Source organism: Aureisphaera galaxeae (assembly GCF_028561275.1).
GTDB lineage: Bacteria > Bacteroidota > Bacteroidia > Flavobacteriales > Flavobacteriaceae > Aureisphaera > Aureisphaera galaxeae.
The window spans coordinates 172,624-230,294 of the sequence record NZ_JAQQTF010000019.1 but is presented as its reverse complement, the minus strand read 5'-3'; the positions used below and the strand labels follow the sequence as shown (position 1 = coordinate 230,294).

General features: G+C 41.2%; 58 protein-coding genes (2 of these 58 only partly in view). 26 read left to right on the top strand and 32 right to left on the bottom strand.

What is annotated here, in order from left to right:
- The 3 genes in view from POV27_RS19625 to POV27_RS19615 are tightly spaced (at most 33 nt apart) and all read right to left on the bottom strand, a layout consistent with a single transcriptional unit that may run on beyond the window.
- Positions 1–309, bottom strand: the 5' portion of a protein-coding gene (locus POV27_RS19625) for a sugar transferase (protein WP_272864500.1). It extends 285 nt beyond the left edge of the window; 309 of the gene's 594 nt are visible here — the first part of the coding sequence; it begins with the start codon at positions 307–309; its stop codon lies off the left edge, out of view.
- Positions 310–342: 33 nt separating this feature from the next.
- Positions 343–2,811, bottom strand: a complete 2,469-nt coding sequence (locus tag POV27_RS19620) for a polysaccharide biosynthesis tyrosine autokinase (protein WP_272864499.1) — start codon at positions 2,809–2,811, stop codon at positions 343–345.
- A 15-nt stretch (positions 2,812–2,826) separates the two neighbouring features.
- Positions 2,827–3,621 carry a polysaccharide biosynthesis/export family protein gene (locus tag POV27_RS19615; RefSeq protein ID WP_272864498.1) on the bottom strand — a complete coding sequence of 265 codons (795 nt, stop codon included), beginning with the start codon at positions 3,619–3,621 and terminating at the stop codon, positions 2,827–2,829.
- A 107-nt stretch (positions 3,622–3,728) separates the two neighbouring features.
- Here POV27_RS19615 and POV27_RS19610 point away from each other — a divergent pair, with 107 nt between their 5' ends.
- From POV27_RS19610 to secA, 8 genes are all read left to right on the top strand, one after another.
- A complete protein-coding gene (locus POV27_RS19610; RefSeq protein WP_272864497.1) occupies positions 3,729–5,588 on the top strand; it encodes an ABC-F family ATP-binding cassette domain-containing protein in 1,860 nt (619 codons plus the stop codon).
- 5 nt (positions 5,589–5,593) lie between these two features.
- Complete coding sequence (locus tag POV27_RS19605) at positions 5,594–6,364, top strand: O-methyltransferase (protein ID WP_272864496.1); 771 nt, start codon at positions 5,594–5,596, stop codon at positions 6,362–6,364.
- Between the two features lie 54 nt (positions 6,365–6,418).
- Positions 6,419–7,105: an ABC transporter ATP-binding protein gene (locus POV27_RS19600; RefSeq protein WP_272864495.1), complete on the top strand. Its 687-nt coding sequence runs from the start codon at positions 6,419–6,421 to the stop codon at positions 7,103–7,105.
- A gap of 289 nt (positions 7,106–7,394) precedes the next feature.
- Positions 7,395–7,568, top strand: a complete 174-nt coding sequence (locus tag POV27_RS19595) for an LPXTG cell wall anchor domain-containing protein (RefSeq protein WP_272864494.1) — start codon at positions 7,395–7,397, stop codon at positions 7,566–7,568.
- 191 nt (positions 7,569–7,759) lie between these two features.
- Entirely contained in the window at positions 7,760–9,424 is a 1,665-nt protein-coding gene (locus POV27_RS19590) for a SusD/RagB family nutrient-binding outer membrane lipoprotein (RefSeq protein WP_272864493.1), read from the top strand.
- Between the two features lie 118 nt (positions 9,425–9,542).
- Entirely contained in the window at positions 9,543–10,115 is a 573-nt protein-coding gene (locus POV27_RS19585; RefSeq protein ID WP_272864492.1) for a cob(I)yrinic acid a,c-diamide adenosyltransferase, read from the top strand.
- Positions 10,116–10,258: 143 nt separating this feature from the next.
- Positions 10,259–10,480: a DUF2795 domain-containing protein gene (locus POV27_RS19580; protein WP_008272287.1), complete on the top strand. Its 222-nt coding sequence runs from the start codon at positions 10,259–10,261 to the stop codon at positions 10,478–10,480.
- Between the two features lie 202 nt (positions 10,481–10,682).
- A complete protein-coding gene (gene secA / locus POV27_RS19575) occupies positions 10,683–14,039 on the top strand; it encodes a preprotein translocase subunit SecA (protein ID WP_272864491.1) in 3,357 nt (1,118 codons plus the stop codon).
- 78 nt (positions 14,040–14,117) lie between these two features.
- Here the strand turns inward: secA and POV27_RS19570 are convergent, their stop codons facing one another.
- Entirely contained in the window at positions 14,118–14,510 is a 393-nt protein-coding gene (locus POV27_RS19570) for a hypothetical protein (protein ID WP_272864490.1), read from the bottom strand.
- Between the two features lie 2 nt (positions 14,511–14,512).
- Positions 14,513–15,082 carry an RNA polymerase sigma factor gene (locus POV27_RS19565; RefSeq protein ID WP_272864489.1) on the bottom strand — a complete coding sequence of 190 codons (570 nt, stop codon included), beginning with the start codon at positions 15,080–15,082 and terminating at the stop codon, positions 14,513–14,515.
- 136 nt (positions 15,083–15,218) lie between these two features.
- On the opposite strand from POV27_RS19565, the gene POV27_RS19560 reads away from it, so the two are divergent.
- Positions 15,219–15,572, top strand: a complete 354-nt coding sequence (locus POV27_RS19560; protein ID WP_272864488.1) for a DUF6249 domain-containing protein — start codon at positions 15,219–15,221, stop codon at positions 15,570–15,572.
- Positions 15,573–15,806: 234 nt separating this feature from the next.
- On the opposite strand, the gene POV27_RS19555 is transcribed toward POV27_RS19560, so the two are convergent.
- The 6 genes from POV27_RS19555 to POV27_RS19530 form a co-directional block, all read right to left on the bottom strand.
- Entirely contained in the window at positions 15,807–17,114 is a 1,308-nt protein-coding gene (locus POV27_RS19555; RefSeq protein ID WP_272864487.1) for an alginate export family protein, read from the bottom strand.
- A gap of 92 nt (positions 17,115–17,206) precedes the next feature.
- Complete coding sequence (locus POV27_RS19550; protein WP_272864486.1) at positions 17,207–18,079, bottom strand: type IV pili methyl-accepting chemotaxis transducer N-terminal domain-containing protein; 873 nt, start codon at positions 18,077–18,079, stop codon at positions 17,207–17,209.
- A 50-nt stretch (positions 18,080–18,129) separates the two neighbouring features.
- The gene (locus tag POV27_RS19545) at positions 18,130–18,486 is read right to left on the bottom strand and encodes a hypothetical protein (protein ID WP_272864485.1); all 357 of its coding nucleotides are present in this window, start codon (positions 18,484–18,486) and stop codon (positions 18,130–18,132) included.
- 590 nt (positions 18,487–19,076) lie between these two features.
- Positions 19,077–20,720, bottom strand: coding sequence for a YggN family protein (locus POV27_RS19540; protein ID WP_272864484.1), 1,644 nt, complete (start codon positions 20,718–20,720; stop codon positions 19,077–19,079).
- Positions 20,692–21,288: a hypothetical protein gene (locus tag POV27_RS19535; RefSeq protein WP_272864483.1), complete on the bottom strand. Its 597-nt coding sequence runs from the start codon at positions 21,286–21,288 to the stop codon at positions 20,692–20,694. The genes POV27_RS19540 and POV27_RS19535 overlap by 29 nt, the downstream gene beginning before the upstream one ends.
- Positions 21,272–21,814, bottom strand: a complete 543-nt coding sequence (locus tag POV27_RS19530) for an RNA polymerase sigma factor (RefSeq protein WP_272864482.1) — start codon at positions 21,812–21,814, stop codon at positions 21,272–21,274. Before POV27_RS19530 ends, POV27_RS19535 begins: the two co-directional genes overlap by 17 nt.
- Before the next feature lie 113 nt (positions 21,815–21,927).
- Between POV27_RS19530 and POV27_RS19525 the strand changes: the two genes are divergently transcribed.
- Entirely contained in the window at positions 21,928–22,503 is a 576-nt protein-coding gene (locus tag POV27_RS19525; protein ID WP_272864481.1) for a DUF2911 domain-containing protein, read from the top strand.
- Positions 22,504–22,519: 16 nt separating this feature from the next.
- Positions 22,520–23,611, top strand: a complete 1,092-nt coding sequence (gene meaB / locus POV27_RS19520; RefSeq protein ID WP_272864480.1) for a methylmalonyl Co-A mutase-associated GTPase MeaB — start codon at positions 22,520–22,522, stop codon at positions 23,609–23,611.
- Positions 23,612–23,632: 21 nt separating this feature from the next.
- Here meaB and POV27_RS19515 read toward each other — a convergent pair whose 3' ends face one another.
- Entirely contained in the window at positions 23,633–24,088 is a 456-nt protein-coding gene (locus tag POV27_RS19515) for a hypothetical protein (RefSeq protein WP_272864479.1), read from the bottom strand.
- 3 nt (positions 24,089–24,091) lie between these two features.
- The gene (locus POV27_RS19510; RefSeq protein ID WP_272864478.1) at positions 24,092–25,030 is read right to left on the bottom strand and encodes an NAD-dependent epimerase/dehydratase family protein; all 939 of its coding nucleotides are present in this window, start codon (positions 25,028–25,030) and stop codon (positions 24,092–24,094) included.
- 97 nt (positions 25,031–25,127) lie between these two features.
- Here POV27_RS19510 and POV27_RS19505 point away from each other — a divergent pair, with 97 nt between their 5' ends.
- From POV27_RS19505 to POV27_RS19495, 3 genes are read left to right on the top strand one after another with little or no spacing between them, the layout of a single operon-like run.
- Positions 25,128–25,838: a glycosyltransferase gene (locus POV27_RS19505; RefSeq protein ID WP_272864477.1), complete on the top strand. Its 711-nt coding sequence runs from the start codon at positions 25,128–25,130 to the stop codon at positions 25,836–25,838.
- Positions 25,835–26,473: a lipid-A-disaccharide synthase N-terminal domain-containing protein gene (locus POV27_RS19500; RefSeq protein ID WP_272864476.1), complete on the top strand. Its 639-nt coding sequence runs from the start codon at positions 25,835–25,837 to the stop codon at positions 26,471–26,473. The genes POV27_RS19505 and POV27_RS19500 overlap by 4 nt, the downstream gene beginning before the upstream one ends.
- Positions 26,454–28,085, top strand: a complete 1,632-nt coding sequence (locus tag POV27_RS19495) for an ArnT family glycosyltransferase (protein ID WP_272864475.1) — start codon at positions 26,454–26,456, stop codon at positions 28,083–28,085. The genes POV27_RS19500 and POV27_RS19495 overlap by 20 nt, the downstream gene beginning before the upstream one ends.
- Before the next feature lie 6 nt (positions 28,086–28,091).
- Here POV27_RS19495 and POV27_RS19490 read toward each other — a convergent pair whose 3' ends face one another.
- The 6 genes from POV27_RS19490 to POV27_RS19465 form a co-directional block, all read right to left on the bottom strand.
- Positions 28,092–28,670 (bottom strand): phosphatase PAP2 family protein, encoded by a 579-nt coding sequence (locus tag POV27_RS19490; protein ID WP_272864474.1) that lies wholly within the window; start codon positions 28,668–28,670, stop codon positions 28,092–28,094.
- Positions 28,663–28,893 carry a hypothetical protein gene (locus tag POV27_RS19485; RefSeq protein ID WP_272864473.1) on the bottom strand — a complete coding sequence of 77 codons (231 nt, stop codon included), beginning with the start codon at positions 28,891–28,893 and terminating at the stop codon, positions 28,663–28,665. Before POV27_RS19485 ends, POV27_RS19490 begins: the two co-directional genes overlap by 8 nt.
- A 74-nt stretch (positions 28,894–28,967) precedes the next feature.
- The gene (locus tag POV27_RS19480; RefSeq protein ID WP_272864472.1) at positions 28,968–30,335 is read right to left on the bottom strand and encodes an MATE family efflux transporter; all 1,368 of its coding nucleotides are present in this window, start codon (positions 30,333–30,335) and stop codon (positions 28,968–28,970) included.
- 338 nt (positions 30,336–30,673) lie between these two features.
- On the bottom strand, positions 30,674–32,146 hold the full coding sequence (locus POV27_RS19475; RefSeq protein ID WP_272864471.1) for a helix-turn-helix domain-containing protein: 1,473 nt from the start codon (positions 32,144–32,146) through the stop codon (positions 30,674–30,676).
- 187 nt (positions 32,147–32,333) lie between these two features.
- A complete protein-coding gene (locus POV27_RS19470) occupies positions 32,334–33,752 on the bottom strand; it encodes a M28 family peptidase (RefSeq protein WP_272864470.1) in 1,419 nt (472 codons plus the stop codon).
- A gap of 4 nt (positions 33,753–33,756) precedes the next feature.
- Complete coding sequence (locus POV27_RS19465; protein WP_272864469.1) at positions 33,757–34,635, bottom strand: PPK2 family polyphosphate kinase; 879 nt, start codon at positions 34,633–34,635, stop codon at positions 33,757–33,759.
- A 210-nt stretch (positions 34,636–34,845) separates the two neighbouring features.
- Here POV27_RS19465 and POV27_RS19460 point away from each other — a divergent pair, with 210 nt between their 5' ends.
- Positions 34,846–35,619 (top strand): hypothetical protein, encoded by a 774-nt coding sequence (locus tag POV27_RS19460; RefSeq protein WP_272864468.1) that lies wholly within the window; start codon positions 34,846–34,848, stop codon positions 35,617–35,619.
- 30 nt (positions 35,620–35,649) lie between these two features.
- Here the strand turns inward: POV27_RS19460 and POV27_RS19455 are convergent, their stop codons facing one another.
- The 10 genes from POV27_RS19455 to POV27_RS19410 form a co-directional block, all read right to left on the bottom strand.
- Positions 35,650–36,813 carry a sigma-54-dependent transcriptional regulator gene (locus POV27_RS19455; RefSeq protein ID WP_272864467.1) on the bottom strand — a complete coding sequence of 388 codons (1,164 nt, stop codon included), beginning with the start codon at positions 36,811–36,813 and terminating at the stop codon, positions 35,650–35,652.
- A 2-nt stretch (positions 36,814–36,815) separates the two neighbouring features.
- Positions 36,816–37,637, bottom strand: coding sequence for a DUF6268 family outer membrane beta-barrel protein (locus POV27_RS19450; protein ID WP_272864466.1), 822 nt, complete (start codon positions 37,635–37,637; stop codon positions 36,816–36,818).
- A 204-nt stretch (positions 37,638–37,841) separates the two neighbouring features.
- The gene (locus POV27_RS19445; RefSeq protein WP_272864465.1) at positions 37,842–38,750 is read right to left on the bottom strand and encodes a mechanosensitive ion channel family protein; all 909 of its coding nucleotides are present in this window, start codon (positions 38,748–38,750) and stop codon (positions 37,842–37,844) included.
- A gap of 3 nt (positions 38,751–38,753) precedes the next feature.
- Positions 38,754–40,061 (bottom strand): ABC transporter permease, encoded by a 1,308-nt coding sequence (locus tag POV27_RS19440; RefSeq protein ID WP_272864464.1) that lies wholly within the window; start codon positions 40,059–40,061, stop codon positions 38,754–38,756.
- A 10-nt stretch (positions 40,062–40,071) separates the two neighbouring features.
- The gene (locus POV27_RS19435; protein ID WP_272864463.1) at positions 40,072–40,995 is read right to left on the bottom strand and encodes an ABC transporter ATP-binding protein; all 924 of its coding nucleotides are present in this window, start codon (positions 40,993–40,995) and stop codon (positions 40,072–40,074) included.
- Positions 40,996–41,272: 277 nt separating this feature from the next.
- On the bottom strand, positions 41,273–42,388 hold the full coding sequence (gene dnaJ / locus POV27_RS19430; RefSeq protein WP_272864462.1) for a molecular chaperone DnaJ: 1,116 nt from the start codon (positions 42,386–42,388) through the stop codon (positions 41,273–41,275).
- 1 nt (position 42,389) lies between these two features.
- Positions 42,390–42,932, bottom strand: coding sequence for a nucleotide exchange factor GrpE (locus POV27_RS19425; protein WP_272864461.1), 543 nt, complete (start codon positions 42,930–42,932; stop codon positions 42,390–42,392).
- A 128-nt stretch (positions 42,933–43,060) separates the two neighbouring features.
- Positions 43,061–43,963, bottom strand: coding sequence for a TIGR01777 family oxidoreductase (locus tag POV27_RS19420; protein ID WP_272864460.1), 903 nt, complete (start codon positions 43,961–43,963; stop codon positions 43,061–43,063).
- Between the two features lie 200 nt (positions 43,964–44,163).
- Entirely contained in the window at positions 44,164–44,835 is a 672-nt protein-coding gene (gene mnmC2, locus POV27_RS19415; RefSeq protein ID WP_272864459.1) for a tRNA (5-methylaminomethyl-2-thiouridine)(34)-methyltransferase MnmC2, read from the bottom strand.
- 8 nt (positions 44,836–44,843) lie between these two features.
- On the bottom strand, positions 44,844–45,365 hold the full coding sequence (locus POV27_RS19410) for a DUF4920 domain-containing protein (protein WP_272864458.1): 522 nt from the start codon (positions 45,363–45,365) through the stop codon (positions 44,844–44,846).
- A 103-nt stretch (positions 45,366–45,468) separates the two neighbouring features.
- Here POV27_RS19410 and POV27_RS19405 point away from each other — a divergent pair, with 103 nt between their 5' ends.
- Positions 45,469–46,539 (top strand): branched-chain amino acid aminotransferase, encoded by a 1,071-nt coding sequence (locus POV27_RS19405; RefSeq protein ID WP_272864457.1) that lies wholly within the window; start codon positions 45,469–45,471, stop codon positions 46,537–46,539.
- A gap of 4 nt (positions 46,540–46,543) precedes the next feature.
- Here POV27_RS19405 and POV27_RS19400 read toward each other — a convergent pair whose 3' ends face one another.
- The gene (locus POV27_RS19400) at positions 46,544–46,930 is read right to left on the bottom strand and encodes a nucleoside triphosphate pyrophosphohydrolase family protein (RefSeq protein ID WP_272864456.1); all 387 of its coding nucleotides are present in this window, start codon (positions 46,928–46,930) and stop codon (positions 46,544–46,546) included.
- Positions 46,931–47,066: 136 nt separating this feature from the next.
- Here POV27_RS19400 and POV27_RS19395 point away from each other — a divergent pair, with 136 nt between their 5' ends.
- The 7 genes from POV27_RS19395 to POV27_RS19365 all read left to right on the top strand — a co-directional run bounded on the left by POV27_RS19395 (position 47,067) and on the right by POV27_RS19365 (position 52,600).
- A complete protein-coding gene (locus POV27_RS19395; RefSeq protein ID WP_272864455.1) occupies positions 47,067–47,255 on the top strand; it encodes a hypothetical protein in 189 nt (62 codons plus the stop codon).
- A 184-nt stretch (positions 47,256–47,439) separates the two neighbouring features.
- The gene (locus POV27_RS19390) at positions 47,440–47,736 is read left to right on the top strand and encodes a hypothetical protein (RefSeq protein WP_272864454.1); all 297 of its coding nucleotides are present in this window, start codon (positions 47,440–47,442) and stop codon (positions 47,734–47,736) included.
- A 223-nt stretch (positions 47,737–47,959) separates the two neighbouring features.
- On the top strand, positions 47,960–49,171 hold the full coding sequence (locus POV27_RS19385; RefSeq protein ID WP_272864453.1) for a chymotrypsin family serine protease: 1,212 nt from the start codon (positions 47,960–47,962) through the stop codon (positions 49,169–49,171).
- A gap of 1 nt (position 49,172) precedes the next feature.
- Entirely contained in the window at positions 49,173–49,748 is a 576-nt protein-coding gene (locus tag POV27_RS19380) for a hypothetical protein (protein ID WP_272864452.1), read from the top strand.
- Positions 49,749–49,754: 6 nt separating this feature from the next.
- Entirely contained in the window at positions 49,755–51,536 is a 1,782-nt protein-coding gene (locus tag POV27_RS19375) for a tetratricopeptide repeat-containing sensor histidine kinase (RefSeq protein WP_272864451.1), read from the top strand.
- Complete coding sequence (locus POV27_RS19370; protein WP_272864450.1) at positions 51,533–52,159, top strand: response regulator transcription factor; 627 nt, start codon at positions 51,533–51,535, stop codon at positions 52,157–52,159. The genes POV27_RS19375 and POV27_RS19370 overlap by 4 nt, the downstream gene beginning before the upstream one ends.
- A gap of 60 nt (positions 52,160–52,219) precedes the next feature.
- Complete coding sequence (locus POV27_RS19365; protein ID WP_272864449.1) at positions 52,220–52,600, top strand: LuxR C-terminal-related transcriptional regulator; 381 nt, start codon at positions 52,220–52,222, stop codon at positions 52,598–52,600.
- A gap of 72 nt (positions 52,601–52,672) precedes the next feature.
- Here the strand turns inward: POV27_RS19365 and POV27_RS19360 are convergent, their stop codons facing one another.
- A complete protein-coding gene (locus tag POV27_RS19360; protein ID WP_272864448.1) occupies positions 52,673–54,715 on the bottom strand; it encodes a dipeptidyl-peptidase 3 family protein in 2,043 nt (680 codons plus the stop codon).
- Between the two features lie 118 nt (positions 54,716–54,833).
- Between POV27_RS19360 and POV27_RS19355 the strand changes: the two genes are divergently transcribed.
- Together POV27_RS19355 and crcB are read left to right on the top strand one after the other, a co-directional pair.
- Positions 54,834–55,898, top strand: a complete 1,065-nt coding sequence (locus POV27_RS19355) for an SRPBCC family protein (protein WP_272864447.1) — start codon at positions 54,834–54,836, stop codon at positions 55,896–55,898.
- A gap of 7 nt (positions 55,899–55,905) precedes the next feature.
- Positions 55,906–56,277 (top strand): fluoride efflux transporter CrcB, encoded by a 372-nt coding sequence (gene crcB / locus POV27_RS19350; protein ID WP_272864446.1) that lies wholly within the window; start codon positions 55,906–55,908, stop codon positions 56,275–56,277.
- Here the strand turns inward: crcB and POV27_RS19345 are convergent.
- Positions 56,274–56,885, bottom strand: a complete 612-nt coding sequence (locus POV27_RS19345; protein WP_272864445.1) for a DUF1684 domain-containing protein — start codon at positions 56,883–56,885, stop codon at positions 56,274–56,276. The two genes, crcB and POV27_RS19345, sit on opposite strands and share 4 nt — an antisense overlap.
- 229 nt (positions 56,886–57,114) lie before the next feature.
- Between POV27_RS19345 and POV27_RS19340 the strand changes: the two genes are divergently transcribed.
- Positions 57,115–57,671, top strand: the beginning of a protein-coding gene (locus POV27_RS19340) for an MFS transporter (protein ID WP_272864444.1). 652 nt of this gene lie beyond the right edge of the window; the window shows 557 of its 1,209 coding nt (coding positions 1–557); it begins with the start codon at positions 57,115–57,117; its stop codon lies beyond the right edge, outside the window.

Genomic DNA, 57,671 nt, shown 5'->3' with positions numbered 1-57,671 from the left:
TATAATGTTGAACAGCTGGGGTAGTTCGTCCAATTTGCTTCGTCTCAACCATGTTCCAAACTTCGTTTCGTGCTCCTTCATCTCCAAAATATCGGCATGCCTTTCTCCTTTTAAAGATCTTATTTTAAGCAATTTAAATGCTTTTCCATGCATTCCTATCCGTACCTGCACAAAGAGGCCATTTTTACCTGTGGATAACCAAGCAATTAGGAGCAGCAAAATTAAAGGAAATATCACAAACGGAAGTACGATGATAGAAATAGATAGATCGAATATTCGTTTTACGCTTTTTTGTGTTGGAGTGAGCATATAAGCATGCTATTGGTCCCAATGGAGCCGTTTTTATTTCCTTCTGAAAACCTTCAAAATCCGATGCCACAATGAGGGCTTCTTGTCTTCTTCGTGGTATCCGTGACCATATCCATAACCGTAGCCATATCCATAACCGTAGCCGTAACCATAGCCGTAGCCATATCCATATTTGGCCTTTCCTTCGAAGAAATTAAGGACAAAACTTATATTGGAAATCTCTTTGTTCTTGTACTTTTCATTGATGAGACCAAACATCCCTTTCTTGGTGTAGTTTTGACGTACCATATAAATGGTCGCATCCGCAAACTTTAGTAATTCAAGGGAGTCGGATACCAATCCCAAAGGCGGGGAATCCAGGACAATATAATCGTAACGAACTTTCAGCTGCTCTATCAATTCCTCCATTTGTTCCCCCATAAGCAACTCCGACGGATTGGGAGGGATGGGCCCTGCCGTGATAACATCTAACGAATTAACGCTGGTATTTTGGATGATTTCATCTACTTCGGCATTGCCGATCAAGTAATTTACTACCCCAATTTCATTATTGATATTGAAGTCGCCAAATATTTTGGGTTTCCGAAGATCCAATCCTACCAAGACAGTTTTCTTTTCGCTCAACGCGAATACAGAAGCTATGTTAATAGAACAGAAAGTCTTCCCTTCCCCACTAATGGAAGAAGTTACCAGTACCGTTTTGGCTCCCTCTATTCCTTGCTTCTTATAAATGAATTGAAGACTGGAACGCAAAGCACGGAAAGCCTCCGCAATGGCCGACTTGGGCTTACTAATCACCGCTAGGTTATTGTCCAATCGGCTCTTTCCGATAATTCCCAGAATTGGAATTTTAGAAAGTCGCTCTATATCTTTTACGCTATGGATTTTTGTATCGAAGAATACCCGAACAAACACAAACAGAAAGGGAATAACAAACCCAAAAAGCGCTGCCATTATATAGTTAAGCTGGGTATTGGGCCCTACCCTTCCACCACCGGTATCTTTGGCAGAGTCGATCACTAAAACATCGCTCACATTGGCTGCTTTAACCAACTTCGCTTCACTCCTTTTGGAAAGGAACAGATTATAGGTGTTCTGGCTTAATTGATATCTACGTTCAATCTTTATAAGTTCCTGTTGCTCTTTCGGCAATTTCCGGATTTCGGCCTCATATTTGGCTATCTCGGTATTAATCCTGTTGAGTTCCTGACTCTTTAGTCCTTTACTGCTGGTAATGTTTTCTAAAAGCACCCTTTTTATAGCGTCGATCTGCCGATCGATATCATCGAAAATAGGTGCCCCTTCCTTGTAAGAATATTCTAAGGTGCTACGCTCTTGGGCCTTACTCACAATCTGGGCTACACCATTACTAATACTGCTTTCCGAAATTCCTGCTACCGAAGGCGCTGGTACATCCTTATAATTAGTACGTGTAATGAGATAATTCTCTAAAACATCATAGTAATTAAGCTCCCTATTTACACGTTCCTTGCTAACATCAAGAGTATTGAGCTTGTTGTTGATTTCACGTCCTTCCTGATTCAAATCGAAAATGGCATTGCGATCCTTATAATCGTTCAATTCATTTTCAACATCCAGTAGTTCTTTGGACTTTTCGTTAAGACTACTATCTATAAATCGAATGGTCTTGGTAGCAAAAAGATTCTTACGTGCCAACATATCATCGCTCAATGTGCGTACAGACATATTAAGATAATCTACAAGCCTTGCCTTATTCGTTCCTACCTTGCGCATCTTTAGGATGGAAGAGCCATTGGATTCAGGAACTACGGCAACTCCTAAGTTTCTTCCTACCGCAGCATTGAAGTGTAAGAAATTGAAATAATAGGGTTGATCCATCTTTAAAGACCAAGCGGGATCCCGAACTATGGTACCACTAAAGAAGGGCAAATCTATGGGTTGTCCAATCTTAAAATCTTGCGAAAACTGCTGGGCAGGAACAAAACGCCTTGTAAATTTTTTGGATTCATTATAAAACTGCATCCGTTTCCTTCCCTCTAGTTCGAAATTTACCGATAAATTAAATGTAGTGGTGTCCTTAAAACGTACCGTAAAGAGATTATTGAGAATTTGTGGCTTAGAAGTATCTATTACTACAGAAAAGGGCACCATTTTATAGGCATCAATTTTCTTGTACTTGCCATCCATCCAATAATTTAGATAAAACTGAAGCCGATCCACCACTTTTTCATTGTGGGTTCTCGATTTTAGCGTGATAAGCGCCGTATTCACCTTATCGGTAGTACCTCCCCAATTGAATGTTAGGCTGGTATTGGTAGTAAAAAACGGGTTTTGGTCATCCTTGATAGAAATCACATTACCAATGGAATATACCGGTAGCTTTCTAACATTGATATAATATGCGATACCAAACGCTATAGCCAGCGAAATAAGGAATAAAGGCCAATAGCTAATAAGCTTAACGAGAAAACCCTTAAAATCGAATGTTGTTTCCGTTTCCTTAATCTCAAACTCTTCCACAGTCGTATCCTTACGTTATAGCCTTATGAATAATAATATCGTTGTAGTAAGCGCAGTCACCACGCTTAAAATAGCCGTGAATGATTGCAGTCCGGTCGTTCCCGTACCCAATGTCTTTTGTGGCAATGGGTTAACGATGATTTGGTCGTTGGGTTGAATGTAATAGTATGGGGAATTCATCGCATCTATAGAAGTAAGATCTATATGATGTACCTTTTGTCCTAACGGATATTGCCTAATAATTATGACATCCGTCTTATCACCATCTATGGGAATATCACCGCTATTTCCAATGGCCTCCATAATGGTCGCCTGATCCCTATAAATAATATTGGACCCTGGCCTCCCAATTTCACCATTAATGGTATATCGAATCCCCACTAATTTGACCGTAACAAATAGGTTGGCCTCTTTCTTAAAATAATCCTTCAACAAACGTTCCTCTATGCTCTTTCTAACCTCCTCTACAGTTCGTCCAATCACTGGGATTTCACCCAACAAGGGCACCCTAATATTACCACGGGCATCCACCTTAAAACCTTCGTAATAAAGGCTCTCTTCATTAGAAGCATTTGGATTGGTTTCGCCAATAGGGTTGAAAATATTGGCCAATTCATCATCCAGCGCCTTTACACGCACACTTAAGAGGTCATTTATTTGAAGTCGATAGGGTTCTTGTGCTTTTCTTACGGGTAACAGACTATCCTTTTGCTGTTCATTTTCCTGAAGGTAAGTAATGCGCTTAAGGGGTACACAAGAAGAAAGACAAACCACTACCAATAGAAAATAAACTATGTACTGGAACTTCATCACAAGATCGGGTTGTTAATCGACAAATATAGCGTAACCTGAGTAATAATGAAATATATTTTACTTTTCCTATCCAAAATGCCGTTAATTTGCAGCAAAGCTGAAAAATGAATTACCTATCGGTAGAACAGATTGCAAAATCGTATGGAGAACGAGTACTTTTCCAAAATATTTCCTTTGGAATCAATCAAGGACAAAAAATAGGTTTTGTGGCCAAAAATGGGACTGGAAAAACCTCCTTATTGAATATTCTCTCCGGAAAGGAAAGTCCCGATGCGGGAAGGGTAGTTTATAGAAAAAATCTCAGTGTAGCTTTCATTTCGCAAGAACCCAACCTAAATCCCGAACTGAACGTCGAGGAAACCATATTTTCTTCCGAAAAACCCATTTTAAAGATCATTGCCAACTATGAAAAGGCATTGAAGAATCCAGAGAATGCCGAACAGTACCAAAAAGCGTTCGATGCTATGGACGCCGCACAAGCTTGGGACTTCGAAACGACTTACAAACAGATACTCTTCAAGTTGAAGTTAGAAGATCTCACCCAAAAGGTGGCCAACCTTAGTGGAGGGCAAAAAAAACGACTGGCATTGGCCAATGCGTTACTTGCGCAACCCGACTTGCTCATCATGGACGAGCCTACCAACCATTTGGACTTGGAAATGATCGAATGGCTCGAAACTTTCTTTGCCAAGGAAAACATCACCTTGTTTATGGTTACCCACGACCGTTACTTCTTGGAACGGGTTTGTAACGAAATTGTAGAATTGGATGAAGGGAACCTTTACGGTTACAAAGGGAACTATAGCTATTACTTGGAAAAGCGTGATGCCCGCATTGAAAATTTCGAAACCGAAACCGCCAAGGCAAAGCAATTGTACAAAAAGGAATTAGATTGGATGCGACGTCAACCCAAGGCGAGAACAACCAAAAGTAAATCTAGGATCGATGACTTCCATGAAATAAAGTCAAGGGCACACCAACGAAGAAAGGACCATGAAATTCAGTTGGAATTAAACATGGAGCGCTTGGGCACCAAAGTGGTCGAACTGCATTCCATTTCTAAGTCTTTTGGCGAAAAAGTACTCTTCAACAAATTCGATTATAACTTCCTTCGTGGGGAACGCGTAGGGATCATTGGTAAAAATGGTACCGGAAAATCCACATTCCTGAATATCCTTACTGGAGGTTTAACGCCCGATACGGGTAAAGTAGTTATTGGGGAAACGGTAAAGTTTGGCTATTACACCCAACAAGGAATCCCCTTAAAAGAAGGCCAAAAAGTGATCGATGTGGTAAGGGAGTTCGGTGATTATATCCCTTTAAAGAAAGGAAGGCAGATTTCTGCCCAGCAATTGTTGGAACGCTTCCTTTTCGATCGCAAGAAACAATACGACTTTGTCGAAAAACTAAGCGGTGGGGAACGAAAACGCCTGTATTTATGTACTGTCCTCATTAAAAATCCCAATTTTCTCATTCTGGATGAGCCTACGAACGATCTGGATATTGTAACCTTAAACGTACTGGAAAGCTTCTTGTTAGACTTCCCAGGATGTCTTATCGTGGTTTCCCACGATCGTTACTTTATGGATAAGATTGTGGATCACCTATTTGTTTTTAGGGGCGAAGGTGTCATCACCGACTTTCCTGGAAATTATAGTGATTTCAGGGTCTATGAAGACAGCGCTCCAAAGGAAAAAGAAGAAACGACTTCGAAGCCCAAAAAAGATTGGAAAGTCGATCATAGCAAGGCCAAGCTAAGCTATAACGAGCAAAAGGAGTACAATAGACTGGAGAAAGACATTGCCAAATTAGAATCCCAGAAAGAAGAACTGCAAAATAAGTTTGCCACTGAGAATTGGGACGGGGATGAGATCAACAAACAATCCCAACGTCTTAAGGAGATCATAGATCAAATAGAAGAAAAGACAGAACGGTGGTTCGAGCTTTCGGCTAAAATGGAATAAACCTTATGTGGTATCTCGTCGTATCGTATATAAAATACCTACTGCGGTCAAGAAATGAGCACAGTGTCCACTCCCCTTTTGTTTTTCAATTGGCGACCCAGTGTTTCTATGACCGAAAGAAATACGCCGAATACGAACTTCTAAAACAACACAGGTCTTCTTTGTTACAGAATAAGGATCGGATAGAAGTTAAAGACTTTGGAGCGGGATCCAGGGTTTTCAAAGGAAATGAACGGGAAGTATCCAAAATAGCCCGTAATGCAGGAATTACTAGAAAAAGGCAACAACTCCTTTTCCGCTTAGCGAAGTACTTTCAACCGAAAGAGGTCCTGGAATTAGGTACTTCGGTGGGCTTAGGAACAGTGGCCCTGGCTTCCGGTAATGCGGACTCTCACATTAACACCGTAGAGGGATGCCACAATACGGCTCAAGTGGCTAAAGCCCATTTCAAAAAATTCAAGATTGAAAATATTCAGTTATACACTAAGGATTTCGATGCTTTTTTTGAAGAGAGCACATCGCAATTTGATTTGGTCTACATCGACGGGAACCACAGTAAAAAAAGTACGTTGCATTATTTTGACATACTATTGAATCGCATCCACAACGACTCCATTTTAGTATTCGACGATATTTATTGGAGTCCCGATATGACGGCGGCTTGGGAAATAATTAGAAACCATGAAAAAGTCACTGTAAGCATCGACACATTTCAGTGGGGCATGGTGTTTTTCCGTAAAGAACAACCCAAGCAACATTTCACCCTTCGTTTGTAACAACTGTGGTATCTTTACGTCATACTGAAATCCAACGCATTACTCCTTAAGCGTATGAGCCTTGTCATCAAAATTCGAGATATAAAAAGGGATTTCCCGCTAGGGCAAGAGACCGTAAAAGTCTTGAAAGGAATTGATCTTGATATTGAAAAAGGGGAATATGTAGCCCTTATGGGTCCGTCCGGTTCTGGAAAATCTACTCTAATGAATCTACTGGGATGTTTGGATACTCCTACTTCGGGAAGGTATGAGCTCAACGGACAGGATGTAAGCAGTATGAGTGATGATGAATTGGCCGAGATCCGGAATAAGGAGATCGGTTTTGTTTTTCAAACCTTCAACTTACTCCCAAGAACTACGGCTCTGGATAATGTCGCCTTGCCTATGATTTACGCAGGCGCTTCCAAAAACGCTCGGATAGAACGGGCAAAAGAAGTACTTACCGATGTGGGCTTGGCCGACCGTATGGATCACAAACCCAATCAGCTTTCTGGGGGACAACGCCAAAGAGTCGCGGTGGGAAGAGCTCTTGTAAATCGGCCTTCCATTATCCTTGCCGACGAACCCACGGGAAACCTAGATTCTAAAACCTCCATCGAAATCATGAAGCTTTTCGATGAAATTCACGCGGCTGGTAATACCGTCATATTGGTTACCCATGAGGAAGACATTGCCGCTCACGCGCACAGGGTCATCCGTTTAATGGACGGAATGGTGGAGAGTGATGTACGGAATAGGTAGTTTTTAGTTTTCAGTAGACAGTCCCAGTTTTCAGTTAGCAGTGTCAGTTTTCAGTTAGCAGTCTCAATTCTTGGTTAGCAAGTTATTTCGGGCTCCGAGTGACTTATAGGGTTGTATCCAGGAGTCATCTATTGATCTGCCTATCAACACCTCGATACATTCTGCTGCGCAGAACACTCTGTGTCCAAAATCAGGAGCTTTCAATTCAACAATTAAACAGTTAAACACCTCAACCCAGAACGTGCTAAACCCATTTGGATTTTGAAATCACCCCCACTATATTAGCAATATGTTAGATGATTTACTTTCCAATCCCTTTTTCGTTGTCCTCGGACTCATGGTCTTGGTCGCGCTATTGTACTTCTGGAACCGCAAGAACAGTCAAAAAAATCGTGATCGAAGAAGAAGGAGCTTCCGCGAGAATTATTACGAGCGAAAGAAGAAGAATCGGGAGCAGGAATAGCAACTCCCGGGCAACCCCAACTTTCATAAAACAAGACACTTTACCAAGTTAATTCCTGTCGGAATTCACTAAAAACAATCGTTTTTCAGGTCATTTTGTTTCAACGTAAAACGAATTGTCCAAATGTTTGGTTTGGACAGACTTCTCCATCAATGCATCATATGGAGTCGCTAACCATTAAATACAATGACATGAAAAAACCAATGCTACTGGCAATCATTGCCATATTTTCCCTTGTCTCATGTGAAAATTCGGATTTGGAGTTATTGGAAGATCCCAATGACATCACCCTAGACAAGGCAGACCTTAACCGTTTCACCAATCAGATTCAATTAGATTTTGCCAGTTTCATGAGGCAAATGGGAAGCAATGCTGCCGAAGCCTCTCGTGTGGAATACATGACGGGTAGAAATTACAACAATGCTTTTCAACCTGCCATCTTAGATGGAGAATGGCTTTTGGCTTATCAGAATATGTTTTCAGACATTTCAGCAGCTCAAAAAATTGCCGAGGAAAAGGAGGAGAACAAGCATTTAGGCGTAATGAAAATCTTGAAAGCCTATACCCTAATTACCTTGGTAGATCATTTTGGAGATGTTCCTTTTTCCCAAATTGCCGACTTGGGCGAATATACCTCCCCAATTGCAGATCCGGGCACCGAAGTCTATGAAGGAGCCATTGCACTTCTAGACGAAAGCATAGATCATTTAAATGCTACGGGTACCAATCTAGAGAATGATTTCTACTACAATAACGATTTCAACAAATGGAAGAAGCTAGCAAATACCATTAAAATGCAGGCCTATCTTACCACCCGTCTTGTCGATGGAAGTGCCCTGGGTAAATTTGCGACCATCGCCAATAGTCCGGGAAGCTTTATCTCTAGTTCAGCAGACGACTTTGTATTCCAATACGGAAGCAATGATTCCAATCCAGACACCCGTCATCCAGAATACAGCCGCAACTATACCTCTAATGGAGTAATAGGATATCGTTCTAATTGGCTGATGCACACCATGCTTCAGAATGACGATCCTAGACGTAGATTCTATTTCTATCGTCAAGTAGACTGTACCCCGGGTACCGATGGATGTCCGCCAAACACATTGCGCTTACCATGTTCTGTAGTTCCAGTTCCTCCTCATTTTTCTGCGGGTATGATATTTTGCAGCGTAGGCGAAGGATACTGGGGTCGTGACCATGGAAACTCGGAAGGGCTTCCTCAAGACGGATTACAAAAAACGGCCGCTGGTGTATATCCGTATGCAGGCCGTTTCGATGGCGATGAATTTGCAGCTGTTTCCGAAGGAATTGGAGGCGGTGGTGCCGGAATCCTTCCCATCATGCTTGCTTCCTATACCGACCTTATGCGTGCCGAATTTTCCCTAGCGCAAAACAATACGGGTGCTGCCACGAATGCATTACGATCTGCCCTTCAGAAATCTACCGAAAAAGTAGTGGGCTTTGCAAGTGTTGATCCAGAAGCTAATACAGCATTAATTCCAAGTGCCAGTACCATTAATAATTTCATTACTAGAGTTGTGAATGAATTTTCTTCGGCAGATGCCAACGGAAAATGGGAGATCCTTGGCAACCAGACGCTGATAGCAAACTACGGAAGTGGAAATTTAGGATATAATTTCTACAGAAGAACAGGTTTTCCATTTCGTGGTATAAACCCAACACATGCATTACAATTCAATATTGAAACGAATCCTGGATCCTTCATTAGATCCTTCCTATACCCTTCGGTAGAAGCAAATGTAAACAGCAATATCACCCAAAAGCCCAATGTAAGTGTACAGGTTTTTTGGGACAACAATCCACCTTCGCCCTCCTTTCCGGCGGCGAATTAGATTTTCAATACTAGTTTAGTTGGTTATCCCATTTCGTTAGTGTCCTGCACTTTCGGAATGGGTTTTTGTTTGCTTTCGAGCCTAGTGCAATTGAATTGCGTTGCGTACCTTTACCTACATGAAAGTATACACCAAAACAGGAGATAAAGGAACCACTGCTTTATTTGGCGGAACCCGGGTTCCCAAACATCATATCAGGATCGAAAGCTACGGAACCGTGGACGAGCTCAATTCTCACATCGGGCTCATTCGCGATCAGGAAATCGATCCGAGATCCAAGGAAATTTTAATACATATTCAGGATAAGTTGTTTACCGTTGGAGCCATTTTGGCCACCGATCCCGAAAAAGCGGTATTAAAAAGCGGTAAGGAACGACTCAATATTCCCAAAATTGAGGACGAAGACATTACGCTGTTAGAGACCGAAATGGACACTATGAACGATCATCTGCCTCCAATGACACACTTTGTACTACCCGGAGGGCACACTACGGTGTCATATTGTCACATCGCACGCTGTGTATGCCGCCGTGCGGAGCGTTTGGCTACTTTGTTACACGAACAAGAACCCACAGACGAACACGTTTTAAAGTACCTAAACCGACTTTCTGACTACCTCTTTGTGCTGGCACGGAAATTGTCCCATGACTTGCAAGCCGACGAGATAAAATGGGTGCCTAAAAAGTTGTAACGCCCAATTCGGCTTCAAATGCAATCTATTGAAAAGCAGAGTATTGCAAACGTTCTTTAAAATTAAGTTGAAATAATTTTGTTTTTCCTTGACTTTTTCAGTTAAAAAATTATTTTTGCAAAAAATTAAACCTTGATTCTGTTATGTACTGGACATTAGAATTAGCATCTTATTTAAGTGATGCACCCTGGCCGGCCACAAAAGATGAATTGATAGATTACGCTATCAGGACCGGAGCCCCACTAGAGGTAGTGGAAAACCTTCAAGCGATTGAGGACGAAGGTGATTCTTACGATTCTATTGAAGAAATCTGGCCGGATTATCCCACAGACGAAGATTATTTGTGGAATGAAGATGAATATTAACAAACCTAAGGGGCTTTTCGCCATGGCGACCCCGACATAAAACATTGAAAAAGTCTCAAGCAATTGGGACTTTTTTTATACGTAAAAACAACATATTAAAAACCGTAAAAGCCTTGCCTATCTTGAATTTTTACAGTTTTTTTGTGAGGCATAGTGCCCAGCGTTGATTACAACGCTTCAAACTAACAATTTATACTAAGAAATGGGACTTTTAGACAATGTATTAAAAGTATTTGTAGGAGATAAATCGAAAAAAGATATTGGGGAAATTCAGCCCTATGTAGACCAAGTAAAGAAGCATGAAAGCGAAATAGCTGCGCTATCCATCGACGAGCTTCGAGCCAAAAGTGATTACTTCAGAAACAGGATAAAAGAAGATCAAAAAGAAGTCCAAGCAGAAATAGATGCCCTTACCGAACAGGCCGAGAATGAAGAGGACATTGATAAGAAAGAAGACATCTATAACCAGATAGACCATCTTAAAGATGATCGCTACGAAGTAGAAAAGAAAACCCTAGACGAAATCCTCCCAGAAGCTTTTGCCGTTATTAAAGAAACCGCAAAGCGATTTAAAGACAACGAAACCCTTACTGTAAACGCATCTCCTTACGATCGTGAACTATCCGGAACGTACGACTACGTTACCTTAGATGGAGACAAAGCGATTTGGAAAAATTCTTGGGATGCAGCCGGAAAGGAAGTGACCTGGGACATGGTACATTACGATGTACAGCTCATAGGTGGTGTGGCCCTTCACCAAGGGAAAGTAGCCGAGATGCAAACGGGAGAAGGAAAAACCTTGGTAGCGACCCTACCGGTTTACCTGAATGCCTTAGCAGGAAACGGAGTACACGTAGTAACCGTAAACGACTACCTAGCACGAAGGGATAGTGCCTGGATGGCGCCTATTTTCCAATTTCATGGAATGAGCGTAGATTGTATCGACAATCACCGCCCCAATAGCGAGGAGCGTCGCAATGCATATAACTCAGATATTACCTACGGAACCAACAATGAATTCGGTTTCGATTACCTAAGGGATAATATGGCCAATGCCACCAAGGATTTGGTACAGCGACCACATCACTACGCTATTGTGGATGAGGTAGATAGTGTATTGATTGATGATGCACGTACGCCATTGATTATTTCCGGACCTGTTCCACAGGGAGACCGGCACGAATTCAACGAATTGAAGCCAAAGATTTCGGATATCGTATCCGTACAACGTAAATATTTAACAGGAGTCCTTTCCGAAGCAAAGAAGCTTATTAAGGATGGGGACACTAAAGAAGGAGGTTTCCAATTGCTTCGCGTGTATCGTGGACTTCCGAAAAATAAGGCATTGATTAAGTTTTTGTCTGAAGAGGGGGTGAAACAAATCCTACAGAAGACCGAAAACTTCTATATGCAAGACAACAACCGCGAAATGCCGAAGGTAGATGCGGAGTTGTACTTTGTGATTGAAGAGAAGACCAATCAGATTGAATTGACCGATAAAGGGGTGAACTACCTTTCTGGTGCCGATAATCCAGATTTCTTCGTAATGCCCGACATGGGAACCGAAATCGCCAAGATTGAAGACCAAGGGCTCACTCCAGAAGAAGAAGCGGAGCTTAAGGAAGAGTTATTCCGTGACTTCGGAGTAAAAAGTGAGCGTATTCACACCATGAATCAGCTGTTGAAGGCCTATACCCTTTTCGAAAAGGACGATCAGTATGTGGTGATGGATAACAAGGTAATGATCGTAGATGAGCAAACCGGTCGTATAATGGACGGACGTCGTTATAGCGACGGATTGCACCAAGCGATCGAAGCCAAGGAAAATGTGAAGATTGAGGCCATGACCCAAACCTTCGCAACCATTACCCTTCAGAATTACTTCCGTATGTACCGCAAATTGTCGGGAATGACAGGAACCGCGGTTACTGAAGCTGGAGAGCTTTGGGAAATCTATAAATTGGATGTGATCGAGATTCCTACCAACCGACCCATCGCAAGACATGACCGAGAGGATAAAATATACAAGACCAAGCGTGAAAAATACAACGCAGTAATTGAAGAAGTAGCCGAACTGTCTAAGGCAGGTCGCCCGGTATTGATCGGTACCACTTCGGTAGAAATTAGTGAGTTGTTAAGCCGTACATTGGCCATTCGAAACATTCCGCACAATGTACTGAATGCGAAACTTCACAAGAAAGAGGCCGATATCGTTGCCGAAGCAGGAGATGCCGGAGTAGTAACCATTGCTACCAACATGGCGGGTCGTGGTACGGATATTAAATTGACCGACATGGTAAAAGATGCCGGTGGATTGGCCATTATTGGTACCGAGCGTCACGATTCACGTCGTGTAGACCGACAGTTACGTGGTCGTAGTGGTCGACAGGGAGATCCTGGAAGTTCGCAATTTTATGTGTCTTTGGAAGACAATCTAATGCGTCTATTTGGTAGTGAACGAATTGCCAAAATGATGGACCGTATGGGATTGAAGGAAGGCGAAGTAATTCAGCATTCCATGATTTCCAAGTCCATTGAACGCGCCCAGAAAAAAGTAGAAGAGAACAACTTCGGAATTCGTAAACGATTACTGGAATATGATGATGTAATGAACTCCCAACGTGAGGTGGTATACAAAAGACGTTACCACGCATTGTTTGGAGAACGCTTACGCGTGGATATCGCCAATATGATCTACGATACGGCCGAGGTAATTGCAGAGACCAACAAAGGAGCAGACGATTACAAGAACTTTGAATTCGAGTTGATTCGTTACTTCTCCATGAGTTCACCAGTTACCGAAAGTGAATTTAAACACGAAAGCGTTCAAGAGATTGCCGGTAAGATTTACAAAGCAGCCTACGACCATTATCAAGGTAAGATGGAGCGCAATGCTTCTTTGGCCTATCCAGTAATTAAGAATGTGTACGAAACCCAAGGGGATAAGTTCAAGAGAATTTTGGTTCCTTTTACCGACGGTGTTAAAACATTGAATGTTGCTACCGATCTGCAAGCTGCCTACGAAAGTGAAGGAAAGCAATTGGTGCAGGATTTCGAAAAGAACATCACACTGGCCATTATCGATGATGCTTGGAAAACCCATTTGCGTAAAATGGACGAATTGAAGCAATCGGTACAGTTGGCAGTACACGAACAGAAAGATCCTTTATTGATCTATAAATTTGAAGCTTTCGAGCTTTTCAAAGCGATGATCGAAAAGGTGAATAAAGATGTGATTTCCTTCCTTTTCAAAGGAGAATTACCACAGGAGAACCAGCAACAAATTCAGGAGGCCCGTGAAGTTCGTTCCAAACAAAAATTGAACGAGCAGAAAGACGAAATCCCTAATTTGGATGAAAGTTCTGCCCAAAACCGGGCTGCTGGAAATACACAGCCACGGCCTCAGATAACCGAGACCATTACTCGGGACCGTCCTAAAATTGGTCGTAACGATCGTGTGACGATCAAGCATGTGATGAGTGGTGAAAATAAGACCTTAAAGTACAAGCAAGCCATTCCGCTTATCGATAAAGGTGAGTGGGTATTGGTAGAGGATTAAGGTCCACTTCAGAAAATAGACATATAAAAAAAGCAATGCGAAATGCATTGCTTTTTTGGTCGGTTTATGTTTGGTGCATTATTCCGAATACTGTCGGTTAATGTATGATTTCAAAAAGGGTAATTGAATAAGGAACAGTGCCAGCATTCCGATAGAATACAATGCTGTTCGGGAAATTTCCAATCCTTCGAACGGGTTCTTCAATTGTGCAGATTTCTCCGCTAATGCATCTAGATAAGGTGTTTCGGCAATCGGAAAGAAGTAAAGCAATCCCATACACGATACAAAGATAGCTGCAACCAACAACCATCCCTTTTTCCCGATAAGGGGTTTGTACAAGGGTTTCACCACCTTCTTCTGTTCCACCACTTCCATAATGCGATCCGTAAAAGACGCGGACGGCGACTCCAATGCGACCTCATCCATCCATTTCTGGAGAATTTCTTCTTCTTTTTTAGATAGCTTGTCCATAACTATTCCACTATTTTGGGTTGTATATAACCTTCTAGCAAGGTAAATAATTTTTTTCTGCTGCGGTACAGCTTTATCTTAATATTGTCTTCGCTCAAGTTGGTTACTTGAGCTATTTCCTTCACACTTTGATCCTCAAAATAATACAAGGTGATCAAAGTAGCATCGATCTCTGGCAATTGCATAATGGATTGCCTTATTTTTTCTTTTCGCTCGGTAGACTCCATGAGTTGCAAGGCATTGTCTATCCTTCCGGCATCGCCTTCTGTGATTTCTTCCAACAAATCCGTGGTCTGTTGGCGTTTGTTCTTCCGTACTCGATCCAACGCTTTTCGGTAGGCGATACTGTACAACCAACTCGAAAATTTAGACTCCCCACGAAAGGTATCCAACGACTCGAATGCCTTTATAAAAGTGTCCTGAGCCACTTCTTCGGCCTCTTCCCTAACCTTTAGCACACGTACTACGATGGTGAACACATAATCTTTGTAGCGTTCTACCAAGGTAGCAAAGGCTCGGGTGTCCCCAAGCTTAACTTGCTCTATTAGGTATTGGTCAGTGTTAGCCGTCATTTTACCCTAAGACGTATATAAAGGAACATTGGTTACACCCTACAACTTAAAAAAAAATTACTGAAAAGTGTAACCGTTCTTTTTTGGGTGTCGTCATAAGGGCAAACAAATAGTAATCAATTAAAAGACAAGTCATATGGAAAATCCAGAAATCATTATTATACCCATTATGTTCGGGGTTATCTTCGGAATATTCTACCTATACATCTCTGCGCGTAACAAAGAGCGTTTGGCGTTGATAGAAAAGGGAGCCGAAGCTTCAATATTCTACGGCAAAAACAAAAGGGTTACCCCTATTTGGAAGGTAATCGTAATTAACCTAGCCTTTTTATTTATGGGCATTGGGTTGGGAACATTAATTGCCGAAGGATTTGTACAAGGTTTTGGTATGGACGAAGACGTAGCGAGGCCAGGGGTTATTTTCTTTATGGCTGGACTGGGGCTCTTTGCAGGCTTCTACGCAACCAAAAAACTGAATTCAGACGCATAATCTACACTTAATTATGCAACTTAAAACCGCTTTCGGAAGTTTTCTGAAGCGGTTTTTTTATGTGTTTCTGCATACCGTGACATACCCATAGAAGAATTAGCTTAGTAAAAAAGTAAAACCACAACCTCCATAAAGAAGGATGTGGTTTTTTATTGGACACCTGACAGGGTCAAGTGCCATCGGAGGGAATTACATTGTATTTAAGCGAAAAGACACATTCCGTATTTCCGCTGGTTATTCTAAGGTGGGTTCCTGTTTTGGTGACCACTTCAACAAATTTGGTTTAATGACCAACATGGCCCATCCCCAGTTTTGGGCGCTTGCCGGATTATTTACACCTTTCAGTATCTCCATAGAATCGGAGGCGAATAGATGTGAATATCCTATTTTAAGGGTGGCAAACGAAAGTACTTTTTGGGTAAATACAATATCTACTTCAGTACCCAAATAGTCATCTATACCGTCGCCCAAACTTTCCGCAACAGTGAAATAATGTCCTTTTACGAGAAGGCTGGATTTATCACCTGTTTTAATTACTGCTTTAGCATATATGTCATTTAATCCAACATTATTGGCATGATTACCTACATAGAAATAATCCATAAATCCATTAAACTTATGGTTGGTTCCAAAAATGGGGAAGAATGATTTTAGCTTGTCATCAGCTTCATTATCACCGCTTAATGTTTCGAAACCAGCACCAAAAAGAGTCTTTCCGGGTTTGTAGTTTACTTCAATTAAGGCATTATAGGCGCTTAGATCTACCGTTTCGGTAAATTGTCCTGTTTGTGCGTATACATTCGCCAAGACAGTAAGCCCGTCAGCAGGTTTTGCTTTTAAGTGAGTTCCAAAGGTTTGACGATTAACCGTTCCATCAATTGGGGTCTGTTGATCTTCTCCACCTAGGTTTTGGTACGAATTATTACTGAACAAAAGACTGGCCGAAAAACCATCCCAATCTTTGTGCAACCAGGCGTACACCATTGCCTTATAGTCAAAAACCGCTCGGGCATTTCCGCTATTATTGGGATTAAAGTAGGTAGTTTGTCTGCTTACCCCATTCTGGTTAAACGCAAACCCCACATCCATTGTAAAGCCATCTTTGGTATATTTAACTAAGGCGGCATCGTGAAAACGTCCTTGCATGGCCCAATCCAATCCACCGAAAATTCGTTGATCGTCATAGGAGAGTGCTTGACGTCCTAATTTTGTAGACCAGCCGTCTCCCATTTGGAATTGAACCCACGCTTGGGCTAATGAAAAGCTGTCATTACCATCGTTAGCAGCGATTTGGGGCTGATCTCCCCAAACACTGACATCTTGTACGCTTACATAAGCAGAAAATTTTTCTGTGGTATATCCTAAATTAAGCCGTGAACGTTGTTGCACAAATAATGCGGCATCTACATCCTCAGGTATTAAATTTCCAAAACCATTTGAATATTCTGCCCGGGGTCGTATATCTGCGTCTATGCTAAATTCTTGAGCGTACGCTGTCGAAGCCACAACCAATAGGAAGGGCATAAGTGATTTTAATCTCATAATTTGATTGGTATTTTTAATAAGAAATACCTCCGCTACACACGTAGCGAATTCGTATTTTTTATCTGATTCTTTAAATAATTAGAGATTCGTTAAATCTTCACTTTTTCATAAAGCGCAGTAACATCATTAAAGGCCTTAGTAAGCGCATTACTCATTTTGTACATTTCGGCTTCCGGAATTTCATGAGAATAGAGCTTGTCTACACTAGTCTTCAAATTTTCCCACTTGGTCATAGCAACTGCCAATTTTTCATCGATTCGGGCAGTGTTAAATTCCGATATTAGTAAAGTCCCTAAAGCAGAGTCCAACTCAAGAAATACTTGTTTTAAGGTAATCTCCGAAGACTTCTCTTTTAAGTTCTTATTGGTGGCGAAATAGTACAAAGCCAAACGTTGTGACAACATACGCTGCTTACCTGAAGTGTTAATGATGTTTTTAAGAGAATTGCTGTCTTCGGAAAGTCCATCCGAATCTAACTCATCCCCACCTCCCTGAGCGATAGCGGCTTCTTGAATAATGGCTAATACTACATCGTTAGATGCCTTTAATAAATCCGTATTCATAAGAATGATCTTTTTGGCATTTGCCTTTTTAGGAATACCATCAAAAAGCTTAACATAGTCACTCCATAACGTATTTACAGCTATTAAACGTGTTTTGGTAAGTTCACTATTCGCATTGGTCATTAGGATATTGTTTTGCTTTTCGAATACCAATTTACTTACCATCATGTCCCTCTTCGCCTTGGCGTCGGCTGGGTTATTAAGAAGGTATAGGTATGATTTTGCTAGTTTTTGCCCTAGCATTCGCTGCTTCCCCGCTACATTTACAGCTTTGTTATAACTCATTGCCCCAAAGGTATCTGTACCATTTTGGGCATTCATTTGTTGTGCGCCCAAAAGGAGCACCCCCGAAAAAAATAAGATTAAAGTTTGTTTAAGTGATTTGGTGTTGAATTTCATAATGATTTGGTTTTAGTGAATAATTTATCTCTGGTTAGGAGTTTTAGTTGTTAATATTCTGCTATTTCAAATTTCGTCAGCTTTCCATCTGGAGATAATATGAGAACCAACAAGGCATCGGCCTTTTCAAAATGCGCTAAAAACTGGGCTCCACTTTCATCAGTCATTAATAATGACGATTCATTTAAGGCACCCTTAGCTAGCTGAGTAGTTTCTACAAATTCCTTAAGCTTATCTATAGAATACGACGCTTGTAAGTCTGAAGAAAATAATTGATGAATTGCTGCAGCGTCCTTATTGTTATAACCTGCGGTGACTTCTGCGACGATTTTTTCGTAATCGGCATCCGTCTGAGCATAGGAAATGGACATGCACAGAAATAAGAAAATGTAAGTGAGTTTTTTCATAAAATTTGGGGTTTTTAAATTTGGTTTAATAGTCACGATTATTATGTCCCATAGGGATACAATTAATAGCTGTAAATGGTTCAATATTTTGGTGAAAACTTCCTACTACGGATTTGAGCAGGTCTGGAAGTAGCTGTTTCTCATGTATTTAAAATTTGGGGCTACCAAATATAGTCAGTCCCAAATTTTTTTACGGTTTAACCGTAGTTTTTTTCGATGAAACACATACTATTGTCGATAAAATGCATATTTAATCGATAAAATGCATTATTTCTGCTCTTAAAAATTGAAAAAATCGATTCAACATTACGATATCAGGTCAGAAAATTTCCAGAAAAAGATCTGTTTTTCTAAAGAGGAAGATTCCCGAAAAACAATTTTTGAAATCTATAGTAAGGAGATATTAATTGAAAAATAAGGATTCTTAATGGCCGAATTTGCTTCTAAAAAAGATTGCAGATTTTGAAGGGAGATGGATCTTAAAAAAGGAAAGGATAAGCAACTACTAAGATGAGTGCTTATCTCTATATTTCTGGGTTGGTGTCTGGAGTAGTGTTTTCCCTGATCGATCCTTTTGGTTACGAAACCCGTTAATTATTGAAGGTAACATTGCTGTAGGAAGCATTGATGGTCAAAGACCTTGGGCTTCCCTGGGCACCTTTATACCCCTTAAGCATGGTATGGCTCGTATTCTTGTTCTTGGAAGTAATCTCTATGGAATTTGGGCTTTCAAACCTTGATTTCTTTCCCGTATACTGAAAGGAAAATGAACTATTAGGTAGGTCCAAAAGTGCATCGGTGTTTTCCAAAACAATATCTACACTCTTGAAACTAGGATCAATTTCCTTGATATACAAACTCCCAAAAGAACCTGAAAGGAAGGCATTTTCCACAATAGCATTTACATTCACATTGCTCGAATTGGCTTCTAGACTAATGCGGTTCACCGTATTCAATTTACAATCGTCCACATATTTAAGCTCTAAAGCACCGGCTTTCCAGTTGTTCACATACACAGGGGCATAAGCCGCATTGATGAGGGTCTCCCCCCCATCAATGCTATTAGCTGTTAATGTACTGTAATCTAATTTGGCTCTTGTATTATAAGCATCGGCCATTTTTACTTCTCCATGTCGAACATTAATGTCGGTACGGGTATTCTTTGGCATACGAATAATGATGGTCTTCTTGGCCTTCACAGGCTCATCGAACAGCCCACCTTTCTTACCTCCATTAATGATAATACTCTTATCTCCATTGGGAGAGGTAATGACTTGGGTGTCATAATTATCGAATTGTTCTGCCCATTTTTCGGCATCCTTTTCGAACTGCTCGGCCCATTTCTCCATATCCTTTCCGAATTCTTCGCCCCACTTCTCCATATCCTTTCCAAATTCTTCTCCCCACTCTTCCATGCTCTTCCCGAATTCTTCGCCCCACTTCTCCATGTCTTTTTCGAAATCTTCTCCAAAATTAAGTTCAAAGCTTCTACCAAAATTCTCTCCCCATTCTTCCATTACCTTACCGAACTCTTCCTTCCACTTATCTACATCTTCTAACCAAACATCTACTTCGCGTACGGAGACCGAAGTTCCATATTTCTTGTTAAGCTTATTTACATAGGCTTGCTTATCCTTTTCGTACTTCTGCCTATCGAAATTGTTTCTTGCTCCATGATCGCCAAAACTAAAGTTATACGATCCATCTTTTTCTTTAATACCTGCAAATGAATCGCTAAAAGGCCATTTGGGAATTCCGCTAACCTCAGGGATTTCGGGCACCACAATGTTAAAATCCATTCCCTCAAAAGCGCTCAACAAAGGTTGAATCTTGATTTCCTTCAATCCTTCCAAACTCTTCAAAGCTTCCAAACCTTTCATGCGATCCAAAGCCTTTAGGCTCTTCATGGATTCGATTCCTCCCCATAGGCTTCCTTCGTTGGAGCTAACGATTACTTCTTTACTATTTCCGTATACTTTTAAGTCCCAATTTTCGAATACGACTTTCTTTTCTTCTTCAGAAAGACTCTCGTCGTCTATAAAGGCTTCTACCTCTACAAAATCCTTATCCCAAGTCTCGAAAGTGATATTGGTATGGGAGGTATTCACGGTTACCAAGGCATCTTTCCCGACCGTAAATCGCTCGGTCGAGCTTGTCTGCGCACTGAGCAATGATACGCTCAGTAACAGTAAGACAAGAATATATCTATCCAATTTCTTCTTTAAACTGTTCATTTTCCAATTGTTTAAGTTCCTTTAATTTGTTTTTAAGTTTGAACAGCAATTCCAAACGTAATTTCAAATTATCTACAAGGGCGTTGATGGTTGCTTCGGTTGGGCCAATTTCGTTGAGTTGCTCATTGAGTCTTTTGTACTCCTCGTCCAACTCGGCCAAACGCTTTTTATACCCATCTATTAATTCTTTGTTGTCGTTATCATCTTCTAAAGAGGACAGCTGTACCAAAATCCCATTCTCATAAAAATCCTGCACTTTTTTCAGTTCGGGCGAAAGGTCTCCCAAGGTGATACCGGGCTCTTCCACAGCATCTTCTTGCGGTGTATCCACTATTTCAGGACCATCACCAATAGTACCACTGGTATCCAAATTCATATACCAATACCCCAATCCTAAGAAAATGACTACCGCAGCAGCGATCTTCATCCATAGGAAATGCGACCTTTTCTTTTTCTTTTCACCAAAGGCTTCCTGTAGTTTCTTTTCGAAACGGGCCTCATGTCCTTCAGGCAATTTGCCACCCCTGTCGGGATCTTGCTGCATCATTTTTCTAATATCCTGTGCCATAGTGCAAGTGTTTTAATTGTTCCTGTAACTGTTTTTTACCTCTAAATAAATTCGTCCTAGAGGCGCTCTCCGAAATTCCAAGGATTTCCGAAATCTCCTGATGATCGTACCCTTCTAACAGGAACAGCTGTACGACCACCCGATACGGGTCCCTAAGATTATCGATAGCGCTATGTACTTCATCTACCGTTACTTCATCGGCCACGCTCCAGTCGTCGTCATCGACCAATGTCAATACCTCTTCGTTCACCGAAAGTGTTTCCATCTTCCTTGCCTTAATGGCATCCAGACACGTATTGATCACGATCCGCTTTAGCCAGGCTCCAAAGGTGACGTCCCCCTTGAACTGATGCAGTTTAGAAAAAGCCTTGATGAAAGCTTCTTGCATCGCATCTTCTGCCTGCGCAATGTCCTTTATATATCGTTGTGCCACAATGAACATTCCATCACAATATTGCTTGTACAGCGCCAACTGTGCTTTTGGATTATGCTCCTTGCATTGTTCAACTAATAACGTTGTGGACAAAATTTGATGGTTTTTTTGGTTGCTGTTCGGGTTAAAGACGATAGAAAAAATTGAGTGTTACAAAATCTAGAACTTTTAAATTTACTACCTTTCCTTGTGAAAACTCAGTAGACATGAACAAACTCGTAAAAATTTCCCTAAAAATACTCGGAGCCCTCATTGTTCTTGCACTTCTCTTCTATTTCGTGGTGGGTCCCATCATGCGAACCAATACCAAGAAACACAGTCCAGAAGTGGTAGAAACCTATGATAACAATGCCACCAACATTGAGGTTTTTTATTGCAGTCCTTCCAAAAAAGGACGTACAATATTCGGCGAATTGGTTCCCTACGGTGAAGTATGGCGCACCGGTGCCAACGAAGCCAGCACCTTTACCACGAATAAAGATCTCACCATAAATGGCAATGTACTTCCTGCAGGAAAATATACCCTTTGGACCATCCCCGGGGAAGATTCTTGGCAGGTGATATTCAACAAGAAAATGTATGGCTGGGGCGTCCGTTTTCAGGATGGCAAGGCCATGCGAGAGGCAGATCACGATGCGCTAGTAGCTACAGCAACCGTTTCACAAAGCATTACCGTACAAGAAAGTTTTTCCATCAATGTATTGGAAACCTCTTCCAGCGATTTGGTTCTTATGTTCGCTTGGGACAACGTTACCGTACCGCTGTCTATGAAGGTTAATTAACATAAAATACAGCAGTTTGGCAGCCAAAGTACCCAATGACGGAGCCCTGAGTGAAAAAGGAGGCATAGACCCACCTAATTCCCTGAGTAAAAGCGCTGCCGAAAAATTAAAATCACACCGTAAAAAGATTCCATCGGTTTCCCAGTTGGTAAAAGGCATCCTAGCTGGAGATAAGGCTGCCTTAAGCCAGGCCATTACAAGGGTTGAAAGCAAAGCCAGAAAGCACCAGAAAGAAGCCAAAGAAATTATTGAAGCCTGCCTACCCCATGCCAATACTTCTACAAGAATTGGAATTACAGGGGTTCCCGGCGTTGGAAAAAGCACCTTTATTGAAGTCTTCGGAAAACGACTTACCCAAGCCGGACATAAAGTTGCGGTATTAGCGGTAGACCCCAGCAGTAGTTTAAGTGGTGGAAGTATCCTAGGCGATAAAACGCGTATGGAAGAATTGGTAAAAGATCCCAATGCCTTTATACGTCCTTCGGCCAGCGGTGATTCTTTGGGAGGCGTTGCCCGGAAAACCCGAGAAACGGTTATCCTATGCGAAGCGGCAGGGTATGATCATATTATTATTGAAACCGTAGGTGTAGGGCAAAGTGAAACAGCGGTACACTCTATGACCGATTTCTTTTTACTATTAAAATTAGCAGGTGCTGGAGATGAACTTCAGGGTATTAAAAGGGGTATTATGGAAATGGCCGATGCCATCGTCATTAACAAAGCCGATGGGGAAAACGAAAAAGCAGCCAAACAAGCGAAATTGGAATTCAATAGAGCATTGCATCTCTACCCGACCAAAGACAGCACATGGCGACCCAAAACGCTTACCTGTTCCGCTTTGGAGCACAAAGGAATTGATAAAGTACAAGAGTTAATCAAGGACTACGTTTCCCTTACCCAAGGGAATGGCTACTTTCAGGAGCGACGAAACGAACAGAATAAATTTTGGCTATTACAGACTATAGAATCCCAACTAAAAAGGGATTTTTACGACCATTCTAAGGTGAAAGCCGAATTGGAAAAGCAACTTCAACTACTAAGTGAAAATAAAACGACGCCTTTTGAGGCGGCAGAGTTTTTGCTTACCTATTCAACAAAGAAAAAATAAAAGGATATTTGTAAAGAATGGTTAGTCCACCAGTTCATGAATTCCTCTTGAGCCGTTCATACCCATACGCGTTATTTCAACAAGGCCTCCTCTTTTAAAACGAAATACCACATACGCGAAAACTTCCTTTTTTGGTCTTTCCCAAACAAGGTCGTTATCTATAGCCTTCTTCAATTCAGATTTTTCAGTTTTTAAATTGGAATTGTTTTGAAGACTTACCAAACATGAATTTCCCATAGAATCAACAGCTATTTGAAGCCTAAAGTCTCCCTTCAGTCTATTTATTGTTTTCTCATCCAATCCTTTAGTAAGAATTTTGATCAGTCTGACGTTAGAAACTTTTGCTGTGACCGTATCACTTTCTATGGCAAAACCATTTACATTACAATTTTCAAATTTTTCTGAAAAGAAATTCTGAGCATTAGCGTTTAAACTTCCTAGAAAAAAGCATGTGATAATGAATATTTGTATTCTCATTGACTAAAAATTCTTCCGAAACCACTCTACCTGAGCTTCCAATCCTTCGCGCAAGCCCGTGGTGGGATTGTAATTAAGTAGTTTCCTAGCTTTATCGATATTGGCTTTGGTGCGTGATTGATCGCCCGGGCGCGGCGGTTTGTTTTCGATTGTGATCTTTTTATTCAGAATGGCTTCCACCGTAGCAATACCGGTAGCGGTAGAGTTTTCTTCTTCGGTTCCCAAATTGAAAATCTCGGCGTTGCACACTTCAGCATGATCCATAACACTCACAATTCCATCCACAATATCCTGCACATAGGTAAAGCTTCTTAGGTGCTTTTCACTTCCTTCGTACAAGGGAAAAGGCTTGTCATTTAATCCACAGTCGATAAGGCGGGTATAGAGTTTGTCTGGGCGTTCCCTAGGGCCATACACCGAATACAATCGTAGGGATGTAGATTTTAGTAATCCTCGACGTGCGTAGGCCAACACTAATTGCTCGGCCGCCAATTTGGTTACTCCATACCAAGAAGCAGGGAGTGGGGCTTCGTCTTCTGTCATCGTAGCATGCAGTCCATAAATGGAAGAGGTAGCGATGTTCACAAAGAAAGGTTTTTGCGAAAAACCTTCAATGACATCCAACATGCGTTGGGTTCCCAAAATATTGTTGGTAAAATAATCGGGAAAGGTACTGGTTACAGAAATTCCAGGTTGGGCCGCAAAGTGAAAGATAAAATCCAAATCTTCGGTCACGATCTGACCGAGATCATCTTCCCGAAGATCGACCTTCGTAATTTCAATTCCTTTTTCTGAAAGTTCCTTAGCGTTCAATTCTTTCAGGGATCGATCGTAGTAATCGGAAAAATTGTCGATTGCCCGTACCTCATGGCCCAAACTGTGTAAACGCTCACTGGTATGGGAACCTATAAATCCGGCCGCACCGGTAACCAATACTTTCATAGATGAATTTTTTCAATGCAAAATAACGGCTTTTTTAGGTTTCTGTTTTATTCTTGAAAAAAGAAATACTTTTGCAGGAAACGAAATGGACACCTTCATGTACGAATTTACCATCATTGTCCCTGTATATAACGAAGAAGACAATTTGGAGCGGGTAGAAAAGGAATTGTTGGCCTATACCAAAATCGCCACCAAAAAAACCAGCATACTCTTCGTGAACGATGGTTCTAAAGATGACAGTCAGACCATGATCGAAGACATCTGCCAGCGAAATCCTGAATTCCATTTCATTCAATTTGTTGAAAACAGAGGCTTAAGTGCCGCTATTAAAGCAGGGTTTGACCATGTAGAAGCCGAACTATTGGGCTATATAGATAGTGACCTACAGACAGCTCCTTCAGATTTTAACTTACTCCTTGAACATATTGGTGAATACGATTTGGTTACGGGTGTTCGTTCCAACCGAAAAGACTCCTTTGTAAAGAACATGTCTTCCAAAATTGCTAATGGCATCCGCCGGGCCTTTACCCATGACGGGATGGATGATACCGGTTGTCCGCTAAAAGTGATAAAATCCGACTACGCCAAACGAATCCCAATGTTTCGGGGATTGCACCGATTCTTGCCAGCCATGATTTTATTGCAAAATGGTAAAGTACTCCAGGTTCCTGTTCAGCATTTCCCAAGAATAGCGGGTACGGCCAAATTTGGACTGTGGAATCGTTTGCTAGGTCCTTTAATGGATTGCTTCGCCTACCTGTGGATGAAAAAGAAGTACATTAACTACGAAGTAAAAAATAAAGGATGAGCGATTGGATGGTGTACAGCATCGGCTTTTTGGCACAGATCCTTTTTTCTGGCCGACTGTTGGTGCAATGGATCCTTTCTGAAAAGAACAACCGTATCATCACCCCTTCCCTCTTCTGGAAGTTAAGTTTGCTGGCCTCTTTCCTCCTATTTGTGTACGGATATCTTAGGGATGATTTTGCCATCATGCTAGGGCAATCATTAACTTACTTTATTTATATCCGGAACCTTCATTTACAAGGGGAATGGCAAAAATCGCCTTTCTGGTTCCGATGGTTTCTATTGTTGTTTCCCATAGCCATTGTTACCTATGGTTACAACAATGGGGAATACGACATTTACCAACTATTCAATAACGAAGACATCCCAAATTGGTTACTCATCTTAGGAGTAGTAGCGCAAATTCTATTTACATTGCGCTTTGTGTACCAATGGATTTATTCGGAGAGGACAAAAACATCCCAATTGCCCATTGGCTTTTGGCGTTTAAGTGTTTTAGGGGCATCCCTCATCCTTACCTATGCCATCTTTAGGGAAGACCCCGTGTTATTCGTGGGGCATGGTGCTGGGATGATCATTTATATTCGCAATATCTTTATTGGAAAAAAGGAACGACGTGAAGTGGGGAAAACATAAATATCTCATCTGGTTACTCATTGCTTGTGCTGCTATTTTCCTGTCGAATCTAGCGGTGCTGCACGTAAATATCATGGAGGCCCGAAATTTCATCACAGCTCGGGAAATGATTCAAGATGGTAATTGGCTACTCACCACGCTAAATGGATATCCGCGATACCAAAAGCCGCCACTACCCACTTGGATTACCGCTGGATTTGCCATGGTCTTCGGACTTAAAAATATCATTGCACTGCGGCTTCCTGCGGCTTTAATGGCGATCCTCCTCATTTTCACTTCTTATAAATTCGTGAACCGACTTACGGATAAAAAATACTTTGCCTTAATAAGCGGACTCATCATGGCCACCTCTTTTTATATCGTTTCTGCGGGACGGGATGCCAATTGGGACATCTATACCCATGGGTTTATGATGGTGTGCATTTATCAACTGTATTTATTTTTTACTTCCGATGAAAAGAAATACCCACGAGTGCTCATTGCTGCTTTATTCTTTGGCGCCTCCTTTATGAGCAAAGGCCCCGTTTCCTTTTATGCCCTGTTATTGCCTTTCCTCATTTCCTTCGGAATTGTATACAAATACAAAGGCTTTAAAAAACGAATAGTTCCACTCATCGTATTCTTGGTTGTTTCCCTACTCCTTTCCGGTTGGTGGCATTGGTACACCTATACCTTCGATCCGGAAACCGTAGCAGCCATCACAAAAAAAGAGACCAGCAACTGGACGGGGTATAATGTTCGTCCCTTTTACTACTATTGGAGCTTCTTTACCCAAAGTGGTGTTTGGACCCTTCCGGCATTCATTGCACTCCTATATCCTTATTTGAAGAATCGTGTTTTCGATAAGAAAGCCTACCTTTTTTCTTTCCTATGGACCATGGGATCGGTAGTACTATTGTCCATTATTCCTGAAAAGAAATCACGCTATTTGTTGCCCGTACTTATTCCTATGGCGATAAATACGGCCTTCTATATTGAATATATAATGCGGACTTTTTCTGAATTGAAGGACAAGCGCCAAACCATTCCCGTATACTTCAATTTTGGACTTATCGCAACCATAGGGGTTGCCTTCCCTATTGGAGGTTATTTCTTCTTGAAAGATGAACTTTCCGGAAAATGGTTTTGGTTCCTATTGCTATCAATGGCCCTATGTACAATCGGAATACTGATGTTTAAACATCTATTTAAGAAACGTATTACCCCTGTCTTTTTCTTAACAATTGCTTTTATCGCTTCTATTATGTGCTTTGGAATGCCTATGGCGAGAACATTAACCGTGAATCCCGAATTCAAAGGACTATCGAAGTTGAACGATTGGCAACAGGAAACGAGCTTTAATGTCTACGAATATGCAGGTTTTACCCCTGAACTTATTTGGGATTATGGAAAACCCATCAAAGTACTGAAGCAAGATGAAAAAGTTACGATTCCTGCTGAAACATCCTTCGGATTGTTAGTGGCAGAAGAACACCTAAAACAGTTTCAACAATCCTTCCCGAACCATTCCTTTGAAAAAATAACGCGTTACGATATGAATCCGAAAGGTCCAGGACAGCGTTCACACCGTCCGCGACTATGGCGGGATTTATACTTGGTTACGAAAAAATAGGATTCGCTAAGATGCTACGGGATCCCATTTTTGACGGGCCCATTTCTGAAGTTTAAAAAAGCCCCATCCTATAAAGCCCCCAAAGAACATTCCTGTGATGATATCCAACGGATAATGCACTCCAATATAGATGCGGCTATATGCCACAACTACGGCCCAGAAAAGCAATAAAAACGGGATGTACTTCCATTTTTCCTTCAGTAAAAGACCCAAAAAGACCGCTGCAGCCATGGAACTGGCAGCATGGGCAGAGAAATACCCATAACGACCACAACCGTCGGCTACAAAGCGCATAGCTTCCCTAAGGGCTTCTACCCTACACGGTCTAGGACGTTGAAAAAGTACGTATTTAAAAAGATTCGCCAACTGATCCGTTGCTGTGATCATAAGGGCAACACTCACCATGATGATGAGGGTAGATTTCCATCCCCATCGACGATAAATATGATATAAGAGAAAGAGGTATAAAGGAACGGAAGCGAACTTTTCGGTAATAAAAAGCCAGAAACCATCCCAAGTCTCACTTCCCAAGCTATTTAGGAAGAGAAATAATTCGGAATCATATTTCAATAATTCCTCAAGCATCTTCGTATCGGGCTACTTCCCTATCATAAAAGGAGCTCGCCTCTTTTATGGCATTTTCGGCTTCGTTCTCCAATTCCTTTTGGTCATGTTGATCGAATTCTTCCAACCATTCCACTTCATCATTTTCCAAATTAATGACGAAACGTGGAAACTCAGTATGAATTACGAAGACTGCATCGGGAAAATCGGTATTATCGCCTAGCAGAAATTTGGGAAGTTCCATGTGCTGTAATTTTAAAGCTGCAAGTTACGTTTTTTGTCCTTTTCCACTTGCCTCGGTATAAAAGGAACTATCTACTAATTCACGATAAGCTTCTTCGACAGATATTGAAATCTAAAGAATAGCATTATTGCAGAGGCTGTTAATCCAGCCAGTAGCCCTATCCAAATACCTGAGCTTTTGTATTCGGTATACATGCTTAGATAATACGAAATAGGAAATCCTATAACCCAATAAGCTATGAAGGTGATCAAAGTAGGTAACTTCACGTCTTGCATTCCGCGCAATGCTCCCAGTACCACTACCTGGATGGCATCACTAATTTGGAATATAGCCGCGACCACCAATAATTTGGACGCGATGGAAAGTACCTGAAGGTTGTCCGTTAAATTTGTAAGATCGGTTTCATCCAAATAGATTTTCGGTAGTTGCCCATTAAACAATAGAAAGATCGTTGCGAAAACCAATCCACATAAACTGGTAAGCAAAAAGATGGAAAAAGCAATCCTACGTAGTTCCCGGAACCGCTTTAACCCTTTCTGATTTCCCACCCGAACCATAGCCGCAACACTGAATCCCATAGCTACCATGAACGTCATGGAGGAAAGGTTCAGTGCAATCTGGTTGGCCGCTTGGGGGTTTTTACCCAGTATTCCGGAAAGCCAAATAGCGGCAGTGAAAATAGCCACTTCGAAAAACATCTGTAATGCAGAAGGAAAGCCTAAACCAAGTAGCTTGTTGATCATCTTTTTGGTAAGGGTAAAGAGTTTGATTCGCAGCACATAGTCTCTTGCCTTGTAATGCTGAGACATAAGATACCAAAGGTAAACTACCATAATTACCCGAGAGGCCAACGTGCCAATTGCGGCTCCCACAATGCCCAATTGTGGAAAACCGAATTTACCGAAGATGAAAATATAATTCAGGATGATATTCACCACGTTTGCCAATATGGTAGCGTACATGGGATACTTGGTAAGTGAAAGCCCATCGCTGCATTGCTTGAATGCCTGAAAAACAATCAACGGAAACAATGAAACCGCTACCAAAGTTAAGTAGGGCATAGCCAAATCGACCACTTCCTCAGGCTGGTTCATGGAATATAATAAAGGTCTAGCAAAGAATACCGCCAGGGAGAGTACAACTCCCAAAACCGTGCATAAAAACAGTCCGTGTTTAAAGGCAGACTTACCGGATTTTACGTTCCCCTCGCCATCTGCCTCGGCCACTAAGGGAGTAATGGCAGTAGAAAAACCAATCCCTAAGGACATGGCGATAAACATAAAGCTATTACCCAAGGAAACTGCAGCCAATTCTGCGGTTCCCAATTGTCCAACCATGATGTTATCGACAAATGCAACGAGGGTATGGCCCAGCATTCCCATAATAACGGGGCTCGCCAATCTGAAATTATAGGAGAATTCCTTGGTGTATTGCTGGAGCAATGGGTTAGTTTTTTGACAAAGGTACAGAAGCCCGTAATAATCTGGGTAGGCCGTTTAGGTAAAATTATGATCAATTAATTCACAAAAAAAGAAACCCGTTCCGAAGAAGTGACGGAACGGGTTAGATGATTTGTTTGGTAAAAACGAAAAACCAACCAAACTGAATGAATTAGCCAAACAAATCGTACACCAACTAAACTTATTTGAAAAGAACTAATCTATCTGAATAATCAAATTATTCGTTGCTCAATTATTCTATAGCTAAACAACAGCTTTTTGTAGGAAAATGGGGCAATCCCCACCTACTTTACCGTATCCGAAGAAAATTAACCCCGATTTTACACTTGTAAAGAACTTATGTACTGGGAGGGAGTAATAGACAATTGTTTCCTAAACGATTTATTGAAGGTTACCTTATTGTTGAATCCAACCTCATAGGCAACATCAATAATGTTCAGGTTTTTGTTCTTATCACTTTTCAAGATTTCCTTGGCCTCATCGATGCGGTATTTGTTAATGAGCTCAAAGAAATTGAGTGCGAAGTGCTCATTAATTACCTGCGATGCATTATGTCGGGTGGTGCCCAACTTTTCCGCAACAATAGCAAGGCTTATATCATTTTGGCGATAAATTTTTTCTTCTTCTAGCAATTGTAACAATTCCATTTTTAGCTCAATGGAATAGCTGGGGGTAAGTCCGGATTTGGTATACTTCTGTTTTTTCTTAACGAAACCACTAGTAATAAGGTTAGGTCGTGTATAAGAAGCGTATCCAATATACAGGATCGTAAGACACATAGAAATAACCTGAATACTCACGAATATGTCCATTCTAGGAACCAATCCGGTAATATTCAAACCATGAATTAAATACGCTATCACATAAATAGAGGTCAAGATTACCAAATTTCGAATCCACTTCTTAGCATGTAGTGTAATGGCTAATTTCTTGCTGTTTTTAATGTAGCAGTACATCACCATTCCTCCATAGATTAATAAAGACAAGAACTTCGTAAACACGACATAGTAACGATATGGTTCCCTATCTACAACCCCTACACCGAATTGGATATGTGTTTTCTCAACTCCAGAAAGCGCTAAAATGGGAGCTAATAACACCAATATGGCCACTGTAGGTATTAGATGTAATAAGTCTTTTTTACCAAATTGATAGTTCGATGTAATTCTCTTATAATAGAAATACATGAGCGGACCATATATATACGCATAGGTGGCGGACACATACAACATATGAGGTGCCGTGAACACCAAATTGGTTTCATATAGGAAATTGTGGAAAATAAACACGGAGTTGATCAACATGAACAAACTGATCAAAACCGAAGACCATCTATCCTGATTTTTTCGAAGCATCAATACAATGGCTATAAAAAATCCGATGATGGATGAGAATAGATAAAAGAAACTCATCCAGCTGAAATCCAAACTGTATTTATCCCTTAACTCTGTAAATTCCTTGGTACTTGAAAATGGTTTGAAGTAACTGTAATCCAAGAAAGAAGTTTCTCCAGAATACTGAATGTATTTCTCTGCATACAAATGGGCACTCTTTAAATCATTATTCTTCGCTGCGTAAATTGCCTTTTCGCGAAATGCTTGTAAGGAATCCGCGCTAAAATTGCGCTGATCTACTTCTTGATTAAATACCCAAGGAGAAGATTGATCGCTTACAGTAACCGCTTCCACTTCATCAATAACCAGTTCGGTTGCAAGTAAACGATCATCGGCAGTCATGGCTAATAGTAAAACTATGACCGCAAGAACCTTTTTTATGTTCGAAAATGTATGCATAGGTTAGTGATGAATTCGTTTACCTAAAGATACAAATTGTTTTAGTAAATAAAAGTCTGGAGGTAATTCCCGATAATAGTTTACCCTTAGGTGCCGACAAAAGTTTACTCAAATTTTAACATAATCCGCGCAAAAACTGGCCTACGCCCCATTTAAATGGGCAAACAAGAGAGTAAGTCTTAAAACTTTAATTTTTAACGGATTGCATAGACGATTTAGTGCCGTACTTATCGAATAAATACACTAAACTTGCCATGGTAGCGCCGCCCAATTCCAATTCTCGACGGTTTACTGCATCGAAAGTATCGTTCGCTGCATGATGGTGATCAAAATAGCGTTGGGAATCGGGACGTAGTCCAGCAAGCACTACATTACCATCCTTTAGTGGACCAATATCAGCTCCACTTCCACCCAATTCAAAATAGTGAATTAAGTAAGGCTTAAATAACGATCTCCAACTTTCTATTTGGGCAAAATTCGCGGTATCGGTATCGAAAGAAAATCCCCTTGGCGTAAATCCACCTGCATCACTTTCCAGAGCAAAAAGATGTTCTTCTTGTTTCAGTTTGGCTTCTTCTGCATATTTTCTTCCTCCGCGCAATCCATTTTCCTCATTCATGAACAGCACCACACGAATACTATGTCTTGGCTTATAATTGATCTTTTTGAACAATCGTAGCACCTCCATAGATTGTACGCAGCCCGCACCGTCATCATGAGAACCATCTCCCAAATCCCAAGAATCTAAATGTCCACCCACAATCATATACTTATCGGGGTAAACGTTTCCTGTGATCTCTCCAATAACATTATACGATTGTACATCTGGGTAAACTTTACAATTTTGTTTGAAGTAAAATTGCAGATCTGGCTTTAGTCCTAATGATCGACTTAGATAATCGGCGTCGTTGGTGCTTATGGCACAAGCGGGTATCCGTTTGCTTGCAGGCATATCTCCATAACTCATAGAGCCTGTATGGGGAAGATCGTCCTGTCTAAGGTTCATGGAACGTACCACAATACCTACAGCTCCGTATTTTGCCGCTTCCATGGCTCCTGCATAACGTTGATCCACACAACCCCCATAAGCTTCGAACGTATTAATTAAATTGGCCTGCATGGGACGGTTATAGAAAACGATCTTTCCCTCAATTTGCTCTCTTCCATATTCTTTAAGATCCTCTAAACCTTGCACTTCGATCACTTCTGCCTTTAATCCCAAGGGTGATGTGGCCACAGAACCTCCTAAAGCACAAATATTCACTTGCTTGCTCAATCCTGGAGCCGTTTCTATATAAGCATGCTCCGGAAAACCACGGGTCCATTTAGGCACCATTACGGGTTGTAACCAGACCTTATCCAGTCCCAATTTATCCAGTTCCTCTTTGGTATACTGTACTGCCATTTCGGCTTCTAGCGAACCGGATAATCTGCCTCCAATCTTATTGGAGAGATGATCCAGCCAATCATAGCTCTTTCCGTTGAGAAGGGCCATATCGTATATATTACGAATGGTAAGGGAATCTTGTTCATTAACCTTTTGTGCATGTCCTCCAAAAACGAAGGCAAGGTTAAGTAATCCTAGTAGTAGGAGCTTCTTTTGCATAGGTCTATTCTTTTTCCAATTGTTTTTTAAATTCTGCAATACTGGCTTTTATTTCCGGATCCAGTTCGGGTTCTTTTATGTCGGAATACTTCCGTAATTCTTCCAACAAAATGGTAGCAACCAATAAACGTGCCGCAGGTTTACTATCGGCTGGGATGGCATACCAGGGAGCGTGATCATGGGAGGTACGGTTCAATAAATCTTCATAACAGGCCATATATTCATCCCATAATTTTCGCTCTTTCAAATCTCCAGGAGAAAATTTCCAATTCTTCTCTTCTTTATCCAACCTACGTATCAGTCGATTTTTCTGTTCATCTTTGGACAGATTAAGGAAGAACTTGAAAATAATGGTCCCATTCTGGGCAAGGTTTTTTTCGAAATTATTGATTTGTTCAAACCTTTTGTCCCAAAACTCATCATTAATATCATCTACCGAATGCACATCGGGCAATCCTTCCCCCAAAATATATTCGGGGTGTACGCGCGTTACCAATACGTTTTCATAATGAGTTCTATTAAAGACCCCAAACTTTCCTCGTGCGGGTAGGGCAATGTAATGGCGCCACAAATAATCGTGCTTGCGTTCCAATTCGGTAGGCACCTTAAAACTATGAACCACGACTCCGCGTGCATTAAAATCCTTGAATACTTCCCGAATAAGGCTGTCCTTTCCTGCGGTATCCATTCCTTGTAAACACACTAGGACCGCATATTTGCCATGAGCGTAGAGCGTATCTTGCAATTCGCCTAAGTTTTCCCGGGTTTTCTCCAGCGCCTTTTCCAATTCTTTTTTTGAAGCGCCATAGTCTTCGTATGTTGTACTACCATTAATTTGAAAAGGGGCAGAAACCTTATAATCTGAAATATTGATGGGTTGCATATGCTTGTTTTACAATAAGGCTAAATATAGAAAACATATTCTGAAAAGCCTTGACAAATGCCTAGTGTTCCCCTTAAAATAGCGTTAAAACCCGCTACAAAACACTACGTTTTGTCATTTCTACATTTAACACATTAATTATACAAGAAGGTGGTCTTTTTCAAAATTTTGTCGTAAAATTGTTGTAACCTACTTAACCCCAAAATGCTTATGAGTACAACAACTACCCTAATTGTAGCCGTATTTTCTATGTTCATGCCCAAGGATATCAGCGATTGTGAAGCTGCATATCAGAACGCTACATCGGGCTACCAACACCTAAAAAAATCCATGCAAGCAAATAATCTGGACCATATTAAACTATATGCGGACAGAGCTATATCTGCCATTGAAAAGGCCGACTCCGCACTCAAAAATTGCGGATGTACCGCGGCAGAAGATGCTTCTTACACTACCTTGGATCATTTGAGCAAAGCACTGGAGAAGGAAACCTTCGAAAGAAGTCGCTATCACGCCAGCAAAGCCAAAGTAAGTGCTCAGCTCATTATTACATCGCTTGATGTCTGCGGAGAAAATGGATTATTATCTACTATAGATGAAGAAGAGGAAACGCTTCTAAGCCAAGAAGAAGCGCTGTTGGCCCAACAAAAACGCTTACTGGAAGAGCAAAAGAAATTGGAAGAGCAAATTAGGAAGCAAAAAGAACTGCAGCAACGGCTTGCCAGCGAAAAAAAGGAAAAATTGGCCCAACAGTTGGCCATTAAAAGCGAGGCGGAAGCAAGTCTAAGCGAATTAAAAACGGCTATTTCGAACGTGACTAAATCTTTAGAATGTTCCACAGTAGATTATTCGGATCTGAGTCCTTTTACAAGATCGGAAGAAGCTCTGGAAGCCGAAACGGTTCAAGCCACACGTCTTTTCTACGCCCAAAGAACCGAAGAAATGGTGCAAAGGCTGTTAGAGACTCTCGAAAAATGTGAATAGAAGGCTACCGAGATTCTTCGGTAGGTATTCTTATTTCGTAGCGAATAGTTTTACATCACTTTCGGTAACTTCACTGTTACCGAGAATGATGAGACGCTCTACGACATTACGCAACTCACGGATATTTCCGGTCCAATCGTATTCTTGTAACAATTTTACCGCTTTATCCGAGAAATCTTTTTGCGCCGTTCCGTGTTCGTCCGCTATCTTATTACTGAAGTGCTTTATCAATAAAGGAATATCTTCTCTTCGATCATTTAAGGCTGGAACCTTAATCAAGATGACCGCCAGTCTATGATATAGGTCCTCCCTGAAGTTCCCTTCTTCTATTTCCTTTTTAAGGTCCTTGTTGGTCGCTGCCACGACGCGAACATCCACCTTAATGTCCTTATCGCTTCCTACTCGCTGTACTCGGTTTTCTTGAAGGGCCCTTAATACCTTGGCTTGGGCAGAAAGACTCATATCCCCTACTTCATCCAAAAAGATGGTTCCGCCATTGGCGGCTTCAAATTTTCCTGCTCGATCCTTATTGGCACTGGTAAAGGCGCCCTTTACGTGACCAAACAACTCGCTTTCTATCAACTCACTGGGAATGGCCGCACAATTCACTTCGATCATAGGCCCTTTGGAACGATCGCTCTTTTGGTGCAACCAATGCGCTACCAATTCTTTTCCCGTACCATTGGGGCCCGTAATCAATACACGGGCTTCGGTAGGAGCTACTTTTTCGATCATTTCCTTGATTTGGGAAATGGCTGGAGAATCCCCGATCATTTCGTACTTCTTCCCTACCTTTTTCTTTAAGCGGGTATTTTCAACAACCAACTCCTTTCGATCCAAGGCATTTCGAACTGTATTCAATAAACGGTTTAAATCTGGGGGTTTGGAAATATAATCGAAAGCACCCAGTCGCATGGTATTAACAGCCGTATCCAAATCACCATGCCCGGAGATCATCACAACAGGCACTTCGGGCTTCACTTTTTTCACTGCCTCCAATACTTCTACCCCGTCCATTTTGGGCATTTTTATATCGCAAAGAATCAAATCGAAATCCTCTTTTCGAATGATTTCAATTCCCGCCAAACCATCTTCTGCTTCCGATACTTCGTAGGTATCGCTTTCTTCAGAAAGAATCTTTACAAGCACCCTTCTAATGGCGGCTTCATCTTCAATAATAAGTATTCTAGGCATAGTTATAATTTAAATTTTATTCCCGATCTAAGATAGTAAGTATTTGCTTCATTTATCTTGTAGAGACTGTTTCTTTTTCCGTCCCTGAGTCGTATTTCATTAAAAAGGGTATAGCCTCCGTAAGCATAGAACAATAGATGCTTGGTGAAGTAATATTCGTACCCAATTCCCCCTAACACAAGGGTCATGGAAATGTTCTCGGCTGTATCGGAGGAACCATCACTATTGGTCACGGTTAAATTGTTCTGAATGTTCGAAAAGAAACCATCCAATGTTATAAATCCCTGTAACGCATGTTTATCTCCAGGGAGATACTTAAGATTGGTCTTGGGCGACCCTACCGAGTAGGACCAATTGGGGTGAAACTTTTGGTAATAGTTTACTATAGGAATCGGGAATGGGCGTCCCGCGGTAGTCGAATAGTTCAATCCCAGAATCAAACGACTGGGTTTGGCAATGGTATCGCCAGAGCGATCCCTTATCATAAAGGCAGCTCCCGTAAAGTTTATGTCCCTATCGGTAATCTTGTCACTTTCAAAATTGGAATTGACTTCCGCTCCCACTTTGGCGGCAAATCGCCAATCGTTCTTCATTTTAAAGGTATAGGATAAGGACGTTCTAAATAGTTGGAAACGATCCAGGTTTTGGGTGTCGAAGGGAACAGCATCTTCAAAATCGAGATCCAAATTACGGTACTCAAAACCAGCAACAAGATAGCTTCCTTCCCAATTTAGACGAAACGGTACGTTGACGAAAGCGCGGAAACGGCTTACGGAGTTATCCGAGTCCGATTGCGGGATGTACGTGTATTCTATTCGGGCCAAATCGGTGTTTTGTGCGCATACGTTTGCACAAAAACATACCATAGAGAATCCTAGAATTGTAAAAATCCTTTTCAATAGACTATTCAGAAAAATCAAAAGCGCACCAATTTAAAATGCCTGAGTGGGACGGCAATGTACAATTAATTTGTAGTTGAACAAACTAAAACTCCATTGAGCCGATAAAATTGTGTGAAACAGAAATCTTTATTCCGGGTTCGAAGGAAGATCGCCCGATATGATATGTATATCCCTTTGTGGGAAAGGAATGGTGATATCATTTTCCCTGAAAAGTTCATCAATTTTAAAGCGAATATCACTTTTTATGTAGGGGTCTATAAAACTATCGGAAACGAAGAAATTGATCCTGAAATCCAAAGAAGAGTCACCGAAATTTTCAAAAGAAACAAAAGGCTTTGGCATTTTGAGTATTCGGCTGTCTTCAGAAACACTTTCCAACAACAACCGCTTTACTTTCTGGGTATCACTACCATAAGCCACACCCACAGCTACAAATTCACGGGTGGTTTTGTGGTTTTGGGTATAATTAAGAATGGAATCGGTAATAAACTTATGGTTAGGAATTACGATCACCTTATCGTCTCGTGTAAGCGCGCGGGTAGTTCTTAGTTTTATATCTATGACACGGCCTACACGGCCTTCTACTTCAACGATATCCCCTACCAAAAGGGATTTGTCTATCATGATCAATATCCCGCCAATAACATCTTGAAATATTTCTTGAAGGGCCAATCCAATGCCCACCAAAAGTGCCGCAGAAGCCGCCAACACAGGTGTTACATTTACCCCGGCAAAGCTTAGAATGGAAAAGAAAACGATGACGTATACTACATACTGGATAAATTTGAAGAAACTGAAAAACTTCAGCTTATCGGTTTCATCCATTTTTCGCGTGAATAGTCTACGTACCCATTTTAGAAGAAATCGGGTAACAACATAGGCAACCGCTACGAGAAGTAGTAATCCTATCGTAATGTGGATTTGGTTCTCCCCTTCTCCAAAGTGAAGACCAAAATTGAGAAACTCCTTTATGTTCCCCCAAATGTCTTCTTTAACTACTTCCGAAAGTTTATCGGTAATGTCTTCTTCCTGCACAATTTAGTATTTAAGCCACCTAATAATCTCTTTGTAGCTTGCCTTTTTACCGTACATTAAAATACCAACCCTATATATCTTCGCGGCAAACCAAACGGTGCCCATAAAGGTAGCAAATAATATAACTACCGAAAGAATCTGTTGCCAAATAGGCACCCCAAATGGGATTCGCATTAACATGACCACAGGAGAGGTAAAAGGGATGTATGAAAACACCTGCGAAACAGTTCCGTGCGGATCCTCTATGACGGTAAATGCCCCCACATACACAGCCAAAATGAGCGGAAGCAAAATAGGAAGCATAAATTGTTGGGTATCTGTTTCGCTGTCCACAGCGGCACCAATGGCCGCATAAAGTGAAGCATACAACAAATAACCACCCACAAAGAACAAAAGGAACATAATGACGAGATTGGCCAAAGGAAGTTTATTCAATTCGACCATAGCCTCAACCATTTTAGCATCTACGTCACCTCCAACATCGGTCATGGCCTGCATCTGATCGGCCTGCATGGCCGCAGGATCTATCCCAAACATAAGGGTGACTACCGTACTCAACACCCCCAAAAGAATTACCCAAACGGCAAATTGGGTAACTCCAGCCAAAGAAGTACCAATAATTTTTCCGAGTAATAGTTTAATAGGTTTCACCGAGCTTATGATCACTTCGATGATACGGCTGGTCTTCTCTTCGATGACACTTCGCATGATCATATTTCCATAAATGATGATGAACATAAACAGCAAATAGCCCGAGACCCCACCAAAAATGAGTTTTAAAACCGAGCCCAGTTCAGAAGTTTCCTGCCCATCGAAAGTTTCTAGTTGGGTTTGCACATTCACGCGAAGCCCCTCTATTTGCTCGGCATCGAATCCGTTCTCCTTTAATTTCAAGGAATTCGCCTTTTTCCGAACCACCCTTTCAATATCACTCATCACTACGAGCGAGGGAGAGTCTTCGGAAAAGAAGGTGATGGATTTCGCCAATTCATCAATATTCTGTGAATTCGGAATATGAAGTAAACCATACAGCTCATTCTCCTTGGTATTGTCCTTGGCTTCTTCCAAAGAAGTATTGGTAAGCATTTCGAATTTTAGATCCTCGTTATCTTCAAATTGATTCAAAAACAAGCCACTTTCGTCCAATACCGAAATGGTGCGCACTTTGTCATTGTTGAGTTGCGAAAGGTAGGCAACCAAGCTAATAAGCGCCACCATGATCAATGGACTTAAGAACGTCATGATAATGAACGCCTTGTTCTTTACCTTAGTGAGGTATTCTCGTTTTATGATGAGGGAAAGATGATTCATGATCGAAATATTAGTGGTTTTGAACGGCTTGTATGAAAATATCGTTGGCGGTAGGAATCACCTCGACAAAATGGGTGACGCGTCCTTTTTCTGCTAAATAACCTAGCAGTTCATTGGCATGGCCATTGGAAAGTTTGATGGTATATTGAAGTTCGTCATTTATGGTTTTGAAGGTGGCTGGTGTCACGTCAAAACGATCTTTCAACTCTTTAGATACCGTTTCTTTGTCTTCGGTTACCAGTCCTACTTCAAAGGTATTGGATCTAAACTCCCTTTTTATATCGATGAGTTTCCCATCCAAAATCTTGTTGGATTTATGAATCAAGGCTATATGATCGCACATTTCTTCTACGGATTCCATACGGTGGGTAGAAAAGATTACCGTAGCACCATCGTCACGTAGTTTTAGTATTTCATCCTTGATTAAATTGGCATTAATGGGATCGAAACCACTAAAGGGCTCGTCGAAAATAAGCAGTTTGGGTTCATGGAGTACCGTTACCACAAATTGTATTTTCTGGGCCATCCCTTTGGACAGTTCCTGGATTTTTTTGTTCCACCAATCGCCAATTTCTAGACGCTCAAACCAATGCTTAAGTCGTTTCTTGGCTTCCGATTTAGACAGTCCTTTCAATTGTGCCAAATAGAGGGCCTGCTCCCCTACCTTCATAGACTTGTATAATCCTCTTTCTTCGGGCAGGTATCCTATATGCTGAATGTGATGCGGCTGTAAGGGCTCTCCATCCAATAACACGGAACCAGTATCCGGCATTGTAATTTGGTTGATAATGCGAATGAAAGTAGTTTTCCCAGCACCGTTGGGGCCTAGGAGACCAAAGATACTCCCTTTGGGCACTTCGATCGAGACATCATTAAGTGCTCGGTATCCTCCATACGATTTTGAAACTTGATTGGCTACAAGTAGATTGTCCATAGATAAAAATTGTAAGCGGTAAAGATATTTAAACCTTCGATAGTAAAAGAAGTTTCCTCCCTTATTATTCTGTTTGTAGACGGGATTTAAAAAATGTTACGTTCCCGATTAAAGTTAACCTCAAATTACCTTACTAAACGACCTCATATGACCCCAAAAGAAAACCCACCCTCAGATTACTCAAAGGGTGGGAAAAAAATTGCTATGAAAAAGAAAAATTATCGCTTTTAAGACTAGCGATTTTCAAATATAGGTAAAATAAATTAAAAGTCCTTATTTAGGAAAACATATCTTTCACCTTCTCAAAAAAGGACTTATCTTCTTTTTCTGGTTTCGGTTCGAAATGCTCATCATTCCTCATCTTTTCGAAAAACTCACGCTGCTCTTTTGTAAGAGTCTTTGGTGTCCAAACATTTACGTGAACCAATAAATCTCCTGTTCCGTAGCCATTGATACTCGGAATCCCTTTATTTCTAAGTCTAAGAATCTTTCCACTCTGTGCGCCAGCATCGATCTTAATCCGCACTTTTCCTGTTACGGTTTCGATCTCTTTCGAAGTTCCCAATGCGGCTTCAGAAAAGCTTACGTAAAGATCATAATGCAAATTATCACCTTCGCGTTGCAAGTGAGGGTGCGGTAATTCTTCAATGGCTACCAATAGGTCTCCAGAGATACCATTACCCGGTGCATCGTTACCCTTCCCGCTAACTTTTAACTGCATTCCATCCACAACTCCTGCTGGAATTTTGATGGAAACTGTCTCTTCTTGAGAAATCATTCCGTGGGCGTCCGCTCCAGAAGGAGCTTTATCTACGGTTTGTCCAGCGCCTTTACAGGTACCACAGGTCGCAGAGGTCTGCATACGTCCCAAGATCGTATTCTGAATTTTGGTTACTTGCCCATGTCCGTTACAGGTAGGACAGGTTTTATACGTGGTTCCGGGGGCTACTTTTTTCCGCTTTACCTTGATCTTCTTATCCACACCATTGGCGATCTCGTCCAAAGTCAATTTTACGCGTATTCTTAGGTTACTTCCCTTAACACGGCGTTGGCCTCCGCCAAAACCGCCAAAGCCGCCAAAGCCACCACCGCCGAAAGCACTACCGAAAATATCTCCAAACTGACTGAAGATATCATCCATATTCATACCTCCGCCACCAAAACCGCCACCTTCGAACGCCTGATGACCAAACTGATCGTAACGTGCCTTTTTGTCGGGGTCGCTCAATACTTCATAAGCTTCTGCTGCTTTTTTGAACATTTCCTCCGCCTTAGGATCATCCGGATTCTTATCGGGATGGTATTGTATCGCTTTTTTGCGATACGCCTTCTTTATCTCTGCAGCGGAAGCGTTCTTGGAAACGCCCAGTATATCGTAAAAATCTTCCTTCATACTATTGTCCTATCACTACCTTCGGATAGCGGATTATCTTTTCTCCCAGAGTGTACCCTTTTTCAATAACATCGATGATTTTTCCTTTCAAATCATCACTTGGTGCAGGAATCTGGGTAATGGCCTCATGCACATCGGCATTGAAGGTTTCTCCTACTTGGGTTGGGATGACTTCCAATCCTTTTTGCTTAAGGGCTTCTTTCAACTTATTGCTAATGAGTCCTATGCCCTTAAGGTTTTCGTCATCTGTTTTTTCGATTTCCTTTAGAGCACGATCAAAATCGTCCAACACAGGAAGTAATGAAACCATTACATCGTTACTGGCAGTTTTAAATAGCTCAACACGCTCCTTACCCGTTCTTTTCTTATAATTCTCGAACTCGGCAAACAAACGTAGGTAGCGATCTTTTTCCTGATCCAGTTCGGCCTGTAATTCCTTTAGAGGATCTTTCTTCTCTTTTTTGGCCTTGCTTTTTGAAGTCTTCTTTTCTTCTACAGCGACTTCTTCCTGTGCGGTTTCTTGGGCTTTATCTTTTTTGCTCATAGATGAGTCTCTCTTTATTTTTCAATCTGCGGGTGCAAAAGTACTGCCATTTCTACAAAAATGTCAAAATGTCACAACCTATTTTTCAGAAAAATAAAGGGTTTCGCTTAGATGAGTGAAGAATTTCGCTATAAGAGGTCTTCCAGTGCTTTTTCCAAATTAACGTACAGAAAGGGATAGCCTGCCTTTTCCAGCTTTTCTGAGCTCACCAACTGACTTTCCAGCACAAGACTGCTCATTTTACCCAACATCAATTTCAACATAAAAGAAGGGACTTTAGGCATCCACAAAGGTTTCTTTAACTGGGATGCGATGAGTTGGGTCATTTTTAATTGGGTGCTAGGACTGGGGGATACTCCGTTATAAACCCCAGAAAGACCATTTTTCAATAAAAACAGATAGATGGCTGCCATATCGGTAACATGAATCCAGGACTGCCACTGTTTTCCGTTTCCAAGGGCTGCTCCAAAACCTTTCTTAATGGGGCCGACCAATTTGGGAAGTGCTCCCTCGTTTTTGTCCAAAACAATCCCTGTACGCACCTTGGCCACTTTTATTCCCAATTCCTGAAAGGCATCTGCCTCTTTTTCCCATGCAACTACTACTTGCCCCAGAAAGGACGAGGAAACGGAAGAATCCTTTTCGGTATATAGTTTTTCGTAGGAACTGGGATAGATACTAATACCACTGGCTGAAAGGTATTGTGTTACCTGATGATCTGAGGAAGCCAGTGTTTCATAAATGAGACGGGAAGTCATGAGCCTACTTCCCAATATATGTTCCTTGCGCTTTTTGGTCCACCGTTTGGAAACCGGAGCTCCCGCCAAGTTAATGACCGCTGTAACCCCTTGAAAAGCTGCAGTATCCATCTCTTCACGGTGTGGATTCCAATAAAACCCTTGACCGTGATTAAAGACGTTCAATTTTTCCTTATTTGTAGTGAGATAATGAACGGAAATCCCCTCTTCTTCACATTGCCGCACCAATTCCTTGCCAATCAACCCCGTGGCTCCTGCTATCAGAATTTTCATCTCCATCAATTTTTATATAAAGATACGGTTAGAAAGGCGGAATCCCATGACCCTTAACTGAAAATTAGGTTTCTTCATTTACACTTTAATAGCTCGCAGCATTTAGCCACGCTGAATGCTACTTTTTCTAACGATTTTTGCATTTAGCTGCGCTGAATGTTACTTACCCTAACGATTTTTGCATTTAGCTGCGCTGAATGTTACTCGCCCTTCCGTGCTCGTAACATTTCCCTTTTTCCCGGAGGCCCCGGCAGTCTTTCTACTGTGAATCCAACCGCCTGCATGGCACGGCGAACACTTCCTTTGGCGGCATAGGTAACCAAAACACCGTTTGGCAAAAGTGCATTGTACATTTTCTGAAAAATGGCCTCCGTCCACAATTCGGGTTGAACCCTTGCCCCAAAAGCATCAAAATAGATAAGGTGGTAGACTTCTTTGTCCTCTATTTCGGAAAAGAATTGTTTTCTTTTATGAAGGGAAAAGCCTTTTGCTACCAAGCTGGCTTCTTCCCAAGCCGTTTCATGCAGCTTTTTGAAGGCTTCCGGATCATTTCCCACCGACTCTGGATAATTGAGCTTTTCTACTTCCTCTAGGGCTACAGGGTATCCTTCTACCCCAACGTAATTCACCGAAGTTTTGACCTCCCGTGAACGTAGCAGAGTAAGATAGGCATTCAATCCCGTTCCAAACCCAATTTCCATGATATTTACTTCCGACAGGGATTGTTGGGATTTCAAGAAGTCGAAGCCCATGGCTATAAAAACATGAAGCGCCTCATTAAGGGCGCCATGTTTGGAATGGTACTGTTCGTTCCAATCGGGCAGATGGATGGTTACCGATCCATCGCCCGTGGTAAGAAATTCTCGTTTCACACTGTTAGTTACTTTCCTTTTTTCGGGATAAGAACTCCAGTAGAAAGGAAGTTGTAAGAGAGCTCTGGCTCTGTAATGGCATCAATCTCCTCTTGCGGCTTTCCGGCATCCTCCGCATAGTGCTTCAGGTCTTCTACGCTGGTTTCCTCAACATAGGCCATACCGTTCACCAAGACCTCATCTCCCGCCAAGTCTTTTGGCATGAAGAACCCGTAATCCTGAAAACGCACGAAAGACTCTGCGTCGCCAAGATCCAAGCGCATCCAGCACCCTTTCTTTTGGCATACACTATTTACTTTTGCCTTTACTTTTATTTCGACCGTATCACCTACTTTCATCGCTTTGTAAGCGGTTAGCAATTCGTCTGCAGAGGCTAGGTCTTTATCCTCAAATCGATATCCTTTTAGATCATAGGTTTCGGCTTGTTGCAATCCTAAACTTTTAGGGGTTTCGGCTTCTTTCTCTTTGGCCGAATTACAGGAAAACAACAAACAGGTTGTTACAAATAGGAATAGAAGGTTTCTTTTCATTTCAATCAAAATTTGTATAGCTAATAATATACCACAATTTTATGATTTTTTTGCATTTTATATGGTATATATTTTGCCTAATTTTGGCCCATAAGGAAATTTTATGAGTCTAACTACCGTCCCCACCATTCAAGTAGAAAAAGTAAACACCTCCCGAATCCATGATGTGGATTTCGAAAATCTTGTTTTTGGGAACATTTTTACAGATCATATGTTCGAGTGTGATTACGTTGATGGTGCTTGGCAAAACCCTACTATTAAACCCTACGGCCCATTGGAAATTTATCCAGCAGCCAAGGTATTTCATTACGGTCAGGCCGTGTTTGAAGGGATGAAAGCCTATAAAGACGAGGAAGGATCTGTATTTCTATTTCGCCCATTGGAGAATTTGAAGCGAATCAACAAATCCTCCCATAGAATGGCGATTCCTGAATTTCCAGAAGCATTGTTCTTCGATGCGATGCACCAATTATTGGAAATGGACAAAGACTGGGTTAAACCTGGAATGGGAAATTCCTTATACATTCGTCCGTTTGTCATTGCGACCCAAAATGGGGTTTCCGCCTCGCCATCGGATCAATACAAATTCATGATCATTCTTTCTCCTGCACAGGCTTACTATAAAGGAGAGGTTCGTGTTATTATAGCAGAAAACTTTAGTCGTGCCGCCGACGGAGGTGTGGGATATGCCAAAGCTGCCGGAAACTACGGAGCGCAGTTCTATCCCACCAATTTGGCTAAAGAAAGAGGGTTCCAACAGGTGATATGGACCGATGCCAACGAGCATAAGTATCTGGAAGAAGCAGGTACCATGAACGTGTTCTTTAGAGTGAATGATACTTTGCTCACGGCACCTACCAACGATCGTATCCTGGACGGGGTGACGCGAAAAAGCGTGATTGCCCTAGCCGAAAAAGCCGGAATCAATGTAGAAGTGCGACGTGTGGAAGTGGCAGAGATCGTGGCTGCCGCCAAAGAAGGTGCTTTAAAGGAAATATTTGGTGCAGGAACCGCCGCTGTGATCAGTCCTGTAAGTGCATTCAGTTATAAAGACGAAACTTTCGAATTGCAAAGTCAAGCGGATTCTTTCGCGATGCAATTCAAAAAGCACTTAATGGAAATTCAGTACAACTTGACCGAAGATCCATTCGAGTGGAGATACCGCGTTTGCTAATCCCTTAGTTTTCTAAAATAGCTTTGATATCGGGTTTGAAGTAATTTGGCCCTTTCAATACTTTACCGTCCTCACGGTAGATAGGTTTTCCATCGGCCCCTAACTTACTCATATTACTTCGTTGGATTTCATTGAAGACTTCTTCGATTTTGTGTTGCATCCCATGTTCTATGATGGTTCCGCAAAGAATGTAGAGCATATCCCCAAGCGCATCGGCAACCTCGACCAGATCTCCTTCGTTGGCAGCTTCAAAATATTCTTCGTTTTCTTCCTTCATAAGGTTGAAACGCAAACGATTTTTAGCCTCGCCCAAATTAGCGGTAGGGGCGTTTTTTATACCCAATCCGAAAGCGGAATGGAATTCGTGAACACAGGAGATCTTGTCTTGCATAGTCTTTAATTTATTTGTGCAACATTGATGATCTAAAAATAGGAACAAAGGTTTTTGAAAATTAGGTAGAGCCAAGAAACTTTTCAACCAGATTTGCACAGAATTGGTGTATTTTTGTGTTCATAAAATTCGAAATATGCTTTCTACGGGTCAGTTGATATTTGCTATTTGTTTTGTGGTCGCTTTTGTGGCGATAATGATCATGAGTTACCGCAAGGACAAGAAGTTACATAAAAAACAATACAAGGGAAGCGTTTGGGTATTGATAGGCTTCCTTATTTTCTTCGGATTGTTATTGGTTGCCAAGCTTTACTTCGTGGATTAGATCACCCTTCAATTCATTACCAGCTTATTAGGAAATTTGAAAAAAAGCGGCTAATTTCAGGGCACGCTAACTAACTATACCTTACTGTGATTTTTCGAGATCATGTTTCCCCCTTTCAAAGTATAGCAGTTCCTACCCAGCAATGGGTACAGTTATATTGTTGTAACCAATCCAATTTTTACATATGAGTTTTAAACCTGCAAAAGAAATCATCCCCAATCTCATCATGGTGGTATTGGGTATTATTGTCATGGCCTTAAGTTTCTGGCATTTGGACAGTGAAGGAAAAGCTTTCGATAATTTAACGGGCATTATACGTGTCATTGTTGCCCTATCGGCCGCCTGTATTAGCATTGCCCTACCCGGTTTTATTGAACTCCAGTCAAATAAGGAAGGAACCAACAGCAACGCGCCTTTGATCAATGCAGGTGGTGCCTTGGCCGTATTTGTACTGGTGTATTTGTTCAATCCGATTGGATAAGGCCATCCGAACATTCCTAACATTCTTTTTTTATCCCCCATTGAATTCGAAAATCCGAAATTACCCGGTAGTGGGTATGTTTTTGGGTAGGATCATGAAATAATATTGTACCATCAACTAATTTCAATTATGAAAAGTTCTTTCAAAATTATGTTTTCGGGTAAAGCTAGTTTCGATTTTTATGATTGCATTTGTTTAATCTCATAAATTAAAAGCAGTTAAAATGGTTACTATAGCTCCCAGAGATATCATTGATGAAATTATCGACAACAATTACAAAGAATTGTTTAGTAGTAAGGAGAATGTGGTCTACATAGCTTCCATCCCAGAAAGCTTGGAAAAGCCTAATATGGAAAGATTCTTCTTGGAAATGGGGATCTGGAATGAAGATCGAAGATCTACTACCAGAAGAAGGCTTGATCTCATAAACTATTTGCCAAAGGAAACTCATGAAAAAATATTAGACACTTTGAGACCTCCAAAAACGGAAACTTCAGAGTATGAAAGAATTTATAGCGGAGAATTACCTCTAACTAAAATCGAGTTTGTAAAACCATTTAATCTGCAGACGGACAAAAAAATAACAGGTAATTATATAAGACCTGCAGCAAGCGGTTGTCAAATTGCTCCAGTTCTAAATAAAGCTTATCAGCTTGGGACATTTGGAGGACTTCTCAAACTAAATCATTTTTATGACCAAAGCCCATGGGGTGATTTTGATGAACATGATAGCTGGTACATTATTACAAACTATCATGTTATTAACGACAAACGAACTATTCAGAACTCAGAGAATGGTGAAGTATCTAAAATTAGGTTCTATGAATCTCAAATATATCAACCTGGGCTCATATCTAGGTTTCAAAATCCATTTATCGATTCAAACGGAAATTTAGAGTACGAATATATTCTGAAGGAAGACCACAATAACTTAATAGGACAGGTTGCCTTTGCAGAATATAATTCTTTTGTCGATGTTGCTTTCATTCGAGTAGAACATAAAAATTTAGTAAGAGGGGGAAATCTCTGGAATAATGAACCAATTTTGAAACCCGAAACCGAATTAATCGGTGGTGAAGAGCGGGTAAAAATGCGACACGGGGAAGAAGTGACCATTTATGGAAGAACCTCTTATGAACAGAAGGGAAAGATCCGATCTACGAATGCATATGTCGTTTTTGAACCGGATAGTCCCAATAAAAAGCTCTTTAAAAAGCAAATCCTTACAGAGAAAATCAGTACTAATGGGGATTCCGGAAGTTTACTTTTGAATAATAAAAACATGGCAATAGGTTTACTTATAGGAGGCGACAGTGAGACATACTCCGTCTGCAATAATTTCGACCATATTTTTGGAGAGAAAACCTTTTATAAGCCATATCCAAAAAAATTACACTTGACTCTCAAAGATTTCATAAATATTAAAACTTACTAAAATGGCAAAGATTATTTTTCAGTATAATGCAGATAACGAGAACAAACAGATATTTGTTCCCGTGGCAAATATTCCTTTTGAGCTAAAATGTACGGTTCAGAGCAGTGACTGGACTAGGAGACCAGACGACAAAAAATATGCAACAAAAAAGGTCATTAATTTGACTGGTTCTGCATTAAACATCGTTTATCATATACATCTGGTAAATTATTGCCACAAAACCGAGCATTTTGATATCCATGTCGAAAGAGTTTGGCGCCCTACCCCAGGAGATAAAAGACACGAATACACTTACGAGGAAGCGGTTGGAGAGAAATTCGATTTAACAGGAACCCCTACCACTGAGGGACCTGATAGAAATGTTAGGGTTTTCCTGTACAATAGCAATAATGACCCAACAAAAAACAATGATGAATACCTTTGGATATGCAATGTCGACCCAGCTACTATTCCAGAGGAGGATAGAGTGAAGGTCAAATACCCCGATCCGCGAAAGGCCTTCCCAATAGCCGCTAGTGCGGATCCCAGCGATCAACCAGAAACAGAATCCGGAAATATCATTGTCGGTAAAGGTTAAATGCCAATGAAAAAAAGCTATAGAATCTCTTACATATTTATAATCCTCAATCTATTTTTTGGAGCCACATTTGCCCAAAAGCTAGATCTTAAGGAATCTATTTCTTTAACTAATCAAGGACGCTATTCGGATGCAATAGCGTCTTTCAAGCTTATAGATACCAGTAATGCGGATATTGAAGATAAAGCCCTTTGGCTTTTTTACTTAGGATACACCTATAATTTAAGCGATCAGCAAGGCTTAGCCTTTCAGCATATGGCTAAGGCTAAAACGATATATGTACAGCTTGAAAAGTTAAGTGATGTTAAGGATTGCAACTTGCAATTATTGTCCATCTTAAGTCATCAGAATGATCTTGAGGTCGACAAACAGTCTATTATTAGGGAACTCGAGGATTTCATATCAAATACGGGCAATGAAGATCTTAATGTAAAATATAGAGTCTACAGAGAAATTGGAACTGGATATTTAGCTTCAGACTTAATTGAAAATGCAGAAGAGGTCTTTAGAAAGAGCTACAAGCTATCCAGTTCAAAGGATGATTCGCTGCAAATGTCATTCGATCTCATGAATATAGGAACTGTAAAGAAGCGATTAAAGCTATATGATTCCTCCTTGTACTACACTAAAAAAGGACTCCCTTATCTTCTTAAGATTAATGATTCTTTGAATATTTCATATAATTATAACAATCAAGCCGAGGCCTATAAATATTTAAATGACTATAATAAATCATTGAGTTTATTTTTAAAAGCAGATTCAATCTTACCCAATGAAAACAAAGTAAAGTCCAAGATTATTTTCTATGAGAATATGGCAGACCTTTATGAAAAAACACAAAACTTTAAGGAAGCTTACCTTGCTACCAAAACCAAAAATCACCTTGAAGATAGTGTAAATGATATCGGGCAAAATTTGGCCATAGAAAGTATTAGAAACAGGTACGCGGCTGCCGAAAAAGAGGAACAATTAAAAGTTGAACAGCAAAAGAAAAAACAAAACCGCAACATCGCACTAGGCCTTGGCGGAGGGATTGTAGCCATTTCCATCTTTGCCTTCCTCGTTTACAAAAATACGCGCCGCAAACAACGCATCGCCGAACAGGAAAAAGAACTGGAAATTCAGAAAAAGGAAAAAATCCTGAAGGATCAGGAACTCAATGCCATCGATGCCATGATCGAAGGGCAAGAAAAGGAACGACAACGTCTCGCTAGTGACCTCCATGACAGCGTGGGAGCTACCCTATCCGCTGCCAAATTGCAATTTGATCATATCGCGAAGAACAGGGGAAAACTGGAATCAATGGACGAATTGTTCGAAAAAACCGGTTCGCTTTTAGAGGAAGCCTATACGGAAGTACGTTCCATGGCACATCTTAAGAATAGCGGGGTTATCGCGACCAAAGGATTGCTACCCGCTGTAGAAAAACTGGCTAAAAATGCTTCCAGCAGCAATGGCTTGAGTATCGAAGTGCAAGGCTTCGGTCTTACCGAAAAGTTGGAAGGCCCACAAGAAATAGCCATTTTTAGAATGATCCAAGAACTGGTCACCAACATCATTAAACATGCGGAGGCCACGGAAGCCCATATTTCCATTACGCAGCACGACGACATGCTCAATATCATTGTAGAGGATAATGGAAAAGGGTTCAACCCAAGAAAAATGAAAAGAACCGAAGGTATGGGGCTTCACAGCATCGAAAAAAGAGTAGAACACCTGGAAGGAAGCCTAGAGGTAGATGCTGCCCCAGGCAGAGGCACCAACATTTTAATTGACATACCGTTATGATCACTGTAGCCATAGCCGAAGACCATCAATCGCTTGTAGATGGTATCAACCTATTACTGAAGTACGAAGATGAATTTTCTATTGTAGGCACCGCTAACGATGGAGAAGCCCTCTTGGATATTGTACGCTTAAAACAACCCAAAGTAGTCCTAACGGACATTAAAATGCCCAAAATGGATGGGATTACCGCCACACAGATCATAAAAAAGGAATTTCCGCACATCAAAGTCGTTGCTTTTAGTATGTTCGATCAAGAAGAAGCGGTAAGCCAAATGATCGAAGCGGGCGCCTCGGGCTACCTCTTAAAAAACTCTCCTTTGGAAGAGGTCATGAAAGCCATTCGCACCGTTAGTACAGGTAGCAATTATTTTGACGCTTCCATCGATCTCGGGGAACTTATGAAGGACAGTAATTCCAAACGCAAAAAAGGGGTGCTTTCCAAAAGTGAACGGGAAATCCTCGTATTGATCGGCCAAGGAAAAACCACTAGTGAAATTGCTGATATCCGGTTCACCGCTGTTTCTACCGTGGAAAAACACCGCAAAAACATGATCCGTAAACTGGGCCTTTCGGGAAAAGGAGAGCTATTGCGGTATGCCCTGGAAAAGAAATATGATTTTTAGGGTATGATATTCCCGACAATGGGTATATAATGCCCTCCCTGCCCCTACTATATTCGGGGTATGCAAACCTTAGAAAAATTATTAAAAATCGTAGACCACGCACGACAACAAGGTGCGTACCTGAACCTAGAAGAAACGATTATCGCTTTGTCGAAAATTCAGCATATTTCGACGGAAAAAGAATTGATCCAAAAAGTAATTCGCATCGTTTCCCAAAACAAAATAAAGCACTCCAAAATAGAAACGTTGAGCAAACGTGAGAACGAAGTATTCCATTGGATCGGGTTGGGATGTTCCTCTCGTGAAATTGGAAAGATTATGGGTATTACAGAATCTACCGTGAGCACCCATAGAAAGAAAATCATCAAAAAATTAGGGCTTTCGGGACCAGGGCAACTTCAAAAAACAGCACTGCGGTTTACCGAAAAATCAATCAGCTGATTCAAGAAGTCCACCAATAAAAAACCTCCTTGCTTACACAAGGAGGTTTTTTTTATATCCTAAAGAAATTTCTTAGTTCTCTTCTGGAAGGTAATTGTAATCCTTGCTGTATTGAAGCATCTGTCCTTCAAAACTTTCGGGCTGCTCAATGGTAAATCCAGTGATCTCACCTGCATCATCTGTTGTAGGAACAATGACAGGGTTTACGAATCCACTGTAAGGAGCAGATTTAAATTGACTGTTACGCTCCAATACCTCTTTGTGCAATTCTTGGTCCACCTTTACCCCGTAGTCCTCTACCAAGGCCTTTCCAGCTTCGTAGTCTCCTTCAGAAGTGATTCTCTGGGTTTCTTTCAACAACTCACCAAATAGGTCTCTTAGCTTTCCGTAGTCATTGATATTGTAATAGGTTTTACCATCTCGGGTTATCTTTTCAACCACATTTTCGGCGGCTCCTTTTTCAATAACCCAAGCACTTACCCACTGACGGTTACGCATGTGTGCTTCCTCAACATCATCACCCAATTCCAAACGAACCAACTGGCTAATCATTCCGTTTCTAATATAGCCATCGTACGCTGCTTTTCCAGTTTCTTCCCAGTTTTCAACAAGATTCAGTTCTTGAAGTTTCGGGTCCATTAAGTAGTACAATCCGAAAAGATCGGCACGACCTTCTTCGATCGTAGATTTATAGCTCTTCAACGTTTCCTTGGGTGTTCCCACCCCTTCATTGATCTGACCGGAAGCGTGCCCAATCACCTCGTGAAGTGCCGTGTGCAACTTATCGGCCAACTGTCCATATTTTTTCTCAAGACGAACTTCTTCCTCATCATGCGCAAACTCCTGAAGTCTCCCACTTCCACCGGCATTGTTGTACGAGTGGATAATGTTCCCCAAAGAAACAGACTTACTTCCGTGTGCCTGACGAATCCAGTTATTGTTAGGAAGGTTAACTCCAATAGGTGTACTTGGAGATGCATCTCCGGCTTCACCTGCTACGATTACCGTCTTATAGGAAACTCCCTTTACTTCTTTCTTTTTATGTTCTGGCATCAACGGAGAATTGTCCTCAAACCACTGGGCTTCCTTAGAAAGCACTGCCATTTTCTTGGACATATCGAAATCCTTGATCTCTACAATCGTCTCGTAAGATCCTTTGTATCCCTTAGGGTCGTTGTACACTTCTATAAATCCGTTGATCCAATCGATATTACCTTCGGTAGACTCTACCCACGCAATACAATACTCATCCCAAGTGTTTAGATCACCCGTTTTGTAGTACTCGATTAACAATCCTAAAGCTTTCGCTTGTGCTTCACTTTCGGCTACGCCTTGGGCTTTTTCTAACCACTCTACAATCTTATCGATCGCAGAACCGTACAATCCTCCACTTTTGTATACCTTTTCCACCAATTGACCATTCTCCTTTACCAATCGGGTGTTCAATCCTTTTTCGATAGGTTTCGCAGGATCTACTTCGATAGCGCCGTAGTAGTTCTCTACATCTTCTGTAGTTACATCGGGACCATAGAAGTTGATAGCACTTTCCAATACGATATCGGCGTCTTTACTAAGGTTCACCTTTTTGGCATCGGCATCGTTAAACATTACCTCAACCGCGTCCGGTACCAAAGAGGTGTTCGTTACCTTTAGCAATTGATTGAAATAATCCTTGCTGAAATCGGGCTTGATCTTAGCATTGCTATAATGATGGTGAATTCCATTGGAGAACCAAACTCTTTTCAGGTATACTTCGAAGTTTTTCCAATCTTCAGAAGCTTTGTCGCCATCGTAGGAAGTGTAGATGTTCTCCAATGCCTTACGAATCTTGAGATTGTGACGGTAGTTTTGATCCCACATAATATCCCTTCCCGCTAAGCCAGCTTGGGTAAGATAGTATACCAACTTCTGCTCCTTCAGCGTTAAATCCTCGAAACCAGGAATCTGATAGCGTAGGATTTTTAGATCTGCAAATTGATCCACCACATATTCAAAATTGGAATCTTTGGTGGTTTCCACCTTCCCTTGTTCTTGGGCTGTTTCTTTTTTCTCGTCTGCACAGGAAAACAAAAGCATGCTCCCCATAACCGCAGCGAATAAAATGTTATGTCTCATGGTTGTCTTAATTGATTTTCCACAAAAGTAACAAAATAATGGCTGTGGGCATTCACCATTGAAAAAGAAGGGCTTGCTAAAATTATTTATCTTAGCGCAACGCTAAAACAACGCAACCATGAAACTCTTAAAATACCTATTCTATCTACTGCTTATTGTCCTCATTGGCGGTGCCGTGTACTTCGGAACCCAAGACGGAACCTACGACATTAGCGAATCTAAAACCATCAATGCCCCAACTGCGATCGTGTTCGATAAAGTGAACGACCTGACCACTTGGGAGGAATGGGGGCCTTGGAAAAAAGAAGATACCACCATGACCTTTTCATATGGCGAAGTTACTAAAGGAGAAGGGGCCAATTATTCTTGGGATGGGGAAATGGATGGCAGCTTAAAAACCACGAACATAACACCCAATAAAGAGATATTGCAAGACCTCACACTTCTTACCCCTGGGGGAGAAAGAAACCCAAAAGTATATTGGAATTTTGAAGAAATCGATGGAGCTACAAAAGTAACTTGGGGCATGAAAGGGGAACATACCTTTATGGATAAGGTATACTACGCTTTTAGTGGAATGGATTTCGACGGGGACATGAAAAAAATGCATGTGAACGGCCTTATGGGTATTGCCTCTGCCATAGAGGAAGACATGAAAAAATACTCCATTGACGTAACGGGTATAGCCGAACACGGTGGAGGTTATTATATGTACGTTACCACTTCCTCACGTGCAGAGGACTTAGGATCTAAAATGGGAAGCATGCTGGGACAGATCGTAAATTTCATGAGCCAGAATAATATTCAACAGGCAGGAATGCCATTCACCATTTATCATGAGACGGATCAGAATACGGGCAACTTTATCTTTTCCTCGGCCATTCCTGTAAAAGAAAGAATCATTACCCCTTCCGGTAGCGAAGTTCTCTGCGGTTATATGGAACCTACTTCTGCGGTAAAAACCGTATTAACGGGCAATTATGAAAACTTACCCGAAACTTATGAGAAAGCACAGACTTATATAGCGGAAAAAAGTCTCATTATGGATCCGGCCAAAAAGATGTTCGAAGTATATGCTAACGATCCGGGTGAATTCCCCAACCCTGCCGATTGGATTACCGAAGTGTACATCCCCGTATTCAAGGATTTAAGAAGCAATCACGATATTATTATGCCACAATAAATAACGGATGAAACAGCTTTTATTGGTATTCCTAGGAGGCGGTGTGGGCAGTACCCTACGGTATGGATTGGGCAAATACCTGAATAGCTCTGTTACCGGAATTCCATACGGTACTTTTGCCGCCAATGTCTTGGGAAGTCTGCTCATAGGAATCATTTTGGGCATGGCAGCTAAGAATGAATACCTTTCTGAAAATACAACGCTACTATTGGCAACTGGCTTTTGTGGTGGATTCACCACCTTTTCCACCTTTGCCTATGAAAACCATGTCTTCCTGAAGAGTGGAGACCTTTTCAATTTCGCATTGTATACGCTTGGAAGTTTTATCCTAGGGTTTGCGGCCGTGTTTATTGGGATGTGGCTGGTGCGTTTATTTTAATGATCGCCAAAATCCTTGACTCCAGCCTCAATACGCACCAATAGATCATTTTCTCGTGGCGGTATGGGACAAGAGTAGTTCTTGCTATAGGCACAATACGGATTATAGGCCTTATTGAAATCGATAATCATCCTATCGCCCTCGGGAATACGAGCGTCTAAAAAGCGGCCTCCTCCGTAAGATCCATCACCACTAGTAAGATCTGTAAAAGGCAAGAACAGATAGTCCTCATACCCTTCGGAGGTCTCATGATCGGTACTCTGATAAAGATTCAGCTTTAAGTCCTTTCCCTGGAGTGAAAAGTGAAGTTCGCCATATTTCACATATTCGGGAAGGCGATCGGTAGTAGTAGGCATGAGAAACGGCTTTTCATCTGGGGTTCTCACAAACTGTGCCTCTATACGAAATGCCAAATTGATGGGGTAAAAATCCAATTCCTTGAACTCTTTGAGGTCTTTGGGCTCCAGGATGGTCGTTTCTGGATCGCCAAATTTCTCATTTTCCTCTTCTTGGTAGGCCTCAATCCCTTTTATGATTTCTGAATCAGACTGTGCCAAGACCAAGGACATGGAAAAGACAGCCAAAAGAATACAAACAATTCGTTTCATATGGATAATTTCTAATCGTAAAGATAATTCAATTAAAAAATTTGCTACATTTGATCGTTCAAAGAAGCAAATCATGCTAAACCGTACATATATCCAAATCCAAAAGACCTCGGTGACTCACCGCCGAGACCGGATATGTACGTATTGACAATAGCACTATAAACACATTCAATATAAAAACGTCCGGTAAGCCTACCGGACGTTTTATTTTTATATACACCTAACCAAAATGAAAACACTATTTACACATTACCTAAACAACTTTAGAGGACTCTCCAAAGAAATTTGGTTGCTCTCTCTGGTGACTTTCGTAAATCGAGCAGGGGCTATGGTAATTCCCTTCTTATCCCTCTATTTAGAAAATGATAAGTGTTTCTCCCTACCGCAAATAGGTTGGATTATGAGCAGTTTCGGTTTGGGATCATTCTTTGGTACCCTCGTCGGAGGCAAACTAACAGATAAAATAGGTTTTTACAAAGTCATTATCCTAAGTCTATTTTTGGGTGGATTAGGTTTCATCGGTCTCCAATATATGGATACTCTTGCGGAACTATGTATTGGAGTTTTCATTCTGATTTTTGTTGCCGATGCCTATCGTCCTGCTGTCTTTGTAGCTTGCGATGCATATAGCAAACCTGAAAATATCACCCGAAGTATTGCGCTTATACGCTTGGCCATAAACCTAGGGTTTTCTATAGGACCAATGATTGGAGGACTTATAATCGCTCGGATAAATTATTCGTCCTTATTCTGGATAGATGGAATTTCTTGTATTGTCGCAGCGGC

Bases quoted from the DNA above. Each gene is read 5' to 3' on its own strand.
- POV27_RS19615 (WP_272864498.1), bottom strand. From the start codon at position 3,621: ATGAAGTTCCAGTACATAGTTTATTTTCTATTGGTAGTGGTTTGTCTT.
- POV27_RS19610 (WP_272864497.1), top strand. From the start codon at position 3,729: ATGAATTACCTATCGGTAGAACAGATTGCAAAATCGTATGGAGAACGA.
- POV27_RS19605 (WP_272864496.1), top strand. From the start codon at position 5,594: ATGTGGTATCTCGTCGTATCGTATATAAAATACCTACTGCGGTCAAGA.
- POV27_RS19600 (WP_272864495.1), top strand. From the start codon at position 6,419: ATGAGCCTTGTCATCAAAATTCGAGATATAAAAAGGGATTTCCCGCTA.
- POV27_RS19595 (WP_272864494.1), top strand. From the start codon at position 7,395: ATGTTAGATGATTTACTTTCCAATCCCTTTTTCGTTGTCCTCGGACTC.
- POV27_RS19590 (WP_272864493.1), top strand. From the start codon at position 7,760: ATGAAAAAACCAATGCTACTGGCAATCATTGCCATATTTTCCCTTGTC.
- POV27_RS19585 (WP_272864492.1), top strand. From the start codon at position 9,543: ATGAAAGTATACACCAAAACAGGAGATAAAGGAACCACTGCTTTATTT.
- POV27_RS19580 (WP_008272287.1), top strand. From the start codon at position 10,259: ATGTACTGGACATTAGAATTAGCATCTTATTTAAGTGATGCACCCTGG.
- secA (WP_272864491.1), top strand. From the start codon at position 10,683: ATGGGACTTTTAGACAATGTATTAAAAGTATTTGTAGGAGATAAATCG.
- POV27_RS19570 (WP_272864490.1), bottom strand. From the start codon at position 14,510: ATGGACAAGCTATCTAAAAAAGAAGAAGAAATTCTCCAGAAATGGATG.
- POV27_RS19565 (WP_272864489.1), bottom strand. From the start codon at position 15,082: ATGACGGCTAACACTGACCAATACCTAATAGAGCAAGTTAAGCTTGGG.
- POV27_RS19560 (WP_272864488.1), top strand. From the start codon at position 15,219: ATGGAAAATCCAGAAATCATTATTATACCCATTATGTTCGGGGTTATC.
- POV27_RS19555 (WP_272864487.1), bottom strand. From the start codon at position 17,114: ATGAGATTAAAATCACTTATGCCCTTCCTATTGGTTGTGGCTTCGACA.
- POV27_RS19550 (WP_272864486.1), bottom strand. From the start codon at position 18,079: ATGAAATTCAACACCAAATCACTTAAACAAACTTTAATCTTATTTTTT.
- POV27_RS19545 (WP_272864485.1), bottom strand. From the start codon at position 18,486: ATGAAAAAACTCACTTACATTTTCTTATTTCTGTGCATGTCCATTTCC.
- POV27_RS19540 (WP_272864484.1), bottom strand. From the start codon at position 20,720: ATGAACAGTTTAAAGAAGAAATTGGATAGATATATTCTTGTCTTACTG.
- POV27_RS19535 (WP_272864483.1), bottom strand. From the start codon at position 21,288: ATGGCACAGGATATTAGAAAAATGATGCAGCAAGATCCCGACAGGGGT.
- POV27_RS19525 (WP_272864481.1), top strand. From the start codon at position 21,928: ATGAACAAACTCGTAAAAATTTCCCTAAAAATACTCGGAGCCCTCATT.
- POV27_RS19515 (WP_272864479.1), bottom strand. From the start codon at position 24,088: ATGAGAATACAAATATTCATTATCACATGCTTTTTTCTAGGAAGTTTA.
- POV27_RS19510 (WP_272864478.1), bottom strand. From the start codon at position 25,030: ATGAAAGTATTGGTTACCGGTGCGGCCGGATTTATAGGTTCCCATACC.
- POV27_RS19505 (WP_272864477.1), top strand. From the start codon at position 25,128: ATGTACGAATTTACCATCATTGTCCCTGTATATAACGAAGAAGACAAT.
- POV27_RS19500 (WP_272864476.1), top strand. From the start codon at position 25,835: ATGAGCGATTGGATGGTGTACAGCATCGGCTTTTTGGCACAGATCCTT.
- POV27_RS19490 (WP_272864474.1), bottom strand. From the start codon at position 28,670: ATGCTTGAGGAATTATTGAAATATGATTCCGAATTATTTCTCTTCCTA.
- POV27_RS19485 (WP_272864473.1), bottom strand. From the start codon at position 28,893: ATGGAACTTCCCAAATTTCTGCTAGGCGATAATACCGATTTTCCCGAT.
- POV27_RS19475 (WP_272864471.1), bottom strand. From the start codon at position 32,146: ATGCATACATTTTCGAACATAAAAAAGGTTCTTGCGGTCATAGTTTTA.
- POV27_RS19470 (WP_272864470.1), bottom strand. From the start codon at position 33,752: ATGCAAAAGAAGCTCCTACTACTAGGATTACTTAACCTTGCCTTCGTT.
- POV27_RS19465 (WP_272864469.1), bottom strand. From the start codon at position 34,635: ATGCAACCCATCAATATTTCAGATTATAAGGTTTCTGCCCCTTTTCAA.
- POV27_RS19460 (WP_272864468.1), top strand. From the start codon at position 34,846: ATGAGTACAACAACTACCCTAATTGTAGCCGTATTTTCTATGTTCATG.
- POV27_RS19455 (WP_272864467.1), bottom strand. From the start codon at position 36,813: ATGCCTAGAATACTTATTATTGAAGATGAAGCCGCCATTAGAAGGGTG.
- POV27_RS19440 (WP_272864464.1), bottom strand. From the start codon at position 40,061: ATGAATCATCTTTCCCTCATCATAAAACGAGAATACCTCACTAAGGTA.
- POV27_RS19435 (WP_272864463.1), bottom strand. From the start codon at position 40,995: ATGGACAATCTACTTGTAGCCAATCAAGTTTCAAAATCGTATGGAGGA.
- dnaJ (WP_272864462.1), bottom strand. From the start codon at position 42,388: ATGAAGGAAGATTTTTACGATATACTGGGCGTTTCCAAGAACGCTTCC.
- POV27_RS19425 (WP_272864461.1), bottom strand. From the start codon at position 42,932: ATGAGCAAAAAAGATAAAGCCCAAGAAACCGCACAGGAAGAAGTCGCT.
- POV27_RS19420 (WP_272864460.1), bottom strand. From the start codon at position 43,963: ATGAAAATTCTGATAGCAGGAGCCACGGGGTTGATTGGCAAGGAATTG.
- POV27_RS19410 (WP_272864458.1), bottom strand. From the start codon at position 45,365: ATGAAAAGAAACCTTCTATTCCTATTTGTAACAACCTGTTTGTTGTTT.
- POV27_RS19405 (WP_272864457.1), top strand. From the start codon at position 45,469: ATGAGTCTAACTACCGTCCCCACCATTCAAGTAGAAAAAGTAAACACC.
- POV27_RS19400 (WP_272864456.1), bottom strand. From the start codon at position 46,930: ATGCAAGACAAGATCTCCTGTGTTCACGAATTCCATTCCGCTTTCGGA.
- POV27_RS19395 (WP_272864455.1), top strand. From the start codon at position 47,067: ATGCTTTCTACGGGTCAGTTGATATTTGCTATTTGTTTTGTGGTCGCT.
- POV27_RS19390 (WP_272864454.1), top strand. From the start codon at position 47,440: ATGAGTTTTAAACCTGCAAAAGAAATCATCCCCAATCTCATCATGGTG.
- POV27_RS19385 (WP_272864453.1), top strand. From the start codon at position 47,960: ATGGTTACTATAGCTCCCAGAGATATCATTGATGAAATTATCGACAAC.
- POV27_RS19380 (WP_272864452.1), top strand. From the start codon at position 49,173: ATGGCAAAGATTATTTTTCAGTATAATGCAGATAACGAGAACAAACAG.
- POV27_RS19375 (WP_272864451.1), top strand. From the start codon at position 49,755: ATGAAAAAAAGCTATAGAATCTCTTACATATTTATAATCCTCAATCTA.
- POV27_RS19370 (WP_272864450.1), top strand. From the start codon at position 51,533: ATGATCACTGTAGCCATAGCCGAAGACCATCAATCGCTTGTAGATGGT.
- POV27_RS19365 (WP_272864449.1), top strand. From the start codon at position 52,220: ATGCAAACCTTAGAAAAATTATTAAAAATCGTAGACCACGCACGACAA.
- POV27_RS19360 (WP_272864448.1), bottom strand. From the start codon at position 54,715: ATGAGACATAACATTTTATTCGCTGCGGTTATGGGGAGCATGCTTTTG.
- POV27_RS19355 (WP_272864447.1), top strand. From the start codon at position 54,834: ATGAAACTCTTAAAATACCTATTCTATCTACTGCTTATTGTCCTCATT.
- crcB (WP_272864446.1), top strand. From the start codon at position 55,906: ATGAAACAGCTTTTATTGGTATTCCTAGGAGGCGGTGTGGGCAGTACC.
- POV27_RS19345 (WP_272864445.1), bottom strand. From the start codon at position 56,885: ATGAAACGAATTGTTTGTATTCTTTTGGCTGTCTTTTCCATGTCCTTG.